Source organism: Comamonas sp. CAH-2 (assembly GCF_009668305.1).
GTDB lineage: Bacteria > Pseudomonadota > Gammaproteobacteria > Burkholderiales > Burkholderiaceae_C > Comamonas > Comamonas aquatica.
Map to the genome: position 1 here is coordinate 1 of NZ_VSWF01000008.1, position 54,476 is coordinate 54,476.

General features: G+C 66.9%; 52 protein-coding genes and 3 tRNA genes (1 of these 55 running past the window's edge). 22 read left to right on the forward strand and 33 right to left on the reverse strand.

Going from position 1 to position 54,476, the window contains the following annotated elements:
- On the reverse strand, positions 1–1,742 hold a 1,742-nt coding region (locus FYM52_RS07055; RefSeq protein ID WP_154163587.1), incomplete at its 3' end, for a DEAD/DEAH box helicase.
- Positions 1,743–2,016: 274 nt separating this feature from the next.
- Between FYM52_RS07055 and ettA the strand changes: the two genes are divergently transcribed.
- Positions 2,017–3,678, forward strand: coding sequence for an energy-dependent translational throttle protein EttA (ettA, locus tag FYM52_RS07060; RefSeq protein ID WP_042413302.1), 1,662 nt, complete (start codon positions 2,017–2,019; stop codon positions 3,676–3,678).
- 343 nt (positions 3,679–4,021) lie between these two features.
- Positions 4,022–5,011 (forward strand): tripartite tricarboxylate transporter substrate binding protein, encoded by a 990-nt coding sequence (locus tag FYM52_RS07065; protein WP_042413300.1) that lies wholly within the window; start codon positions 4,022–4,024, stop codon positions 5,009–5,011.
- Positions 5,012–5,173: 162 nt separating this feature from the next.
- On the opposite strand, the gene FYM52_RS07070 is transcribed toward FYM52_RS07065, so the two are convergent.
- Positions 5,174–6,190, reverse strand: a complete 1,017-nt coding sequence (locus FYM52_RS07070; protein ID WP_154163588.1) for a P1 family peptidase — start codon at positions 6,188–6,190, stop codon at positions 5,174–5,176.
- Between the two features lie 180 nt (positions 6,191–6,370).
- On the opposite strand from FYM52_RS07070, the gene FYM52_RS07075 reads away from it, so the two are divergent.
- Both FYM52_RS07075 and FYM52_RS07080 read left to right on the forward strand, forming a co-directional pair.
- Positions 6,371–7,216: a MetQ/NlpA family ABC transporter substrate-binding protein gene (locus tag FYM52_RS07075; RefSeq protein ID WP_154163589.1), complete on the forward strand. Its 846-nt coding sequence runs from the start codon at positions 6,371–6,373 to the stop codon at positions 7,214–7,216.
- Between the two features lie 256 nt (positions 7,217–7,472).
- Positions 7,473–7,781, forward strand: a complete 309-nt coding sequence (locus FYM52_RS07080) for a hypothetical protein (protein WP_042413313.1) — start codon at positions 7,473–7,475, stop codon at positions 7,779–7,781.
- A 75-nt stretch (positions 7,782–7,856) separates the two neighbouring features.
- On the opposite strand, the gene pntB is transcribed toward FYM52_RS07080, so the two are convergent.
- Complete coding sequence (gene pntB, locus FYM52_RS07085; protein WP_154163590.1) at positions 7,857–9,266, reverse strand: Re/Si-specific NAD(P)(+) transhydrogenase subunit beta; 1,410 nt, start codon at positions 9,264–9,266, stop codon at positions 7,857–7,859.
- A gap of 27 nt (positions 9,267–9,293) precedes the next feature.
- The gene (locus tag FYM52_RS07090) at positions 9,294–10,868 is read right to left on the reverse strand and encodes a Re/Si-specific NAD(P)(+) transhydrogenase subunit alpha (RefSeq protein WP_370513810.1); all 1,575 of its coding nucleotides are present in this window, start codon (positions 10,866–10,868) and stop codon (positions 9,294–9,296) included.
- Between the two features lie 398 nt (positions 10,869–11,266).
- Here FYM52_RS07090 and FYM52_RS07095 point away from each other — a divergent pair, with 398 nt between their 5' ends.
- A complete protein-coding gene (locus tag FYM52_RS07095) occupies positions 11,267–12,091 on the forward strand; it encodes a MetQ/NlpA family ABC transporter substrate-binding protein (protein ID WP_042413291.1) in 825 nt (274 codons plus the stop codon).
- Between the two features lie 60 nt (positions 12,092–12,151).
- On the opposite strand, the gene FYM52_RS07100 is transcribed toward FYM52_RS07095, so the two are convergent.
- Positions 12,152–13,357 (reverse strand): leucine-rich repeat-containing protein kinase family protein, encoded by a 1,206-nt coding sequence (locus tag FYM52_RS07100; protein WP_154163592.1) that lies wholly within the window; start codon positions 13,355–13,357, stop codon positions 12,152–12,154.
- A 59-nt stretch (positions 13,358–13,416) separates the two neighbouring features.
- On the opposite strand from FYM52_RS07100, the gene FYM52_RS07105 reads away from it, so the two are divergent.
- Positions 13,417–14,343: an SMI1/KNR4 family protein gene (locus FYM52_RS07105; protein ID WP_370513811.1), complete on the forward strand. Its 927-nt coding sequence runs from the start codon at positions 13,417–13,419 to the stop codon at positions 14,341–14,343.
- A gap of 90 nt (positions 14,344–14,433) precedes the next feature.
- Here FYM52_RS07105 and FYM52_RS07110 read toward each other — a convergent pair whose 3' ends face one another.
- From FYM52_RS07110 to FYM52_RS07150, 9 genes are all read right to left on the reverse strand, one after another.
- Positions 14,434–14,832, reverse strand: a complete 399-nt coding sequence (locus tag FYM52_RS07110) for a copper-binding protein (RefSeq protein ID WP_154163594.1) — start codon at positions 14,830–14,832, stop codon at positions 14,434–14,436.
- Positions 14,833–14,846: 14 nt separating this feature from the next.
- Positions 14,847–15,338, reverse strand: coding sequence for a DUF411 domain-containing protein (locus FYM52_RS07115; protein WP_043382133.1), 492 nt, complete (start codon positions 15,336–15,338; stop codon positions 14,847–14,849).
- A 29-nt stretch (positions 15,339–15,367) separates the two neighbouring features.
- On the reverse strand, positions 15,368–15,862 hold the full coding sequence (locus tag FYM52_RS07120) for a plastocyanin/azurin family copper-binding protein (protein ID WP_154163595.1): 495 nt from the start codon (positions 15,860–15,862) through the stop codon (positions 15,368–15,370).
- A gap of 14 nt (positions 15,863–15,876) precedes the next feature.
- On the reverse strand, positions 15,877–17,262 hold the full coding sequence (locus FYM52_RS07125) for a multicopper oxidase family protein (RefSeq protein WP_154163596.1): 1,386 nt from the start codon (positions 17,260–17,262) through the stop codon (positions 15,877–15,879).
- A 2-nt stretch (positions 17,263–17,264) separates the two neighbouring features.
- Positions 17,265–18,701, reverse strand: coding sequence for a TolC family protein (locus tag FYM52_RS07130; RefSeq protein WP_154163597.1), 1,437 nt, complete (start codon positions 18,699–18,701; stop codon positions 17,265–17,267).
- Positions 18,698–19,024 carry a hypothetical protein gene (locus FYM52_RS07135; RefSeq protein WP_154163598.1) on the reverse strand — a complete coding sequence of 109 codons (327 nt, stop codon included), beginning with the start codon at positions 19,022–19,024 and terminating at the stop codon, positions 18,698–18,700. Before FYM52_RS07135 ends, FYM52_RS07130 begins: the two co-directional genes overlap by 4 nt.
- A 95-nt stretch (positions 19,025–19,119) precedes the next feature.
- Positions 19,120–19,542 (reverse strand): hypothetical protein, encoded by a 423-nt coding sequence (locus FYM52_RS07140; protein ID WP_238826154.1) that lies wholly within the window; start codon positions 19,540–19,542, stop codon positions 19,120–19,122.
- A 39-nt stretch (positions 19,543–19,581) separates the two neighbouring features.
- The gene (locus FYM52_RS07145; RefSeq protein WP_154163599.1) at positions 19,582–20,205 is read right to left on the reverse strand and encodes a YitT family protein; all 624 of its coding nucleotides are present in this window, start codon (positions 20,203–20,205) and stop codon (positions 19,582–19,584) included.
- Positions 20,206–20,226: 21 nt separating this feature from the next.
- Entirely contained in the window at positions 20,227–22,284 is a 2,058-nt protein-coding gene (locus tag FYM52_RS07150) for a cation-translocating P-type ATPase (protein WP_154163600.1), read from the reverse strand.
- 43 nt (positions 22,285–22,327) lie between these two features.
- On the opposite strand from FYM52_RS07150, the gene FYM52_RS07155 reads away from it, so the two are divergent.
- Both FYM52_RS07155 and FYM52_RS07160 read left to right on the forward strand, forming a co-directional pair.
- Positions 22,328–22,774 carry a MerR family transcriptional regulator gene (locus FYM52_RS07155; RefSeq protein ID WP_043382101.1) on the forward strand — a complete coding sequence of 149 codons (447 nt, stop codon included), beginning with the start codon at positions 22,328–22,330 and terminating at the stop codon, positions 22,772–22,774.
- A 210-nt stretch (positions 22,775–22,984) separates the two neighbouring features.
- Positions 22,985–23,659 carry an HAD family hydrolase gene (locus FYM52_RS07160; RefSeq protein WP_162524670.1) on the forward strand — a complete coding sequence of 225 codons (675 nt, stop codon included), beginning with the start codon at positions 22,985–22,987 and terminating at the stop codon, positions 23,657–23,659.
- Positions 23,660–23,732: 73 nt separating this feature from the next.
- On the opposite strand, the gene FYM52_RS07165 is transcribed toward FYM52_RS07160, so the two are convergent.
- The 3 genes from FYM52_RS07165 to aat all read right to left on the reverse strand — a co-directional run bounded on the left by FYM52_RS07165 (position 23,733) and on the right by aat (position 26,125).
- A complete protein-coding gene (locus FYM52_RS07165) occupies positions 23,733–24,530 on the reverse strand; it encodes an IclR family transcriptional regulator (RefSeq protein WP_042413266.1) in 798 nt (265 codons plus the stop codon).
- Positions 24,531–24,625: 95 nt separating this feature from the next.
- Positions 24,626–25,360 carry an arginyltransferase gene (locus tag FYM52_RS07170; protein ID WP_042413264.1) on the reverse strand — a complete coding sequence of 245 codons (735 nt, stop codon included), beginning with the start codon at positions 25,358–25,360 and terminating at the stop codon, positions 24,626–24,628.
- A gap of 12 nt (positions 25,361–25,372) precedes the next feature.
- On the reverse strand, positions 25,373–26,125 hold the full coding sequence (gene aat / locus FYM52_RS07175) for a leucyl/phenylalanyl-tRNA--protein transferase (protein ID WP_154163602.1): 753 nt from the start codon (positions 26,123–26,125) through the stop codon (positions 25,373–25,375).
- A gap of 197 nt (positions 26,126–26,322) precedes the next feature.
- Here aat and FYM52_RS07180 point away from each other — a divergent pair, with 197 nt between their 5' ends.
- On the forward strand, positions 26,323–26,640 hold the full coding sequence (locus tag FYM52_RS07180; protein WP_154163603.1) for a hypothetical protein: 318 nt from the start codon (positions 26,323–26,325) through the stop codon (positions 26,638–26,640).
- A 106-nt stretch (positions 26,641–26,746) separates the two neighbouring features.
- Here FYM52_RS07180 and FYM52_RS07185 read toward each other — a convergent pair.
- The 4 genes from FYM52_RS07185 to FYM52_RS07200 form a co-directional block, all read right to left on the reverse strand.
- A tRNA-Asn gene (locus tag FYM52_RS07185) sits at positions 26,747–26,822 on the reverse strand.
- Between the two features lie 42 nt (positions 26,823–26,864).
- Positions 26,865–26,940 (reverse strand) — tRNA-Asn (locus FYM52_RS07190).
- Positions 26,941–27,014: 74 nt separating this feature from the next.
- Positions 27,015–27,443 (reverse strand): YbaN family protein, encoded by a 429-nt coding sequence (locus tag FYM52_RS07195; RefSeq protein ID WP_043386171.1) that lies wholly within the window; start codon positions 27,441–27,443, stop codon positions 27,015–27,017.
- A gap of 280 nt (positions 27,444–27,723) precedes the next feature.
- Positions 27,724–27,903, reverse strand: coding sequence for a DUF3149 domain-containing protein (locus tag FYM52_RS07200; protein ID WP_154163604.1), 180 nt, complete (start codon positions 27,901–27,903; stop codon positions 27,724–27,726).
- 217 nt (positions 27,904–28,120) lie between these two features.
- On the opposite strand from FYM52_RS07200, the gene FYM52_RS07205 reads away from it, so the two are divergent.
- On the forward strand, positions 28,121–28,579 hold the full coding sequence (locus FYM52_RS07205) for a DUF2721 domain-containing protein (RefSeq protein WP_042413232.1): 459 nt from the start codon (positions 28,121–28,123) through the stop codon (positions 28,577–28,579).
- 15 nt (positions 28,580–28,594) lie between these two features.
- On the opposite strand, the gene FYM52_RS07210 is transcribed toward FYM52_RS07205, so the two are convergent.
- Entirely contained in the window at positions 28,595–29,512 is a 918-nt protein-coding gene (locus FYM52_RS07210; RefSeq protein WP_042413230.1) for an HTH-type transcriptional regulator ArgP, read from the reverse strand.
- A gap of 81 nt (positions 29,513–29,593) precedes the next feature.
- Between FYM52_RS07210 and FYM52_RS07215 the strand changes: the two genes are divergently transcribed.
- On the forward strand, positions 29,594–30,232 hold the full coding sequence (locus FYM52_RS07215; RefSeq protein WP_045266549.1) for a LysE/ArgO family amino acid transporter: 639 nt from the start codon (positions 29,594–29,596) through the stop codon (positions 30,230–30,232).
- Between the two features lie 84 nt (positions 30,233–30,316).
- Here FYM52_RS07215 and FYM52_RS07220 read toward each other — a convergent pair whose 3' ends face one another.
- Both FYM52_RS07220 and FYM52_RS07225 read right to left on the reverse strand, forming a co-directional pair.
- Positions 30,317–30,625 (reverse strand): hypothetical protein, encoded by a 309-nt coding sequence (locus tag FYM52_RS07220; protein ID WP_154163605.1) that lies wholly within the window; start codon positions 30,623–30,625, stop codon positions 30,317–30,319.
- 258 nt (positions 30,626–30,883) lie between these two features.
- A complete protein-coding gene (locus FYM52_RS07225; protein ID WP_154163606.1) occupies positions 30,884–31,669 on the reverse strand; it encodes a MetQ/NlpA family ABC transporter substrate-binding protein in 786 nt (261 codons plus the stop codon).
- Between the two features lie 181 nt (positions 31,670–31,850).
- Between FYM52_RS07225 and FYM52_RS07230 the strand changes: the two genes are divergently transcribed.
- A complete protein-coding gene (locus tag FYM52_RS07230; RefSeq protein WP_043386013.1) occupies positions 31,851–32,066 on the forward strand; it encodes a DUF3820 family protein in 216 nt (71 codons plus the stop codon).
- An 83-nt stretch (positions 32,067–32,149) separates the two neighbouring features.
- Here FYM52_RS07230 and FYM52_RS07235 read toward each other — a convergent pair whose 3' ends face one another.
- From FYM52_RS07235 to FYM52_RS07250, 4 genes are all read right to left on the reverse strand, one after another.
- Positions 32,150–32,644 (reverse strand): ABC transporter substrate-binding protein, encoded by a 495-nt coding sequence (locus FYM52_RS07235; RefSeq protein ID WP_162524671.1) that lies wholly within the window; start codon positions 32,642–32,644, stop codon positions 32,150–32,152.
- 472 nt (positions 32,645–33,116) lie between these two features.
- Positions 33,117–33,830: a phosphoserine phosphatase SerB gene (serB, locus tag FYM52_RS07240; protein WP_045267826.1), complete on the reverse strand. Its 714-nt coding sequence runs from the start codon at positions 33,828–33,830 to the stop codon at positions 33,117–33,119.
- A gap of 174 nt (positions 33,831–34,004) precedes the next feature.
- Positions 34,005–34,976: a tripartite tricarboxylate transporter substrate binding protein gene (locus tag FYM52_RS07245; protein ID WP_154163607.1), complete on the reverse strand. Its 972-nt coding sequence runs from the start codon at positions 34,974–34,976 to the stop codon at positions 34,005–34,007.
- Positions 34,977–35,139: 163 nt separating this feature from the next.
- The gene (locus FYM52_RS07250) at positions 35,140–35,799 is read right to left on the reverse strand and encodes a hypothetical protein (RefSeq protein WP_154163608.1); all 660 of its coding nucleotides are present in this window, start codon (positions 35,797–35,799) and stop codon (positions 35,140–35,142) included.
- 212 nt (positions 35,800–36,011) lie between these two features.
- On the opposite strand from FYM52_RS07250, the gene FYM52_RS07255 reads away from it, so the two are divergent.
- From FYM52_RS07255 to FYM52_RS07270, 4 genes are all read left to right on the forward strand, one after another.
- Entirely contained in the window at positions 36,012–37,037 is a 1,026-nt protein-coding gene (locus tag FYM52_RS07255; protein WP_042413219.1) for an ABC transporter ATP-binding protein, read from the forward strand.
- 78 nt (positions 37,038–37,115) lie between these two features.
- Complete coding sequence (locus FYM52_RS07260) at positions 37,116–38,408, forward strand: ABC transporter substrate-binding protein (RefSeq protein ID WP_154163609.1); 1,293 nt, start codon at positions 37,116–37,118, stop codon at positions 38,406–38,408.
- A gap of 297 nt (positions 38,409–38,705) precedes the next feature.
- On the forward strand, positions 38,706–39,608 hold the full coding sequence (locus tag FYM52_RS07265) for a carbohydrate ABC transporter permease (RefSeq protein ID WP_154163610.1): 903 nt from the start codon (positions 38,706–38,708) through the stop codon (positions 39,606–39,608).
- Positions 39,605–40,438 carry a carbohydrate ABC transporter permease gene (locus tag FYM52_RS07270; protein WP_045266557.1) on the forward strand — a complete coding sequence of 278 codons (834 nt, stop codon included), beginning with the start codon at positions 39,605–39,607 and terminating at the stop codon, positions 40,436–40,438. Before FYM52_RS07265 ends, FYM52_RS07270 begins: the two co-directional genes overlap by 4 nt.
- Before the next feature lie 173 nt (positions 40,439–40,611).
- Here the strand turns inward: FYM52_RS07270 and mfd are convergent, their stop codons facing one another.
- Positions 40,612–44,085, reverse strand: a complete 3,474-nt coding sequence (gene mfd, locus FYM52_RS07275; RefSeq protein WP_154163611.1) for a transcription-repair coupling factor — start codon at positions 44,083–44,085, stop codon at positions 40,612–40,614.
- A 102-nt stretch (positions 44,086–44,187) separates the two neighbouring features.
- Between mfd and ispD the strand changes: the two genes are divergently transcribed.
- Positions 44,188–45,006, forward strand: a complete 819-nt coding sequence (ispD, locus tag FYM52_RS07280) for a 2-C-methyl-D-erythritol 4-phosphate cytidylyltransferase (protein ID WP_154163612.1) — start codon at positions 44,188–44,190, stop codon at positions 45,004–45,006.
- A gap of 50 nt (positions 45,007–45,056) precedes the next feature.
- Positions 45,057–45,551, forward strand: a complete 495-nt coding sequence (gene ispF, locus FYM52_RS07285) for a 2-C-methyl-D-erythritol 2,4-cyclodiphosphate synthase (protein WP_154163613.1) — start codon at positions 45,057–45,059, stop codon at positions 45,549–45,551.
- Positions 45,552–45,718: 167 nt separating this feature from the next.
- Here the strand turns inward: ispF and FYM52_RS07290 are convergent, their stop codons facing one another.
- Together FYM52_RS07290 and ompR are read right to left on the reverse strand one after the other, a co-directional pair.
- A complete protein-coding gene (locus FYM52_RS07290) occupies positions 45,719–47,173 on the reverse strand; it encodes a sensor histidine kinase (protein WP_043386048.1) in 1,455 nt (484 codons plus the stop codon).
- Positions 47,174–47,236: 63 nt separating this feature from the next.
- Positions 47,237–47,971 carry a two-component system response regulator OmpR gene (gene ompR, locus FYM52_RS07295; RefSeq protein ID WP_042413206.1) on the reverse strand — a complete coding sequence of 245 codons (735 nt, stop codon included), beginning with the start codon at positions 47,969–47,971 and terminating at the stop codon, positions 47,237–47,239.
- Positions 47,972–48,177: 206 nt separating this feature from the next.
- On the opposite strand from ompR, the gene FYM52_RS07300 reads away from it, so the two are divergent.
- A complete protein-coding gene (locus FYM52_RS07300; RefSeq protein WP_225890500.1) occupies positions 48,178–48,918 on the forward strand; it encodes an SIMPL domain-containing protein in 741 nt (246 codons plus the stop codon).
- Between the two features lie 92 nt (positions 48,919–49,010).
- Here FYM52_RS07300 and FYM52_RS07305 read toward each other — a convergent pair whose 3' ends face one another.
- Positions 49,011–49,793 (reverse strand): 3-hydroxybutyrate dehydrogenase, encoded by a 783-nt coding sequence (locus tag FYM52_RS07305; RefSeq protein ID WP_042413204.1) that lies wholly within the window; start codon positions 49,791–49,793, stop codon positions 49,011–49,013.
- Between the two features lie 76 nt (positions 49,794–49,869).
- Between FYM52_RS07305 and FYM52_RS07310 the strand changes: the two genes are divergently transcribed.
- From FYM52_RS07310 to FYM52_RS07320, 3 genes are all read left to right on the forward strand, one after another.
- The gene (locus tag FYM52_RS07310) at positions 49,870–50,787 is read left to right on the forward strand and encodes an alpha/beta fold hydrolase (RefSeq protein WP_179954936.1); all 918 of its coding nucleotides are present in this window, start codon (positions 49,870–49,872) and stop codon (positions 50,785–50,787) included.
- A gap of 66 nt (positions 50,788–50,853) precedes the next feature.
- A complete protein-coding gene (locus FYM52_RS07315) occupies positions 50,854–53,109 on the forward strand; it encodes a bifunctional (p)ppGpp synthetase/guanosine-3',5'-bis(diphosphate) 3'-pyrophosphohydrolase (protein WP_154163615.1) in 2,256 nt (751 codons plus the stop codon).
- 64 nt (positions 53,110–53,173) lie between these two features.
- Positions 53,174–53,250, forward strand: a tRNA-Val gene (locus FYM52_RS07320).
- Between the two features lie 127 nt (positions 53,251–53,377).
- Here the strand turns inward: FYM52_RS07320 and FYM52_RS07325 are convergent.
- Positions 53,378–54,476: the 3' portion of a TRAP transporter large permease gene (locus FYM52_RS07325; protein WP_045266562.1), read on the reverse strand. It continues 197 nt past the right edge of the window; the window shows 1,099 of its 1,296 coding nt (coding positions 198–1,296); the start codon falls outside the window, past its right edge; its stop codon occupies positions 53,378–53,380.

A 54,476-nucleotide genomic window follows, 5' to 3' on the forward strand; every position in this document is an offset into this window, starting at 1 on the left:
CGGGGGCCGCGCGAGACAGGGGTGCCCAACTGCGTGCCCAGGTGGGCATTGGGGCGCGGGGGTTGGTCTTCGAAGCGGCTGTTGCCGTAGTTGTCGCCGCCAGGCTGGCGGGCCGGGCGGGGTTGGCCGCCGGCACTGGCGTGGCTGGCCGGGCCGCGTGGGGCCTCGGTGCCGCGTGGGTTGTCGCGCGAGGGACGCTGGCGCGAACGGTTGTAACCCTGGCCGCTGCGGCGTGGCTGGCCGTCCTGGTCCAAGGCTTCGGCACGGGGCGCGCGCTCGGCGTTGCCGTCGGCGCGGCCTTCGAAGTTGGTGCCGGCGTTGTCGCGGGGGGCAAAGCCCTGGCGTGCCGGGCGGCGCGCGCCGCCACGGCGTGCGCCTTGCGAGGCACCGGCCTCGCCATCGGCCGGCTGGCCTTCGGCACGGGGCGCACGCGGGTTGCGCTGACCGCCACGGTCGGACTGGGTGCTCTTGGTGGTGCGGATGCGCTCCATCATTTCCTGGCGGGCGGCCTTGGCGGCGGCCTGCATGACGTCGCGGCTCGGTGGCTTGCCGGCACCGCCCCAGATGGTCTGGCGGCCCATGGCGATGGGCTCGGCCTTCTCACCTTCGTCGGGACCAAAGCCTTCCAGGGGCACCACGGGGATTTCCTGCTTGGTGAAGCGTTCGATCTCCATCATGAAGCCTTCTTCGTCCATGCAGACCAGGCTCACGGCATGCCCTTCACGGCCCGCGCGGCCGGTGCGGCCGATGCGGTGCACGTAGTCTTCGGGCACGTTGGGGATCTCGTAGTTCACGACGTGCGGCAGCTCGTCGATGTCGATGCCGCGGGCCGCGATGTCGGTGGCCACCAGGGCGCGCAGTTCACCGGTCTTGAAGCCGGCCAGCGCCTGGGTGCGGGCGCTCTGGCTCTTGTTGCCGTGTAGCGCCATGGCGGTGACGCCATTCTTGGTCAGGAATTCGGCCACGTTGTTGGCGCCGAACTTGGTGCGCGTGAACACCAGCACCTGGTTCCACTGGTTGTCGTTGATGATGTGCAGCAGCACCTGCTTCTTCTTGGCGCGGCCCACGGGGTGGATCACCTGCTTGATGCGCTGCACCGTGGTGTTGCGTGGCGTGACCTGGATGCTCTCGGGGTTCTTGAGCAGGCCGTTGGCCAGGGCGCGGATGTCGTCGCTGAAGGTGGCCGAGAACAGCAGGCTTTGCTTGTTCGAGGGCACCAGGGCCAGGATCTTCTTCACGTCGTGGATGAAGCCCATGTCCAGCATGCGGTCGGCTTCGTCCAGCACCAGCACTTCGACCTGGGACAGGTCCATGAAGCCTTGCTGCTGCAGGTCCAGCAGGCGGCCGGGGGTGGCCACCAGGATGTCCACGCCCTTGCGGATGCGGTCGATCTGGGGCTTCATGCCCACGCCCCCGAAGATCACGGTGGAGCTGATGTCCAGGTACTTGGAGTAGCCGCGGATGTTTTCTTCAATCTGCGCGGCCAGTTCGCGGGTGGGCGTCAGGATCAGGGCGCGGATGCCACCGGCGGGGTGGCTGGTGCCGCCCTGGGTCAGGCGGTGCAGGATGGGCAGCGAGAAGGCGGCCGTCTTGCCGGTTCCGGTCTGTGCGCCGGCCAGCAGGTCCTTGCCAGTCAACACGGCGGGGATGGCCTGGGCCTGGATTGGGGTTGGGTTTTCGTAGCCCTGCTCGAGCACTGCCTTGACGATGGCAGGTGCCAGGTTCAATTCTTCAAATGTCATTGTTGTCGATACGCCCATCCGGGCGCGGGGTATCAGCCTGTCGCAGCAACCGCAGCGGTTGCCCAGCCAGTCGTAGGCAGATGAGATTCACAGGAAGTGGGAGCCGGAATCGCTTGGGTTGGCGAGCCTTCGTCCCCAGCTGAATGCTGATGCCAAGGGGAAACTGGAGCCCCTGACGGTGGGTATTGTCGCATGCGGAGATAATCAGTGGTTGGGGCGCCTGTGCAATGAGCGCCAAATTTGTATTTTTTTAAAAGAATCTGCTGACAAACACATGGCTCAATACGTCTTTTCGATGAACCACCTGACCAAGACGGTGCCCCCCAAGCGCCAGATCTTGAAGGACATTTCGCTCAGTTTCTTCCCCGGCGCCAAGATCGGCGTGCTGGGTCTGAATGGCTCGGGCAAGTCTTCGCTGCTGAAGATCATGGCCGGCGTGGACAAGGAGTTCGAAGGCGAAGCCATTCCCATGCAGGGCCTGTCCATCGGCTACCTGCCGCAGGAGCCCCAGCTCAACCCCGAGCACACCGTGCGCCAGGCCGTCGAAGAAGCCATGGCCGAGGTGAACAACGCCAAGGCCCGCCTGGAAGAGGTGTATGCGGCCTACGCCGAGGAAGATGCCGACTTTGACGCGCTGGCGGCCGAGCAGGGCGAGCTGGAGGCCATCATTGCCGCCGCTGGCACCGACTCCGAGCACCAACTGGAAATCGCCGCCGACGCGCTGCGCCTGCCCGCCTGGGATGCCAAGGTGGGTCTGCTGTCCGGTGGTGAAAAGCGCCGCGTGGCGCTGTGCAAGCTGCTGCTGTCCAAGCCCGACATGCTGCTGCTGGACGAACCCACCAACCACTTGGACGCCGAGTCCGTGGACTGGCTGGAGCAGTTCCTGCACCGCTTCTCCGGCACCGTGGTGGCCATCACCCACGACCGCTACTTCCTGGACAACGCCGCCGAGTGGATTCTGGAACTGGACCGTGGTCACGGCATTCCCTACAAGGGCAACTACTCCGACTGGCTGATCCAGAAGGGCAACCGCCTGGAAGCCGAGCAAAAGGGCGAGGAAGCGCGCGCCAAGGCCCTGAAGAAGGAGCTGGAGTGGGTGCGCCAGAACGCCAAGGGCCGCCAGGCCAAGTCCAAGGCGCGTATTGCACGCTTCGAGGAACTGAGCGATTACGAATACCAGCGCCGCAACGAAACCCAGGAAATTTTCATTCCTGTGGCCGAACGTCTGGGCTCCAAGGTCATCGAGTTCCACAACGTCTCCAAGGCCTTTGGCGACCGTCTGTTGATCGACAACCTGTCGATGAACATTCCGGCTGGCGCCATCGTCGGCATCATCGGCCCCAACGGCGCTGGTAAGTCGACCCTGTTCAAGCTGATCGCCGGCAAGGAACAACCCGATTCCGGCACCGTGGAAATCGGCCAGACCGTGAAGATGGCCTTCGTCGACCAGCACCGCGATGCGCTGGCCGACGAGAAGACCGTGTGGGAAGACATCTCCGGTGGTCTGGACATGATCAACGTGGGCAAGTTCACCATGGCCTCGCGTGCCTATGCGGGCCGCTTCAACTTCAACGGCCAGGACCAGCAAAAGAAGGTCGGCATGCTGTCGGGTGGTGAGCGTGGCCGCCTGCACTTGGCCAAGACCCTGATCCAGGGCGGCAACGTGCTGCTGCTGGACGAACCCTCGAACGACTTGGACGTGGAAACCCTGCGTGCGCTGGAAGACGCGCTGCTGGAGTACGCCGGTACCGTGCTGGTGATCTCGCACGATCGCTGGTTCCTGGACCGTATCGCCACGCACATCCTGGCGGCCGAAGGTGACTCGCAGTGGGTGTTCTTCGACGGCAACTACCAGGAGTACGAGGCCGACAAGAAGAAGCGCCTCGGCGAAGAGGGCGCTGCCCCCAAGCGCTTCCGCTACAAGGCCCTCAAGTAATTGTTGTGCCCTGCATCAAAGGCTCCTTCGGGAGCCTTTTTGCATGGTGGCTGGCCTTGGGGGTAGAGGCATCCGTGGGTGGGGTGCGCACTGCGTCTGCGTTGCGATCAAACACCCACGCGGCGAGGAAGCCATGGGGTCATGGGCGACGGTGCTGCAACCAGCAACCCATCCGCTGGCGATGGGGGGCTGCCGGTGGGATGGCGGCCAGGGTGTACCCAGGCGGGGTTAACCCCCTCGGGAAAGTCGCCACATCGTCGGTATAAAGACACTCCTTGATATCCATCAAGCGCCACGCTGGCGCCAAGTGTGGCCGCCATAACGATCACAGGAGACTTTCCCCATGCGCTTTGATTTTTCGCTTTCCCGCCGTGCGTGCGCCCAACTGGGCATTGGTGTGCTGGCTTCTGCCGCTGTGTGCAGCAGCTGGGCCTCGGACTACCCCAACAAGCCGGTGCGCGTGGTGGTCGGTTTTTCCGCCGGGGGTACCACCGACGTGGTGGCGCGCATCATGGCCAAGGAGCTGACAGAGTCCCTGGGCCAGTCCTTCATCGTGGAAAACCGGCCCGGCGGGGGCAGCAACATCGCCACCGAAGCCGTCAAGGCTGCGGCCCCCGATGGCTATACCCTGCTGTTCGTGGCGGTGACCAGTGCCATCAACCAGACGCTGTACCCGAACGTGAAGTTCGATCTGAACCGCGACTTCGAGGCCGTGGCCCTGGGCGCCAAGGTGCCCAACATCCTGGTGGTGCACCCCAGCGTGCCGGCCAACAACGTCAAGGAGTTCATCGCCTGGGCGCGGGCCAACAACGACAAGATTTCCTACGCCTCCTCGGGCAGTGGCACCTCCATCCACATGGCGGGCGAGATGTTCAAGGTGCGCACGGGCCTGAAAACCCAGCACATTCCGTACAAGGGCAGCGCACCGGCGGTGACGGATTTGATCGGCGGCCAGGTGCAGTTCATGTTCGACAACATGCCCGCCTCGTGGCCGCATGTGCAGTCGGGCAAGCTCAAGGCCCTGGCGGTGACCACCAAGACCCGCTCGCCCTCGGCGCCCGATGTGCCCACGCTGGAGGAAAGCGGTGTCGCGCCGTTTGATGTGACCTCGTGGTTCGGCCTGATCGCGCCCAAGGGCACACCCAAGGAGGTGGTGGACAAGCTGAACAAGGCCATGAATGCCGCGTTTGACAAGCCCGAGGTGCAGCAGGCCTATGCCAAGCTGGGGGCCGTGTCGCAGAAGAACACGCCGCAGGACTTTGGCAACTTCATCCGCCAGGAGGTGCAGACCTGGGCGCCGGTGGTCAAGGCCTCGGGCGCCACGGTGGACTGAACGGGTAAGGCGGCCCGCTGGGGCCGCCGGGAGGGCGCGTGGGGCCAGCGCGGCGCACGTCCTTCATTAATGAGAGCAGGCAGCGTGCGATGGCTAAGGGGTTTAGGCAGTTTTGATGCTGAATCCCTTGTGCATCCAGCGCTGCCTGCTATTTTTTATGGATCAAGCGTGGGCGCGCGCCTGCCAGTCGGCCCAGCTGGGCAGACGTTCTTGGCCGGCCACGTCCACCGACTGCGCCAACAGGATGGCGCGTGCCGTGGCCAGGGCCACGGCCTCGGCCGCCAGGGTGAACAGCGTCATCAGCCCCAGGCTGCGCCCCGACTGGCCCGTGCCCAGGGCAAACAGGGTGTCGCCGTCGCTCATGGTGTGCACCGGGTTGATGGTGCGCGCCAGCCCATCGTGGGCCACGGTGGCCAGGCGCTGGGCCTGGGGCTTGGTGATCTGGGCATCGGTGGCCACCACGCCGAGGGTGGTGTTGCTGCCGGCCAGGATGGCGCTGGGCGCCTCGCCGCGCAGCAGGGCATCGCGTGCGCCCAGCAACTGCTGGCCATCGGCGGTGCGGGCGCCGGCCAGCAGCTGGTCGGTGTGCGGGTGGTAGACATCGCCCAGCGCATTGCAGGCCACCAGCGCGCCCACGGTCACGCCGTCCACGGTGAAGCTGGCCGTGCCGATGCCACCCTTCATGGCCCGCGCGTGGCCGAAGATCTTGCCCACCACGGCCCCGGCGCCCGCGCCCACGCTGCCTTCGGCCGGGCGCTCATGGCTGGCGGCCTGGCAGGCCGCGTAGCCCGCGGCGGCATCGGGGCGGATGCGCATGTCGCCCAGCATCACGTCAAACAGCACGGCCGCCGGCACCAGCGGGATGCGGCCCACGCCGATGTCCAGCCCGGCGCCTTGCTCCTCCAGCCAGCGCATGGTGCCGCTGGCGGCATCCAGCCCCCAGGCGCTGCCGCCGGACAGGGTGATGCCGTGCACCTGCTGCACCAGGTGGCTGGGGTCCAGCAGATCGGTCTCGCGTGTGCCGGGGGCGGCGCCGCGCACATCCACGCCCCCTACGGCCCCCTGCGGGCACAGCACCACGCTGCAGCCCGTGGGGCGGCGCGGGTCGGTGAAGTGGCCCACCTGGATGCCCTGTACCCGGGCGATGTGCCCGGCATGTGCCAAAAGCGTTGCGGTCAATGTGCACCTCGTCGTGGTCAAGTGGCTGGTTTATAGCGAACGGGAATAAATAGATGGTTTTTTAATCTTTGGGGTTTACCCTGAATGTCGGCATACTGCATGCCGATAAACGGTCTGGTCCATTCGCGTGGACACGCATTCTCGCGCAGGCCGGTCATTGCATTCCCAGGGAGTCACCACATGTTTGATCGCAATTCCTTCCAGGTAGGCGCTGCAGGCCGCCGTGCCGTGCTGACCGCCGCCGCGCTGGCCGTGGCCGGCATCCTGGCCGGCCCGGCCATGGCCCAGGACGCTGCCAAGAAGCAGCTGCGCATTGGCGCCACCGCCGGCTCTAACTACGACCTGCTGCAAGAAGGCATCGTGCCCCAGCTCAAGGCCAAGGGTTACACCGTCAAGCTGATCGAGTTCAACGACTATGTGCAGCCCAACCTGGCGCTGGACGATGGTTCGCTGGATGCCAACTTCTTCCAGCACCGCGCCTATTTCGACCAGTTCACCACCGACCGCAAGCTCAAGCTGACGGCCATCGTGCAAGGCCCCGTGGCCCCGATGGGCGTGTACTCCAAGAAGTTCAAGAGCATCAACGAGCTGAAGGCCGGCGCCCGCGTGGCCCTGCCCAACGACCCCAGCAACCTGGCGCGTGCGCTGCTGGTGCTGCAGAACGCCGGCCTCATCAAGATCAAGGACGGTGTGAACCCCGCCCGCGTGTCTGAGCTGGACCTGGCCGAGAACAAGCACAAGCTCAAGTTCCTGCCCCTGGATGCGGCCCACCTGCCCCGCGCGCTGGAAGACGCGGACTTCGTGGTGGTCAACGGCAACTTCGCCATGTCCTCGGGCCTGAAGCTGACGGAAGCCGTGATCCTGGAAAAGACCCCTGACCAGTACCTGAACGTGGTGGCCGTCAAGACCGGGAACGAAACCGCCCAGTGGGCCAAGGACCTGGCCGAGGCCTACCGCTCGCCCGCCTTCAAGCAGGTGGTGGACACCAAGTTCGTGGGCTACATGAAGCCTGCATTCCTGCAGTGAGGTGGGCCCACGTGGCCGCCGGATCCTGACCAAGCAGCCTGCGGGCTGCTTTTTTTGTGGCCGGCCGCCGGTACTGCCGGCCCGTGGGGCACCCTGGCGAAGGTACGGCTGGCGCCACCAGGCAGGCAGGGCGCAGGGGCTGCCCCGGCAGACGGCGCTGGCCTGCGCTGTAAGCGGCGCACACGGCTTTTACAAAATGTGGCGCGGTTTCGGGCCTAGGCTTGCGGCGTCAGCCACCACTGTGAAGCGCCGCACCATGCCACGAATCCTTGCCACGATGGGTCTGCCCGTTCTCCTGTTGGCCCTGCCGTTCACCAGCTGGGCGGGGGATGACGATGACCACCGCCACTACCGCAAGCACGAACACCGCCACCACGCGCACAAGCAAGAGTTCTGGGATGGCCAGTGCAAGGTCAAGCGCGAGTGGAAGAAGAACGGCGAGTACAAGGAAAAGCGCAAATGCAAGGACCGCCCCGTGGTCTACCAGCAGCCCTACCCCGTGTACGTCGCGCCCTTGCCCCCTCAGGGGGTGGTGATCCAGTCGCAGATCCACCTGCGCCCCTGACGCGTGGGCCGCGGCCGGCCCGTCGGTGCCACTGGGGCCAACCGTAGTGCCTTGGGGGCGCAGCAGCGGCCGTGCTCAGGCGCGCAGCGCCGTCAGCACCTCGTCCAGCATCTTCTTGGCGTCGCCAAACAGCATGCGGTTGTTGTCCTTGTAGAACAGCGGGTTGTCCACACCGGCATAGCCGGAGGCCATGGACCGCTTCATGACGACGGACTGCCGGGCGCGCCAGACTTCCAGCACCGGCATGCCGGCAATCGGACTGGCCGGGTCATCCTGGGCGGCCGGGTTCACGATGTCGTTGGCGCCGATCACCATGGCCACATCGGCCTCGGGGAAGTCGTCGTTGATCTCGTCCATCTCCATCACGATGTCGTAGGGCACCTTGGCCTCGGCCAGCAGCACATTCATGTGGCCGGGCATGCGCCCGGCCACGGGGTGGATGGCGAACTGCACCTGCACGCCCTTGGCGCGCAGGGCCTTGGTGATCTCGTTGACCGTGTGCTGGGCCTGGGCCACGGCCATGCCGTAGCCGGGCACGATGATGACGCGTTTGGCTTCGCGCAGCAGGTCGGCCGTCTCCATGGCGCTGATGGCGGTGACCTCGCCCTGGGGCTGGGCGGTGGCATTGCCCGTCTTGGCCGGTGCGCCCGAGCCGAAGCCGCCGGCAATCACGCTCAGGAAGTTGCGGTTCATGGCCTGGCACATGATGTAGCTCAGGATGGCGCCCGAGGAGCCCACCAGCGCGCCGGTGACGATCAGCAGGTCGTTGCCCAGCATGAAGCCGGTGGCCGCTGCGGCCCAGCCCGAGTAGCTGTTGAGCATGGACACCACCACGGGCATGTCGGCACCGCCGATGGCCATGACCATGTGGATGCCGAACAGCAGGGCGATGGCGGTCATCACGACCAGCGGCAGCATGCCCTGGGCGATGCCCTCGGCACGCAGGAATTCGCGGCCGAACCCGATCACCAGCAGCAGTGCCGCCAGGTTGAGCCAGTGGCGCGCCGGCAGCAGCAGCGGCTTGCCGCCGATGCGGCCGTTGAGCTTGCCGAAGGCGATCAGCGAACCCGAGAAGGTCACGGCACCGATCAGGATGCCGACATAGATCTCCACCTCGTGGATCAGCTGCTCGGCGCCTTGCAGCGGGGTGGAGGTGTCGACATAGCTGGCAAAGCCGACCAGGCAGGCGGCCAAGCCGACCAGGCTGTGCATCAGCGCCACCAGCTCGGGCATCTGCGTCATCTTCACGACCTTGGCCGCGTACAGGCCGATGCCGCCGCCGACGACCAGGGCGCCGACGATCCAGGCCATGCCCTCGACACTGACGCGCGGGCCGAACACGGTGGCCAGCACGGCCAGGGCCATGCCGACCATGCCGAACAGATTGCCGCGGCGCGAGGTTTCGGGGTTGGACAGGCCGCCCAGGCTCAGGATGAACAAAATGGCGGCGCCCAGGTAGGCCACTGTTGCGAGACTTTGGGACATGGTGTTGCTCTCTGCTGCTCGTGCTTGTTATTTGCGGAACATGGCCAGCATGCGGCGCGTGACGGCAAAGCCGCCGAACATATTGATAGCTGTCAGCACAAGCGCAGCAAGGGCCAGCCAGCGAATTAGTTCATCCGGCCGTCCCGTGCCGGCCGTGCCCGGCGGCGCAATCTGCACCAGGGCGCCGAGGGCGATGATGCTGGAGATGGCATTGGTCACGCTCATCAGCGGCGTGTGCAGGGCTGGCGTCACGTTCCAGACCACCATGTAGCCGATGAAACAGGCCAGCACGAACACCGTGAAGTGCCCCAGGAAGGCCGCCGGCGCATAGGCGCCGATGCCCCAGAACGCCAGGGCCACCACGGCAAACAGGAGGGCCAGCGTCTTGGCCGGCAGCGGGCCGCTGCTGCCGTGGCCGCCTTTCTTCTTGGTCTCGGCCGCCGGCGTGGCTGCGGTGGTGGCGGCCGGCGCAGGTTTGGGGGCCACCACCAGCGGGGGCGCCGGCCAGGTGATGGCGCCGTCCTTGATCACCGTGAGGCCGCGGATCGCGTCGTCCTCCATGTTGACCACGGCCACGCCGTTCTTGGCCTTGCACAGCTCCTCGGTCAGGCGCAGCAGGTTGGTGGCGTACAGCGTGGACGACTGCTTGGCCAGGCGCGAGGCCAGGTCGGTGTAGCCAATGATGGTGACGCCATAGCGCACCAGGGCTTCGTCGGCCACGGTCAGCTCGCAGTTGCCGCCTTGTTCGGCAGCCATGTCCACGATCACGCTGCCGGGCTTCATGCTGCGCACCATCTCGGCCGTGATCAGCTTGGGGGCCGGCTTGCCGGGGATCAGCGCCGTGGTGATGATGATGTCGGCATCCTGGGCCTGCTGTGCATACATCTGGCGTTGCGCGGCTTGAAAGCCCTCGCTCATCACCTTGGCGTAGCCGCCGCCGCCCGCGCCGTCTTCCTCGTAGTCGACCTTGACGAACTCGCCACCCAGCGAGGTGACCTGGTCGGCCACCTCGGCGCGCGTGTCATTGGCCCGCACGATGGCGCCCATGTTGGCGGCCGTGCCAATCGCCGACAGGCCGGCCACGCCGGCCCCGGCAATGAACACCTTGGCCGGGGGCACCTTGCCCGCCGCAGTGATCTGGCCGTTGAAGAAGCGGCCAAAGGCGTTGGCCGCCTCGATCACGGCGCGGTAGCCGGAGACGCCGGCCATGGAGGTCAGCGCATCCATCTTCTGGGCGCGCGACAGCGTGCGCGGCAGTGCATCGATGGCCAGCACCGTCACCTGCCGGGCGGCCAGTTGCTGCATCAGTTCGGGGTTCTGTGCCGGCCAGATGAAGTCGATCAGGATCTGGCCGGGGTGCATTAGCGCGACCTCGTCGGCCGTGGGCGGGCGCACCTTGAAGACGATGTCGGCGGCCTGCCAGACTGCGGCAGCACTGGGCAGCACCTCGGCCCCGACGGCGCGGTAGGCATCGTCGCTGAAGTTGGCGGCATCGCCGGCGCCGGTCTCGATGGCGACCGCAAAGCCCAGCTGGCGCAGTTTTTCCACCACATCGGGCACGGTGGCCACGCGCTTTTCACGCGGGAAGGTTTCGCGGAGCACCCCGATGCGTTGCGGGGCGGGGTGGGCGGTGTCTTGCGTCAAGGCCGTCTCCTGGTGTTGTGTCATCGGTACGTGCGCCCGTCAGGGCGCAGGGCAGCAACCGGGCTGCTCTTGCGATGCACTCTACGGGTGTCGCTGCAGAAAAGATAGGCGGGCTTGCGGGGTGTCGTTGATTTGCCGCGGCGCGCGGCCCCTCCCCGGTTGGGTGTCCCGCATGCGCCATGGTGCCGCTGGGGAGTGCCTGCTGGGTGATCCAGGGAGCGACTGTTAATGTGTTCTGGGTATATGCAGCGTATTTTTTATTCGTTGGGATTTGAAGGACGCCTGCGGATACTGCAGGACATCAGCGCGCACCCCCAGGTCGCGTGATGCACAAACCCTCAGGAGGCAAGACCCATATGTTCCGTTTCAATCCCCAGCGCCGCGCTGCCGTGGCTTTCACCCTGGCACTGGCCAGCCTGGCCGCCAGCCCCGCCATGGCGCAGGACGCCAGCAAGCCCCAGCTCGTCATCGGCGGCACGGCCGGCTCCAACATCGACCAGCTGCAGTCGGGCATCGTGCCCCTGCTCAAGGCCAAGGGCTACAAGGTCAAGCTGGTGGAGTTCAACGACTACGTGCAGCCCAACCTGGCGTTGGCCGATGGTTCGCTCGATGCCAACTTCTTCCAGCATGAGGTGTATTTCAACCAGTTCAAGGGTGACCGCAAGCTGGACCTGAAGGCCCTGGTGCAGGGCCCGATCGCGCCCATGGGCGTGTATTCCAAGCAGCGCAAGAGCCTGGCGGAGCTTAAGGAAGGCGACCGCGTGGCCCTGCCCAACGACCCCAGCAACCTGGCGCGCGGCATCCTGCTGCTGCAGCAGGCCGGGCTGGTCAAGCTCAAGGAGGGGGTGAACCCGCTGCGCGTGTCCGAGCTGGACCTGGCCGCCAACCCCAAGAAGATCAAGCTGGTGCCGCTGGACGCCGCCCACCTGCCGCGGGCGCTGGAGGATACGCAGTTCGCCATCATCAACGGCAACTTCGCCATCTCCTCGGGCCTGAAGCTCAGCGATGCCGTGCTGCTGGAAAAGACCCCCGACCACTACCTGAACGTGGTGGCCGTCAAGACCAAGGACCAGGGCGCGCAATGGGCCAAGGACCTGGAACAGGCCTTCCGTTCGCAGGAGTTCAAGCAGGTGGTGGACAAGCAGTTTGCCGGCTATGCCAAGCCGGCCTTCCTACAGTAACGATTTTCTTGGCGTGTGTGAAAGTACTTGGGCTGCCTTCGGGCAGCCCTTTTTTATGGCTCAGGCGCAGCGGGCCAGGACCTCGGCCTCCAGGTGCGCGAAGGCGCGCCACTCCAGGGCCTGCAGCTGCGCCACCTGGTCGCGGGGCAGATCGCGGGTCAGCGCGGCCGCGCCCAGGTCGCTGAGCATGGCCTCGCCCGTGGCCGGGTCCCACAGGATGTTGTGGGCGTACAGGTCGCCATGCAGCACACCGTGGTCGTGCAGGTGCTGCACCGCGCTGCGCACGCCGGCCAGCAGGCGCTGGGCGGTGGCGGGCGTGAAGGCCGTGTCCGGTGCATAGACATCGCGCGTGCAGCTGTCCAGGCTGGGTGGGCCGGCCAGGTTGCGCAGGCTGGCCGGCAGCAGGGGCAAGGCCATGGCCAGCCGACCGTCCGGGTGGCCGTCCACCCGGGCCAGGGGCGTGAGCAGCTGCGGGTGCTGGCCCGCGGCCAGGCCGGCCGCCAGTTCGGACTGCGGGCTGCCGTCGCTGGTGGCGGCGGCCTTGAACACCTTGAGCGCGATGGCCGTCCCGCTGTCGTTGCAGGTGGCCTGGTGGATGTGGCCGCTGGCGCCTTCGCCCAGTTGTGCACCCAGGCTGAGTTGGGGATAAGAAATGGCCGTTTGCGCTGATACAGCCAGCGCGGACAGCTCACTTTCTTGCGTCAACGGGTTGCCAGCGATCGCCACCCAGGCCAGCGCCGGCAGCTGCCACAGCGTGGCGGGCAGCGTGGTGAAGCGGTTGCCGGCGATGCGCAGCAGCTCCAGCCTTTGGCAGGCGCGCAGGTCCGGCAGGTCCGTGAGCTGGTTGCACGACAGCATCAGCTTTTGCAGGCGTAGGCGCTGGCCCAGGCTGGCGGGCAGCGCACGGAGCTGGTTGTCGGTCAGGATCAGCCAGCGCAGGCGCGGTGGCAGGCTGGCCTCGGGCACATGGGCAATCCGGCAGGCCTTGAAGCCCACCATCTCCAGCGCGGGCATCTGGCCCAGCACCGCCGGCAGTTCGGTGAAGGGGTTGTGGGAAGCAAACAGGATGCGCAGTTGGTGCAGGCGTGGCAGGTCCGCGGGCAGCTGCTGCAGCTGGTTGTGGGAGAGGTCCAGCACCTCCAGCGAGTCGGCCAGCGCATACAGCGCCGGTGGAAACTCCGTCAGCGCATCGCTGAGCTGGATGTGGCGGGCGCCGGCCAACCGGCCCTCGGCCAGCTGCGCGTGAAATTGCTTGAGCGTCATCATGAGGGCCGCAGTCTAAGCGCGGCACAGCGAATGAAAATCTGAACAACCTGCCGGCCTTGGTGCAGGCCTTGCCACAGCGGGCGGCGACGGACTGGATGGACCTGCCTGCGCTCCACCGCCAACGGTCATCGGCCGCACAGACCGACCCCGGCGCGATCCTGCTGCAGCCTGGCGCCCGTTGCCTGGTGCGTCCGGGGACCGATGCGCCGCGCATGGGGGATGTCCCTTGGCTGCCCGTGGCCGTGCTGCACCAGAGGGACTGGCGCCAACCTCTGCTGCAACTGCTGCAGGCGGAGCTGGGCCACAGCCCGCGCTTTGCCCCGCAGGATGCGGTGATCTGGGCGGATGCACAGGTGCCCGCACCGCACTGGCCGGATCGCCCCGGGGATGCGCCGCAGCGGCTGCAGTTCTGGAACCTGGGCCTGCAGGCCCATGCCTGGATGGCGATGCAGGTGTGCCAGCCCACCCCATCAGCCGCGCCGCGCGTGTGCGAATGGCGGCTGGGCTGCCCGCTGTCCCCGGCATTGCGCGATGACTGGTTGCACCTTGGCGTGCAGGATTGGGCCGAGGGCCTGTTGGCGGCGGCATGGCAGGGCCAGGCGCCAGGGAGGGACTGGGCCGCCATCGGCCCGGTGCAGGGGGTGTTTCCCGGCGTGATGGACATCGTGGCCATGGCCGATCCGCAGGACGCCGCCACGCTGTGCGCCGGCATCGCGGACCTGGTGGACTTTGGGGACGACCTGGGCGATGGCAACCTGTGGTGCTTCAGCCGGACCGACGGCGCGGTCTGGTACCTGGACCACGACAGTGCGCCGTTGCTGACGCGGGTGTTGGACGACGTGGGCGACGATCTGGATGCGCTGGCCCTGATGGCCTTGTGCACCGCGCAGGCCACGGCACAGGGACGGGACGATGGGGACGCGCAGGCCGAGGCCTGGCTGTCGGCACGCTGGGGACCGGCCATGGTCCGCAAGTGGATGTACTGACGGCTGGGGTCTTGTGCTTTGGTGCGGCCCACCATGCACTCTGGCGCCTGCAGGCGCCGGAGTGCAAAGCAGGCCATGGCCATGCGACCCTCAGGACGCCGGCTGGATGCGGGTGATGACCAGCGTGCCGGCCTGGTCTTCGACACGGAACCGCACCTGGTCGCCGGGCTTGAACTGGGCGGCCTGCTGCGCGTCCTGCAGGCCAAACACCATGGTCATGGGCGGCATGTCCAGGTGGGTGATGGCGCCGTGGCGGATGGTCAGCTTGCCGCTGCGGGCGTCGACGCGGGTGATGACGCCCTCGGTCAACGCCGGGTCGGCTGCCGCCGCTGGCGCAGGGCTGCTGGCCGCCGCTGCTGGCGCATGGTGGCTGGCGTGGTCCTGTGCCTGTGCCTGTGCCTGTGCCTGTGCCTGTGCCTGTGCCGTCGTCAGGCCCAGCAGCAGGCCGGCAGCGCAGCCCAGGCGGCGCAGGGTGGAGAAGGTGGACATGGTGGGACTCCTCTTCAACGGTAGCTGGTGTAGACGCGGGTGCTGACGGTGCTGCCCATCAGCGACTTGGTGACCAGCAGCACGTCGTACGGGTCCTTGCGGCCACCGTATTCGGGGCCGTCCATGCCGGGGCTGCCGATGGGCATGCCGGGCACGGTGATGCCCAGCGCCTTGGGCTTGTCCTTGAGCAGCTTGTGCACGTCGGCGGCGGGCACATGGCCTTCGACCAGGTAGCCGCCGACCAGTGCGGTGTGGCAGGAGCCGTACTGCACGGGCAGGCCCAGCTTGGCGCGCACGGCGCTGTTGCCGCTGTCGTGCACGGTGACGGCAAAGCCGGCCTGCTCCATCAGCACGATCCAGTCCTTGCAGCAGCCGCAGTTGGGATCCTTCCAGACTTCCATGGGGATCTTGGCGGGCGAGGCAGCCAGGGCCGGCAGGGCGGCCAGACCGGCGGCGGCGGCCAGCAGGTGCAGGGCGTGGCGGCGGGTGGTGGTTGGGGTGTGCATGGTGGGTTTCCTTTCTGGGACCACAGTGTTCAGGGGGTGACGGTGAAGCGGCCTTGCATGCCAGCCTGGTAGTGGCCGGGAATCAGGCAGGCAAAGTCAAAAGTGCCGGGGCGGTTGAAGTGCCAGACCAAGTCCTCGCGCTCGCCCGGGGCCACATGGGCCATGTACGGTTCGGCATGTTCCATGCCGGGGAACTTGAGCATCAGCGCCGCGTGTTCTTGCAGCGATGCGGCGGTGCCCAGCACCACCTCGTGCAGGATCTGGCCGCGGTTTTCCACGCGCAGGCGCAGGGTCTCGCCCTGGCGCACGCTGAAGTGGTCGGGCTCGAAGCGCATGTCGTCCGTCATCCGGAGGGTGAGGGTGCGCAGCCCGGGCCGGGCATCGCCGGCGATGCCCCAGGCTTTTTGTTCTGGCGGCACCGCGGTGGCAGGATCGGCCGGGGTGTGGGCCGCATTGCCATGGGCAAAAGTGGCTGTAGCGCATGCCAGTAAAGCGCTGGCAGCTATGTATTTCAGAGTTTGCATGATTGGCTCCGGCATCAATGGTGGGCAGGGCCGTGGCCGGCTGCCGGTTTGCGTACGCTGGGGGCACCCGGTGCCTGGCCGGGCGGGGTGGGGCGTGGTGCCTGCGCCTCCAGCGGGGCGCCCTGCCAGGCATAGGCTTGCGTGCCCCGGGGCTGCGCGAACCAGCCGGGGTCGCCGTAGTCGTTGGCGCCCAGGCCCTTGCGCACCTTGAAGCTGGTGAACATGCCGCCCATCTCGATGTTCCCGTACGGCCCTTGGCCCGTCATCATCGGGAAGGTGTTGTCGGGCAGGGGCATTTCCATGGCCCCCATGTCGCCCATGCCGCGCTCGCCCATCAGCATGTAGTCGGGCACGATCTTCTGGATCTTGCCCACCAGGCCGCGGTGGTCCACGCCAATCATGGTGGGCACGTTGTGGCCCATGGCGCCCATGGTGTGGTGGCTCTTGTGGCAGTGCAGGGCCCAGTCGCCGGGCTCGTCGGCGATCAGCTCGATCTGCCGCATCTGGCCCACGGCCACGTCGGTGGTCACCTCGGGCCAGCGGGCGGACTTGGGCACGGGGCCGCCGTCGGTGCCGGTGACCTCGAACTCGTGGCCGTGCAGGTGGATGGGGTGGTTGGTCATGGTCAGGTTGCCCACACGGATGCGCACCCTGTCGCCTTGCTTGGCCACCAGCGGCGTGATGGACGGAAAGGCCCGGCTGTTGAAGGTCCAGATGTTGAAGTCCGTCATCTCGTTGATGCGCGGCGTCATGGCCCCGGGCTCCACGGCATAGGCGGCCAGCAGGAAGGCGTAGTCGCGCTGCACGTCGGCAATCAGCGGGTGGCGGCCCTTGGGGTGGGTGATCCACAGGCCCATCATGCCCATGGCCATCTGCACCATCTCGTCCGAATGCGGGTGGTACATGAAGGTGCCGGGGCGGCGCGCCGTGAACTCGTAGACAAAGGTCTTGCCCGGCGGGATGTGTGGCTGGTTCAGGCCGCCCACACCGTCCATGCCGTTGGGCAGGCGCTGGCCGTGCCAGTGGATGGTGGTGGCCTCGGGCAGACGGTTGGTGACGAAGATGCGCACCTGGTCGCCCTCGACCACCTCGATGGTCGGTCCGGGCGACTGGCCGTTGTAGCCCCACATGTTGACGAGAAAGCCCGGCGCGACCTCGCGCACCACGGGCTCGGCCACCAGGTGGAACTCCTTGACGCCGGCGTTCATGCGCCAGGGCGTGGTCCAGCCGTTCAAGGTGACCACCGGGTGGTAGGGCCGGCCATTGGGTGGCGTCAGCGGCGCGGCCGTGTCGGCGTTGCTTTGCAGCACGGGTTCGGGCAGGGCCGCCATGGCGACCCGGCTGACGGAGGCAGCGGCCACTGCGGTGGCGGCGCCGGTGAAGAAATTGCGGCGGTTCATGCTCAGTGGCCTTGTGCAGGGGATTCGGACGGTGTGGCCGGGGTCGAGAGGCTGGCAGCCCCTGTGCCGGGCGAGGTGCTGTACAGCGCCAGTTGCAGGTCCACATCGGCCAGCCAGAAGTCGCGCTGGGCCTCGGTGGCGGTGGCCACGGCCTGGGCGGTGGCGCGGGCCTGGGCCAGCAGCTGCCAGGTGCTGATGAACATGCCGTTGTAGCGGTAGACGGCCTCCTCCTGCATCTGCTGGGCCAGGGGCAGCACCTCGGTGCGCTGCTGCTGCGCCAGGTCCCAGGCCGTGCGGTAGCGCAGCCAGCTGGTGCGCGCCTCGCTGCGCGCCTGCAGGGCCGCGTTGCGCAGCTGGGCACTGCGGTGCTGCAGCTGCGCGCGTGCCCCGGCTGCGGCCACGCCGCCCCAGTCGAACAGGGGCAGGGGCAGCTCCAGCTCCCAGCCGCGCGTGACCTCGTCGTGGCGTGTGGCGCGGTCGGTGGTGGTGTTGCGGCTGTAGCTGGCGCCGATGTCGCCAAACAGCGCGCCCACGCGGGCGAAACCGTGGCGATCGGCCGTGGTGTCCAGCTCACGGCGCAGGGCGCGCACGTCCAAGCGCTCGCGCAGGGCGGTGGCCTCGGCATTGGCCCCGGTGTGCAGGGCCTCGCCCTTGGGCAGGGGTGGCAGGCTGTCCGGCAGGGCAAAGTCGGCCTGCGGGCCCCACAGGCCCATCAGGCGGGCCAGTTGCTCGCGCTCCAGGGCCGCGTTCAGGCGGGCGCGGGCCAGTTGGGCGGCGGCGTCGTGCTGCACGCGCAGCTCCTGGGCCTGCTCCCGCTTGCTGAAGTTGCCGACCAGGGCCATGCGCCGGGCCAGCTCGCCGCCAGCTGCCGCGGCCTCGTGCATGCGTTCGGCGGCCTGCAGGCTTTGCTGCGCCGCCACGGCCCGCAGCCAGGCGCGGCGGGTGTCGGCCGCGTGCAGCAGCACCTGCTGGGCGGCAGTGAGCGTGGCCTGCTCCAGCTGCCAGCCTTGCCAGCGGCTGCGCCACGGCATGGTGATGAGCTGGACCAGGTTGAGGCTGAGCTGGCGCTCGATCTCGCGCTCATGGCCGTTGACGAAGCGCCCCAGCGTCAGCGTGGGGTTGAACAGGGTCAGGGCCTGGGCGCGCTGCGCATCCTGGCGGGCCAGCTGTGCCAGCTGGGCTTGCAGGCTGGGGCTGCGCAGCAGGGCGATGCGCACGGCCGTGTCGGCATCCACGGGCTGGCTCAGCCACTGGGCGATCTGTGCCTCGGTGGTCGGTTGGGCGCGGGAATCCGTGGACGGCAACTGGCTGTCGGCAGGCAGCCGGGAGGCCGTGTGGCGGTCCACGGCGCTGCGCAGGCCATCGGGGGCCACGCTGGCGCAGCCCGCCAGCACCACGGCGGCGAGCACGGGGCTGAGTCGCAGGGCACGGCGGTTCATGGCTGGCCTCCGTGCTGGTGCGTGCCGGGTGCTGTGGGCGCTGGCGTGGGCGTTTGCGCGGCTTCCCAACGCAGCACATCGGCGTGGCCGCGCGCAAAGCTGGCCACGGCCGCATTCGCGGCGCGCCAGTCCTGCGGGCTGGTGACCAGGGCGCCGCTGGCGGGCAGTGCGGTGTGCACCAAGGGGCGCTGGGCCGCGGTGCTGGACGCCCGCTCGGTGGTGTGGGCCGCGGGCGGCGGCGATGGGGGGGTCTGGGCCAGAGCCCAGGGCGTGGCCAGGCTCAGTCCGAGCAACCACGGGGTGACAAAGTGCGCGTTGCGCATGCAGCAATCTCCTGCGACAAGAAACCTTTCAGCGTTGGCGGCACGTTCTGCCCAGGGCAGGGGGCGTGCTGCGGACGCACCTCGGGTGTCAGGTCTCAGGCGATGGGTGGTTTGGTGGCTTGCACCAGCGTGGCGCTGGCAAAGTCGGCACGGCCGCTGGCCGGTGCGGCCTGCGTGGACAGGTCCTGGCAGGGCGCCAGCAGCAGTGGGGGGGAAAAGGCCGAATGACAGATGCCACAGGCGGCACAGGCTGTGGTGTGGTGGCTGCCGCCGCACGCGGGGGCGGTGGGTGTTGCTTCACAGTGCAGTGCCTGGGTCTCGGCAGCATGCGCATGGGCATCGTCCGTCATGGCCGTTGCGTGGTGGTGGGCCTGTGGCGCCGTCTGCGCTGCGGCCACGGCCGTGGGCATGTGGTCCCCGGCGTTGGGCAGGCTGCCCATGGCCATGGCATCGCCCAGCAGACCGCGCAGGGTCAGCAGCAAGATCATGAACAGGGGCAGCAGGCGGCGCATAGGCATGAATGATGCCAGAGTCGGCACAAAGTTCCGCGCTGCGCGTCAGCCGCCGTATCGGCCCGGGCGGTGGTTCATGGACAGCACCTGGTTCAGGGTCAGGGCCGCCAGGATGGACCACAGGGCGCGCTCCACATCGACGATGAAGAAGGCGCTCAGCAGGATCAGGCAGTCCAGCCCCATCTGCACATAGCCGGCGCGCCAGCCGTAGCGCTCCTGCAGGAACAATGCGGCAATGCCCACGCCACCCAGGCTGCAGCGGTGGCGGAACAGCACCAGCATGCCCACACCCATCAGGATGCCGCCGACGACAGCGGCGTAGGGCGCCCGCACACGCTCCAGGCTCAGGAACAGCGGCTGCAACTCCGACACCACGGCCAGCAGGCCAACGGCGCAGAAGGTCTTGACCGTGAAGGCCCAGCCCATCTTGCGCACGGCCAGCCAGTAGAACGGCAGGTTCAGCACAAAGAACCAGACGCCGAAGCCGATGTGCGTGGCGTAGTGCAGCGAGAACGCCAGGCCCGCCATGCCCCCCGTGACCAGCCCGGCCTGCTTGAACAGCGCCACGCCCACCGAGATCATGAGCACGCCGGTGAAGATGGCGGCTGCGTCCTCGAGCAGGGTGTGGGGCAGCGGTGCAGGTGCGGCAGGCTGGTGGCGGGTGTTCATGGTGGTGGAAATTTGTGCGTGTTATTTTTCAGGCGCACAGATTATGCGGCGTCTGTCCTCACTGTTCAGATTTTTGTGAAGGTCGATCCGCAGGCGCAGGCCGTTGGCCACCACCAGCAGGCTCACCCCCATGTCGGCCAGCACGGCCAGCCACATGCTGGCATGGCCCATCAGCGCCAGGGCGAAGAAGGCCGCCTTGATGCCCAGGGCCAGCGCAATGTTCTGCCAAAGCACGCGGTGGGCACGCTGGGACAGGGCGATGGTGTCCGGGATGCGGCGCAGGTCGTCGTGCATCAGCACCACGTCGGCAGTCTCCATGGCCATGTCCGTGCTGTGGGCGCCGCCCATGGCAAAGCCCATGTCGGCCTGGGCCAGGGCGGGGGCATCGTTGATGCCGTCACCCACCATGCCGACGGCCCCCGCGGCCTGCAGCTGGTGCATGCGGCGCAGCTTGTCCTCGGGCAGCAGGCCGCCTTCGGCCTGCAGGATGCCTGCCTGCTGGGCAATCGCCTGCACGGCGTCGGGGTGGTCACCGCTGAGCACCACCGGGGTGATGCCCAGCGCCTGCAGCTGTTGCACGGCTTCCTGGGCATGGGGGCGCAGGCTGTCGGCCACGGCGAACACGGCCAGCACCTGCTGCGCGGTGGCCAGCAGGCTGACGCTGCGGCCCAGGCGCGTGTGGGCCTGTACGGCGGCCTGCAGGGCCGGGCTGTCCAGTTGCTGCTCCTGCGCCCAGCGCAGGTTGACCAGGTAGTAGGTCTGCCCCTCGATGCGCGTCTGCACACCGCGCCCGGGCAGGGCCTGCAGGTCCTGGGCCGGCGAGGTGGGCACGCCCTCGGTCTGCAGGCCCTGGGCCACCGCGTGCGAGACCGGATGGTCCGAGCGCGAGGCGATTTGCCAGGCCCGCAAGGCGGCCTCAGCACGCGGGGTCTGCGCGGCGTCCAGCACGTCCCAGTCCACCAGGGTGGGCTTGCCCGTGGTCAGGGTGCCGGTCTTGTCCAGCGCGATGCTGCGCAGCTGGCGCGCGGCTTCCAGCACGCTGCCGCCCTTGAGCAGCACGCCCTGGCGGGCTGCGGCCGTCAGCGCGCTGACCACGGTGACCGGGGTGGACAGCACCAGCGCGCAGGGGCAGGCGATGACCAGCAGGGCCAGGGCCTGGTAGATGGCATCCAGCCAGGTCCAGCCCAGCAGCAGCGGGGCCAGCACGGCCAGGGCCAGGGCCAGGACCATGACAATGGGGGTGTAGATGGCGGCAAAGCGGTCGACGAAGCGCTGCGTGGGCGCCTTGCTGGCCTGGGCCTGTTCCACGGCCTGGACGATGCGCGCCAGCATGGAGTTGGCGGTGGCGGCGCTGACGCGCAGCTGCAGCTCGGCCTGCTGGTTGATGCTGCCGGCCCAGACGCTGTCGCCCGGGGCCTTGTCCACGGGCACGCTTTCGCCGGTGATGGGCGCCTGGTTCACGCTGCTGTGGCCAGCGATGACCTCACCGTCCAGCGGAATGCGGGCCCCGGGGGCCACGCGCACCAGGGCGCCGGTGGGCACGTCGGCCGTGGGCACGGTCAGGCTGTGGCCGTTGGGCTGCAGCACCTCGGTGGTGTCGGGCGCCAGGCGCAGCAGGTTGCGGATGGCCAGGCGCGCGCGGTCCATGGCGCGCTCCTCAATGCGTTCGGCGGCGGCGTACAAGGCCATGACCATGGCGGCCTCGGGCCACTGGCCGATCAGGAAGGCGCCGGTGACGGCCACGGCCATCAGCGCATGGATGCCCAGCTGCAGGCGCGCCAGGCTTTGCAGGCCGGCCTTGTACACGCCCAGGCCGGACAGGGCGATGGCCACCACGGCCAGGGCCATGCCCGCGTATTCCAGTGCCGGGTACTGCGGCGTGAACCAGTGCGAGATTTCGGCCAGCAGCGCCAGGCCCAGCGCGGCCCCGATGCGGGGCCAGCCGGGCAGCACGCCATGGTCATGGCCGTGGTCGTGCTCGCCGCCTGCATGGTCGTGACCGTGGTCGTGCCCATGGGCATCGGGTTTCCGGGGGGCCGGGCTGCAGCAGCCGCTTTGGTGTGTGTGTTGGGAGTCCATGCCATGATTGGAAAGCTGAAAGTAACTTCAAGGTCAAGCACCCATGACAGGATTGCGCATCGGAGAGGCTGCCCAACGCACCGGCGTGTCGGCCGCCAACATCCGCTACTACGAAAAACAGGGCCTGCTGGCGCCGGCCCTGCGGCAGGACAACGACTACCGCCTGTATGGCGATGCGGACCTGCACCGCCTGCGCTTCATCCGCATGTGCCGCGCCATGGACATGTCGCTGGACGAGGTGCGCACCTTGCTGGCGCTGGACGGCCAGCGCCCGGAAGACTGCCGCGCCGCCAGCCAGACGGTGGAGGCCCACCTGCAGCACGTGCGCCAGCGGCTGGGCGAGCTGCGGGTGCTGGAGCGGGAGCTGCGCCAGCTCAAGACCCTGTGCGATGGCCGCCCCGGGGCGTGCAACCTGATCGCCACCCTGCATGCCCAGGCCGATGCCGAGTTGCCGCCCGAACCCGGCAGCCATGTCAAACGCCATGTCTGAGGGCGTTTGCCCGCTTGAAAACAGGAGCGCATGGCGCGCGTGGAATCAACCTTTCAGAGGTACATTGACCTGAATGGCGCTTTTGGCATGCGCGATGCGCTCATCTTTTTGAACCAACCTGGGGGTGGGCCAAAACCGGTCGTGCTGCAGGCCGGGCCGTCTCGGCCGACAATCGACCGCATGATAGGGACGGACCACACACTACAGACCATGGACTGGACCGGCGTGCGCGCCATGGTCTTCGACATGGACGGCACGCTGCTGAACACCGAACACGCCATCGTCACGGCCGCCAGCCAGACCCTGGTGCAACTGGGCCATGCCCCGCTGCCCGCGGCCTACCGCATGCCCAACATGTTCGGCACGGCGGCCGACCTGATGGCGGATGTGCTCAAGGAGCGGCAACTGCCGATGCCGCAGGCCGGCAAGGCACAGCTGGGGCAGTGGTTCGAGCAGCACTATGCCCAGCAGCCCCCGCATGGCGCGCCCTTGTACGCCGGCGTGCGCGCCTGGCTGCAGGCTGCGCGCGACCAGGGGCTGGCCCTGGCTGTGTGCACCAACAAGCAGCATGCGCTGGCCCTCCAGGGGCTGGAGGCGGCGGGCATCCTGGATCTGTTCCAGGTGGTCACCGGGCGCGACAGCTGCGGCGTGGCCAAGCCCGCGCCCGATCCGTTGCTGTTCACCCTGGGCCATCTGCATGTGCCACCGGAGGCGGCGGTGTTCTTTGGCGACACGCACGCCGACGCGGCCTGCGCGCAGGCGGCCGGGGTGCGGTTTGCGTGGTTCACGGCAGGCTTCGGGACGGACTTGGTGCGCCAGTACCCGCGCGTGCTGGATTTCGCCGATTACCGCGGTCTGCCGCTGCCTACGGTGGCCTTGGCCTGAGCGCCATGCCCACGGGCTGCCGCGCAGTGCCGGGGCGCGCGATCCGCGTGCTGGGGCCGTGGGGACCGCTGACTCAGCGCAGGCTGCTGGGGGCCGGGCCGCGAAAGCCCAGGGCCTGCGAGATCTCGTAGGCCGTGCCTTGCAGCTTGGGCAGCCAGCCTTCGTCCAGGCGGTCGGCTGGGGCGGAGATGGACAGTGCCGCGACCAGCTTGGCCTGGTCGTCGTAGATGCCCGCGGCCATGCAGCGCACCCCCAGCTCCAGTTCCTCGTTGTCATAGGCCACGCCGGTTTCGCGGGCCTTGGACAACTCGCGCTCCAGCAGGGGCAGCTGGGTCAGGCTGTTGTGGGTGTTGCCGGCCAGGCCGGTGCGCATGGCGTAGGCGCGCACGCGCTGGGGTTCGTCGGCCGCCAGGAACAGTTTGCCGTTCGATGTCAGGTGCAGCGGCGCATGGCCGCCGATGGCGCGCACCACCTGCATGCCCGAGCGTTCGCTGTACGCGCGTTCCACATAGACGATCTCATCGCCCTGACGCACGCTGAGGTTCACGGGTTGCTGGATCTGCTTGTGCAGCAGGCGCATGGCGGGCAGGGCCGCCTCGCGCACGCTCAGGCGGGCCTTGACCAGGTTGCCCAGCTCCAGCAGGCGCATGCCCAGGCGGTAGCTGCCCGATTCGGGGCGATCCACGAAGCGGCCGGCGGCCAGGTCATTCAGGATGCGGTGGGCGGTCGAGGGGTGCAGGCCGGTGCGTTCGCTGATTTCCTTGAGGGAGACGGCCTCTTCGCGCGATGCCAGGACGTCGATCAAGACAAACATGCGCTCCAGCACTTGCACACTGGGTTTGGCGGGAGCGTCTTGATCGTTTTTCTTCATGGGGCATCCAAAGGCAAAGATGGCCGGATTCTAGCCCTCGTGGGTGTGGCCTGCTCACATTCTTTGGAGCGGCAGGCCGCATTCGCTGGTGCGACTCAGATTTTGTCGATGCGCTGCCACAGGTTGTTGCGCAAAACCTCGTGCGGGTGGAACTGCGCCTTGTAGCGCATCTTGGCCGAGGCCTCGATCCAGTAGCCCAGGTAGACGTGGGGCAGTCGCAGGCTGCGCGCGAAGGCAATCTGCCACAGCACGTTGTAGGTGCCGTAGCTGGCGTCGGCGTCCGGTTCGTAGAAGGTGTAGACCGCCGACAGGCCGTCTTCCAGAAAATCGATGATGGAGACCATGCGCAAGGCGTTGTCGGCGGCGGGGTCGCGGAACTCCACCAGCCGGGTCTCCACCCGGCTTTGCAGCAGGAACTGCGTGTACTGCTCGATGCTGTCCTGGTCCATGCCGCCGCCGCTGTGGCGGGCGTGCTGGTAGCGCTGGTACAGGTCGTAATGCTCCTGCGAGAAGTGCAGGCGCTGCACGCTGGCTTCCAGCTGCCCGTGCTGGCGTGCCGCGCGGCGCTGGCTGCGGTTGGGGCGGTATGCATCGGTCAGCACGCGCAGCGGCTCGCAGGCCTTGCACTGGCTGCAGTACGGCCGGTAGGTGAACATGCCGCTGCGGCGGAAACCCTGGGTGACCAGGGCCGAGTAGACCTCGGACTGGATCAGATGGCTGGGGGCGGCGACCTGCGAGCGCGCCTCCTGGTGCGGCAGGTAGCTGCACGGGTAGGGCGCGGTGGCATAGAACTGCAGGCTGTAGTGCGGCAGGTCATTGAGCTGTGTCATGCGTCGAAAGCCTCAGGAAATCAACCCAGGGGAAAGCGCATCCCAGTATACGGGGCGCCATTGCCAGTCCATGGCCGGGCGCTGCTGCTGGCGTGTGGCCTCGGCCAGGAAGCTGGCGCGGCTTTGCTCGCGGGCACCCAGGGAGGCAAGGTGGGGCGTGGCCTGCTGGCAGTCGATCTGCGGCGCGCCGTGGTGGCGGCACAGCGCCACCAGCGCCGCCAGCGCCAGCTTGGAGGCGTCGGTGGCATGCGCGAACATGGATTCGCCATACACGGCATGGCCCAGGGCCACGCAGTACAGGCCGCCGACCAAGCGCCCGTCCACCCAGGTCTCCACGCTGTGGGCCAGTCCCCGCGCATGCAGGCCGCAGTAGGCATCGATGATGCTGGGCACGATCCAGGTGCCGTCCTGCCCGGCGCGGGGGGTCTGGGCGCAGTGCTGCATCACCTGGCGAAAGTCGTGGTCCACGCGCACCTCGCAACCCGGGGTGCGCAGGAATTTGCGCAAGGTCTTGCGCAGCGACGGATGCAGCCGGAAGTCACCGGTCTGCAGCACCATGCGGGGGTCGGGCGACCACCACAGGTTGGGCTGGCCGGGGCTGAACCAGGGAAAGATGCCCTGGCGGTAGGCCGCTTGCAGGTGTTCGGCATCCAGGGTGCCCCCGGCTGCCAGTAGGCCGGGCATGGGGGTGTCGGCGCCCCAGGCATGGGTCACGGCGGGGAACTCGTCCTCGGAATCGAGCCAGATCAGCGATGGCGCTTGCATGTTTTGCTATGAACTTGGGAAGTGGGTCGGTCGGGTGTTGCGCCAGCATGGGGGCCAGTGGGGTGGTGGGCTGCTCCTACAGTGAATGCTGTCCTATGGGGACAGACCCCGCCATGGGGCTTGCCTATGGTGGCGTCATGTCCTTGGGGCATTATGAAATGCGGTGTCGCCGCATGCGGATGGAAGGAGTGGCAATCATGTTCTTTTCCGGCATTTTCAGTGGTGAACCCCGTTACATCCGCCGTGCCCGGGCGTGTCTGCAGGAAGCGCGCATGGCCATGCTCGAGCATTCGATGGCGGCCGAGCACTACCATGCCTCGGCGGCCATGTATGCCGAGCGCGCGCGCCGACTGGAGGAGGAGATTGCCCATTGGGAGGCGCGCAAGAAGGGGGCGGTGCTCATGGACCCCTTGCAGGAGGCGGGTAAGTACATTGCGCCCAATCGCATTGAATCCGTGCCGGCGGCTGCCGCTGCTGGGGCGGCGCCGACCGTGGGGATTGTCCGGGCTGCTTGAGGTCCGTTGAGCGGGGTGCTGCTGTGCATCCAGTCCACAGGGGGCGGGCGGTATGGACGCGGCCAAGAAAAAAGCCAAGCATCTTGCAATGCTTGGCTTTTCAGAGTGGCTCCCCGACCTGGGCTCGAACCAGGGACCTGCGGATTAACAGTCCGTCGCTCTACCGACTGAGCTATCAGGGAACATTTCGGTGTGCCTTGTGCAATTGCAAGGCGTCAATTGGGTGGCTCCCCGACCTGGGCTCGAACCAGGGACCTGCGGATTAACAGTCCGTCGCTCTACCGACTGAGCTATCAGGGAACAAGACCTAGATTATATACATGGATTTTTGGCCGTTTTGGCAGTTGGTCCAAAAAAGTGAGAGCAGCCTGGGCCTATGCCGGTTCGGGGCGCCGCCACAGCCACAGCAGCACGCAGGCCATGCAGCCGCAGGCCAGCCAGCGCACCCACACCGGCGTGGGGGTCAGCCACAGGATGGCTGCGCACACGGCCATCATCACGGTGGCACTGCGTTTGGCACGGCGGCTGACCAGGCCGCCCGCCTGCCAGTTTTGCAGCATGGGTCCAAACAGCGGGTGCCGCCACAGCCAGGCGTGCATGCGTGGGGAGCTGCGCATGGCGGCCCAGCCGGCCATCAGGATGAAGACCGTGGTGGGCAGGCCCGGAATGAACACCCCGGCGATGCCCAGCGCCAGGGCCAGTACCGCCAGGGCACGCAGCAGCCAGCGCGTGTACCAGTGGCGCGCCACGATCGGGGCGGGCACGGGGGCGGTGTCGGCAGCGTCTTCGGGCGGGGCAGGCAAGGGCATGTGGTCGATTGTGCCTGGGTCTGTGGCGGCATGGCCGGCCACGGTGGTGCGTGCCCGCATTAAAAGGAGCAGGTAGCGCTTTGTGGATCAGGGTTTGCGTATCCAATCCATCGGAACGGCTGATGTTGCGAACGCTGTCAGCTATGGTTTTGTGAAGTGAAGTGAAGTGAAGTGAAGTGAGGAACTGGAGCTGGGGCGTTCCCCGGTGGCAGCCATAAAAAAGGCCTGCGGATGCAGGCCTCAAAGAGATGAAGTTGGAAGGCCTCTGCGGGCTTCAGGTCTTGGCGGAGGGCGTGGCGGCCTGGCTGTCGGCCGCAGCGGCGGCGGAAGCGCTCTTGTTGATCTTGCCCAGGAAGAGCACGGTGAAGTAAATCCACATGGCAATGGTGATCAGGATGACGATCAGGCTCATCAGGCCGTAGTCGGTCGAGATCAGGTCGTTGAACATCTTCATGGCAAACATCCTCCGCAATCAGTCATGGGTTAATAGGTGTGTCGTCACTATCGCGTGCGGGTGGGGGGGGGCGTTTGCGGCACATCAAACGGCCGGACTGGGCGATTTGCGTTAAAGCAAGGGTCTGGATGGCCGGTCGGGCTGGTTTTTTGCATACCATGCGGGCATGGCCGTTCGTCGGCAGCGCCAACTAGTTTGAATGGGTGAGAAACAACACATGATCGACGCTTCCAACGTCACACACAGCGTGCAACTGGCCGTGGCGCCAGTGTTCTTTTTAACGGCCGTGGCCGGCATGATCGGCGCCGTGGCCGGGCGGCTGGCACGCATCATCGACCGGGCCCGGGTGATGGAGGAGCGCGTGCGCGCCAGCAACGATGAGGAGTTCATCGACCGCGGCCTGCGTGAGCTGAACTACCTGCGCACGCGGGGCCGCATTGCCAACTGGTCGATCGGCTTGCTGACGCTGTGCGGCTTTCTGATCGGGCTGACGATTGTCTTCCTGTTCATCGGCCAGGCCTGGGCGGAGCAGGGGCAGATGGTGGCGGTGTTCCTGTTCCTGGGTGGGGTGTTCTCGTTCATCGCCGCGCTGGCCTGCTTCATGTGGGAGACGGTGCTGGCCACCGATCTGCTGAACTTCAACGTGCTGGAGACCGGGCGGCAGATGCGGCACTGACCGCCCTGTGGCCGCTCAGGGCTTGGGGTCGATGGGCTCTAACCAAGCCTGGGCGGCATTGATCACGCACTGCGTCAGGCGCTCCAGTCCGGTCTGCGCATTGCGCGCATGCGCCCAGTACAGGGGCACCGGAATGCCGCTGCCCGGCAGCAGCTCCACCAGACTGCCGTTGGCCAGGTGCTCGCGGATCAGCACCGTGGGGTGCATGCCCCAGGCCACGCCGGCTTCGCAGGCGCGCACGAATGCGTGGGCCGATGGCACCCAGTGGCGCGGCGGCGCATGGCGGGCCGAGACGCCTTGCTGGTGCAGCCATTTGTCCTGCATCGCGTCCTTGCGGTCATAGGTCAGCACCGGTGCCTGCGACAGGGTCTGGGCATTGATGCCCTGGGCGCCGAAATAGCGGGCGATGAAGGCCGGGCTGGCCGCGGCCACGTACTGCATGTTCGCCAGGGGCCAGATGTTGCAGCCCGTGATGTGGCTGGACGAGGCCGTGACCGCCGCCATCACCTCCCCTTCCTTGATGCGCTTGGCCGTGTGGTCCTGGTCGTCGATGCTGATGTCCAGCAGCTCGTTGCCTTCCTGGGTGAAGGCGGCCATGGCATCCACGAACCAGCTGTTGAGCGAATCCGCATTCACCGCCAGCTTCAGTGTGGGGCGGGCCACCTGGCCTTCGGGCACCAGCTCGGGGTTGTTGCGGCGCAGCTCGTTTTCGAGCAACGCCACCTGCTCCACGTGCAGGCACAGGCGACGCCCGGCCTCGGTGCCGGTGCAGGGCGCGCCGCGCATCACCAGCACCTGGCCCAGGCGCTCTTCCAGCAACTTGATGCGTTGCGAGATGGCCGAGGGCGTGACGTGCAGCTTGCGGGCCGCACGGTCAAAACTGCCTTCGCGCAGCACAGCGGCCAAGGCTTCCAGTCCAGCGTAGTCGAGCATGTAGAAAAACTTAATTCGAATGAAGTAATTTAATTTATCTTATCTGCATAAGTCCGGCAATGCGGCGGGAGAATTGGCCGAATGTGGAATGCTGAAATCACCTCTTCCTGGCTGGCAGGTTTTACCGTGTGCCTGTCGCTGATCGTCTCCATCGGGGCGCAGAACGTCTATGTGCTGCGCCAGGCCGTGCGTGGGGAGCACACGCGGGCCTGCGTGGCCTGGTGCGTGGGCTCGGACGCGCTGCTGATTGGCGCCGGCGTGGCCGGCATGGCGCAACTGCTGTCCAGCCGCCCCGACGTGGCCTACTGGTGCGGCTGGGGCGGCGTGCTGTTCCTGCTTGGTTATGGGCTGTTCGCTCTGCATCGCATGGCGTTTGCCCAGAATGCCCTGGTGCTGGCCGAAGGCGATGCCGTGGCGCCGCGCAGCGTGCTGGCGGTGCTGGGCGCGCTGGCGGTCATCACCTTGCTCAATCCCCATGTCTACCTGGACACGGTGGTGCTGATCGGTTCCATCGGGGCACGCCAGGCGGGTGAGCTGAAATGGTTCTTCGTGGTCGGTGCCGCCTGTGCCAGCCTGGTGTGGTTTTGCCTGCTCAGCGCGGCGGCACAGCGGTTGCGCCCGCTGTTTGCCAAGCCCGTGGCGTGGCGGGTGCTCGACGGCATCACCGGGGTGATGATGCTGGCGCTGGCCTGGTGGGTGTGGCAGGGGCTGGTGGCCTGAGCACACGCACGCCCTGCCACCAAAAGCAAAAGCCCATGGTGCAAGCGCCACGGGCTTTTTTTGTGAGGTTGTGATGGAGGGGGCTCAGCCCAGGCGGGCCAGCACTTCCAGCAACTTCCACTGGTTGGCCAGGATCTGGTAGTAGCCGGTTTCGCCGGTCTTGTGGCTGGTGGCCTCGATGAAGACCACGTTCCCCTGCGCACGGGCCGGGGTCATGGTGGGCTTGATCTTGTCGTAGTTGTAGCGTTCCGCCAGGTCGCCGCGGAAGTTCAGCAGGCGGTCACTGTCCGATGCCAGGTGGGCGGCAAACAGCTCCAGGGTGCGTGACAGTGTCACTTCACTCAATCCGGCGGTGATGGCTTTGTCCAGGGAGATGGGGGCGGTGTCGCTCATGGAGGGGTCCGGTGAAAAGGCCTGGGAAATAAAGTTCGGCATCATGCCGCAGTTGCCGGGCCATGGATACTGGTGGTAACGATTTGCTCGGGCTTGTGTCGCGCAAGCGCAAGACCACGGCAGGTACCAACTGTGGCCACTCGGGCCATTGACCGGTGCGATGACCGGACCCCGATGGGACGGAGGGTCACTTGGTATTGGCCCGCCCATGAAAAAAGCGCTGCCAGGGCAGCGCTTGGGAGTGGGGTGTGGTGCCGATCAGAAGGCGGGAACCACGGCGCCCTTGTACTTCTCTTCGATGAACTTCTTGGTGTCGGCCGAGTGCAGGGCCTTCATCAGCTTGGCGATGTCGGCGCCATCGGCGCGGTCCTTGCGGGCGGCGACGATGTTGGTGTAGGGCGAGTCGGCGTTCTCGATGAACAACGCATCCTTGGTGGGGTTGAGCTTGGCTTCGATCGCGTAGTTGGTGTTGATCAGGGCCAGATCCACGTCAGCCAGTGCGCGGGGCAGCAAAGGGGCTTCCAGTTCGCGGAACTTCAGCTTCTTGGGGTTCTTCACCACGTCCAGCGCGGTGCTGGTGAGGTTCTTGGGGTCCTTGAGTTCGATCAGGCCTTGCTTGGCCAGCAGCAGCAGGGCGCGGCCACCGTTGGAGGGATCGTTGGGGATGGCCACGGTGGCGCCGTCCTTCAGGTCCTTCAGGTGCTTGATCTTTTTGGAGTAGGCGCCGAAGGGCTCGACGTGCACCTTGCCGTTGGGCACTTGCACCAGGCTGGTCTTGCGGTCCTTGTTGTAGCTGTCCAGGTAGGGCTGGTGCTGGAAGAAGTTGGCGTCCAGCTGCTTGTCTTCCACGGCGGCGTTGGGCTGCACGTAGTCGCTGAATTCCTTGACCTGCAGCTCGATGCCGTCGGCTTTGAGCTGGGGCTTGATGAAGTTCAGGATTTCCGCGTGGGGCACGGCGGTGGCGGCCACCTTGAGGACATCGGCAGCCTGGGCGGAGAGGGCCAGGGTGGCAATCGCCACGGCAGTCAGGGTCTTCTTCAACATATGGAGGATTCCGTTCAAATGACAGTGGAGTGCGGTGTTGTCTCAGCCCTGTGTGCACCGATTGCAGCCTCAGGGTGTGGGGGCAAGTGTAATCTTGGCGTTGCAGCCTGCTAAGTAATTTTTCCTAATTTGGTTATAAAGAAAGTGGTTTTTATGCGAAATTTTGCCATTCAGAGGTGCCGTGCACGCTGACGACCTCGAAAAGCTGGTGTCCACCCGCATGCCCTTCGGCAAGTACAAGGACCGTCTGCTGTGCGATCTGCCCGGCAATTACCTGGCGTGGTTTGCGCGCGAGGGCTTTCCGCCCGGCGGGCTGGGGCGTTTGCTGGCCCTGATGCACGAGCTGGATCACAACGGACTCACGCGCCTGCTCGATCCCCTGCGGCCCCCGCGCTGAAGCGCTGCCAATGAAAAAACGCCCCGCGGCGCAAGCCGGCGGGGCGTTTTCAGTGCGCGTGCACGGCAGCTGCCGTGTGGCGATTACAGGGCAGCAGCGCGGGCCGCTTCGGCCTTGGCCTTGGCTTCGTCCAGCTTCTTTTGCAGCGCGGCGGCTTCGGCTTCGGCGGCCTTGGCTTCGGCCTGGGCCTTGGCCTTGGCGTCCGCTTCGGCAGCGGCCTTGTCGTCACCGCTGAAGGCGCCGGCAATGGCGTTGCCCGCCAGGGTGCCGACCACGGCGCCGGTGGCGGTGGCGGCGATGGTGCCCATCATGCCGGAGCCTGCAGGGGCGGCGGTGGCCGCGGGCGCCGCGGCGGGTGCTGCAGCGGCTGCGGGTGTGGCTGGGGTGGCCGGTGTCGCGGGCTTGGCGGCGGCGGTCGGGGCTGCAGGGGTGGCCGGCTTGGCGGGGGCCTGGCCAATCGCTGCAGGGCGCACCGACTTGCCGCCCCCCATGCGCTTGGCGTGCGCCAGGGTGGGCGCGGCCAATGCGGCGATGGTGACGGCGATCACGGAAGCGGTGGTGCGGAAAGAAGTTTTCACAAAAAGTCCTGGGAAAAGACGGTCAACAAAACGAGGGCCATGTGACGACCCCAGCGCGCCCGAGTGGGTGCGCTGCAAGGACATACATGGGGGGAGGGGTGCAAATTGCAAGCCCGCAGGTCCCGTGGGTTCGGGAAGGGGCTGGCCTTTGCGGGCCGCACACGTTGAAATGTTGGCGTTATGGGTGTGAGAGCGGCGATTTTACGCACAGTCCGCGCGCTGCAAGAATAAATAGCGGCAAGCGCTTGAATACAAAGGGTTTCTGATGGTTTTTCACCGGAAACCCATGCCAGGCCAGCGCAAGCCGCTTCTTTTTTGCAATGTGCTCGGGGGCGGTGGCCGCGGGGCGGGGCCGTGCCGCAGGCTTGGTCGGGGCTGGAGCTAGGGCTGGGGGCCGCGCAGGCCCCCGGCGGCACACACCCGGCGCGGCCCTGGCATTCGGGCGGCGGTGTTCCGGGTGTGGCGGTCCGCCTTACTGCAGCACTTCCAGCAGGCGGTCCAGGCCGCCTTCGTTGATGCAGACCTTGGCCTCGGCGCGCACGCGGGGCTTGGCGTGGTAGGCCACGGACAGGCCGGCGGCCTGCATCATGGGGATGTCGTTGCTGCCATCGCCCACGGCGATGCACTGCGCGGGCGTGATGCCCAGCAGGCAGGCCACTTCCAGCAGGGTGCGGCGCTTTTCGGCGCCGTCGCAGATGTCGCCCCATGGCTGTTCGACCAGGCCGCCGGTCAGCACGCCGTCGCGGGTCTCCAGCACGTTGGCGCGCACAAAGTCGATGCCCAGCAGGCCGCGCACATGTTCGGCAAAGTAGGTGAAGCCGCCGGAGACCAGTAGCACCTTCAGGCCGGCGGCCTGGGCGGCGCGCACCAGGGTGTCGGCACCGGGGGTCAGGCGCAGGCGCTCGGTCAGCACACGGGCCATGTCAGCCTCGGTCACGCCCACCAGCTTGCCCACGCGCTGGCGCAGGCTGTCCTTGAAATCGGTGATCTCGCCGCGCATGGTGGCCTCGGTGATGGCCGCGACTTCGGCCTTCTTGCCCGTGGCGTCGGCGATTTCGTCCACGCATTCGATGGTGATCAGCGTCGAGTCCATGTCGAACGCTATCAGCTTGTAGTCGCTGAGCTTTTGCGGGGCGGTGATGTGCTGGATGGTCAGGCCGGGGGCGAATTCGGTAGCGGCGGGCATGGGCGCGGGCAGAGGTTGCAGGATCAGGCCCAGCACGGCAGGTGCTGGGGGCTGGTGCGGATTATCGCGGCTGCGCGGCGCGGCAGGGGCGAACGGGGCTTGTGCGTGACCCGTGCCACCGGGCAGGTCACCTGCCCGGTGGCGGTGTCCGCTCCCGCCGGGCGTTGGGGGCGCTTATTGCGGCTGCAGGCCGGCGGCCTTGACCAGTTCGGCGTGCAGCTTCAGGTCGCCGGCGATAGTGGCCTGCAGTTCCTCGGGGCTGGACGGTGCGGGTTCCATGCCGCTGGCCAGCAGCTTGTCCCGGGCCGGGCCCTGCAGCACGCTGCGCACGGCCTGGTTCAACTGGGCCACCACGGCTGGTGGGGTCTTGGCCGGGGCCAGCAGGCCCACCCAGGCGGACAGTTGCAGGTCGGCAAAGCCGCTTTCGGCCATGGTCGCCACCTGGGGCAGCAGGGGCGAGCGCTGTGGGCTCATCACACCCAAGGCCTGCAGCTTGCCGGACTGGATGTGGGGCAGGGCCTCGGGCAGCACGGCGAACAGCATGTCGACATTGCCGGCCAGCGTGTCGTTGATGGCGTTGGCGCCGCCCTTGTAGGGCACGTGCAGCATCTCGGACTGCGTGCGGGTGCTGAACATCAGCGCCCCCAGGTGCTGCGGGCTGCCGTCGCCGGACGATGCATAGGTCAGCCGGCCCGGCGCAGCCCGCGCCTGGGTGACGACGGCGGCGACGTTGGGAAAGCGGGCCTTGTCCTTGACCACCAGCACCATGGGCTGGTTGATCAGCCGGGCGATGGGCTGGAAGTCAGCCTGCGGGTCATAGGCCAGCTGCTTGAAGATGCTCTTGTTGGTGGTCAGGAACGAGGCGGGCGAGACCGTCAGCGTGTAGCCATCGGGTGTGGCGCGTGCCACCTGGGGCATGCCGATCTGGCCGGACCCGCCGGCCTTGTTTTCCACCACAAACGATTGCCCCAGTGTGGTGCCCAGCTCCTGGCTGATCACCCGGGCTAGCATGTCGGCGCTGCCCCCGGCGGGCAGCGCCACCATCACCTTGACGGGTTTGCTGGGGTAGGTGTCGGCCGCCGTGGCGCTGGTGCCGACGCACAGGGCGGCCAGGGTGCAGGCCAGAAGGTGGGGGCGCAAAAGCATGGTGCGTGTCCTGGGTGGGCTGCGCCAGCCGAAGGGCTGAGGTGTCGCAGTCCCCCGGACCACGCAAATTCAGTGCCCGGTCGCTGCGCGGTGGCCACGCGCCCCGTCTGCAAGGGCGTGTTTTTCAAAAATTAGAGCTGTCAGCGCAAGCGCAGTCAGCATTTCAAGGCTTTTTGTCGTGTAAATACAAATCGTCCGACCAGGTGGCCAGCCATTCGGGCTTGTAGGCCACGAACACGGCGCACAGCATGCCGGTGACCACGGCATCGCCCCAGGCCATCAGCCAGTGTGCAATCTGCGACAGGTCCTCCTGCACGCCCGGCAACTGGTGGCCCAGGGCCGTGGACAGCAGGCCGGCGGCAAACAGGCTCAGCACCGTGCCGACAAAGCCGCGGCCGAAGATGTAGACAAACACCTTGGTGCCCAGCCAGCGGCGCAGCAGCACCCCCCACAGCATGGCCAGCGTGGCCGGGACGATGCCGTGCCACACCGTCAGGCGCAGGGCCTCGATGGCCTCCAGGCTGGGCGAGAGCAGGTAGGCGATGGCCCCCACCAGGCACAGCGCCGGTACGGCCAGCGGCCAGCCCAGGGTCAGCATCACCAGGCAGGCGCCCGACCACTGCAGCTGCAGCGGCATGTGGTGCAGCGTGGGCAGGGCCCACAGCCACGGCAGCACCACCAGGGTGGCCAGCAGCGGCGTCCACAGCGGGGCGCTGTCGCCATGGTGCTGCGTGACCAGGGCCTTGCGGTTGCGCAGCAACTGCCAGGGGCGCAGGGCCAGGGCCGCGACCAGGGCGGTGAGAAGGAGGGCGATGTCCAGCATCCGGCGATTGTGCGGTGGCGCTGGCGCCGCGTCCCCACCGCCGGGGCAGGCGGGGCTTGTGCTAGATCAAGCCCCGGCATCGCAGCGGGGGCGATGGGGGGCCTGCGTGCCAGCCACGCGGTCCCGTCCCGGTCCCGGCCTGGCGGCAGGGCGCGGGTGGCCTAGGGAAAGTCCGTCATGACGCTGTCACGCCGCCTGCCTACATTGGCGCGATGTCCACCATTCAACTGGAAGGTGTTGCCAAGTCGTGGGGCAGCACCACGGCTTTGCAAGCCATTGATCTGTCGATTCCCTCGGGCGCGTTCTGTGTGTTGCTGGGCCCTTCGGGCTGCGGCAAATCGACCACCTTGCGCATCATTGCCGGTCTGGAGCAGGCCAGCGCTGGGCGCGTGCGCATCGGCGGCCAGGATGTGACCGACCTGCCCCCGGCCGAGCGCGGCATCGCCATGGTGTTCCAGAACTACGCGCTGTTTCCCCACCTGTCGGTGGCCGAGAACATCGGCTTTGGCCTGTCGGTGCGCAAGGTGCCCAAGGCCGAGGCTGCCCGGCGCCTGCACGATGCGGCCGGCTTGCTGGGCCTGTCGCACCTGCTGGACCGCAAGCCGGGCCAGCTCTCGGGCGGCCAGCAGCAGCGCGTGGCCCTGGGCCGTGCCCTGGTGGCACAGGCCCATGTCTGCCTGATGGATGAACCCCTGTCCAACCTCGATGCCCAGCTGCGCCAGGAAATGCGTGCCGAGCTGCGTGAGCTGCAGCAGCGCCTGGGCCTGACGGTGGTGTATGTGACGCACGACCAGGCCGAGGCCATGAGCATGGCCGACCAGGTGGTGCTGCTGCACCAGGGCCGTGTGGAGCAATGCGCCACGCCGCGCGCCCTGTACGCCCAGCCGGCCACCACCTTTGCCGCGCGCTTCATCGGCACGCCCGCGATGAACCTGGTGCAGCTGCAGGACGGCGCAATCGCCGGCAGCAGCGTGCGCTTGCCCGCGCCCACCGGTGCCGCCTGGCTGGGGCTGCGCCCCGAGGCTGTGGCGCTGTCGGGCGAAGCGCGCGTGCCCGCCCAGGTGGTAGGGCTGGAATACCTGGGCGCCGATGTGGTGCTGCGCTGCCAGGTGGGCAGCGAGCAGATCACGGTGCGGGCCCCGGGCCAGCAGGCGGTGCAGGCCGGGCAGGCCCTGCCGCTGGCCTGGCCGCCGCAGGCCATGCATTTTTTCGACGCCGCCGGCCAGCGTCTGGCCTGACGGCCCTGCAGTTTTTTTGTCCACGTCCTCGTCGGGCAGTTCCCAGTCCGCGATCGGCGGCCTACCAGGAGTGCATGCATGCAACGCAAGACCTTTTTGAAAACCATCGTCGCCACCAGCGCCGCCATGTGGGGGCTGTCGACGGCCCTGGCCCAGGCCAATCCGCTGGAGGTGCCGTTCTACTACCCCGTGGCCGTGGGCGGTCCCATCACCAAGGTCATCGACGGTTACGCGGCCGACTTCAACAAGGCCCACCCACAGTACAAGGTCATGCCCATCTACGCGGGCACCTACCAGGAAACCATCGTCAAGGCGCTGACGGCCAACAAGTCGGGCAAGGCGCCGGCCACCTCGGTGCTGCTGTCCACCGACATGTTCACGCTGATCGATGAAGACGCCATCGCCCCCATCGACGACTTTGTGAAGACCGATGCCGACAAGGCCTGGCTCAAGGGCTTCTACCCCGCGTTCATGGCCAACAGCCAGACCGGCGGCAAGACCTGGGGCATTCCGTTCCAGCGCTCCACCGTGGTCATGTACTACAACAAGGAAGCCTTCAAGGAAGCCGGTCTGGACCCGAACAAGGCCCCGCAGAACTGGAAGGAACTGCGCGACGCCGCGCAGAAGCTGACCAAGAAGGACGCCAACGGCAACGTCACCCAGTACGGCATCCAGATCCCCTCGACCGGTTTTGCCTACTGGATGCTGCAGACGCTGACCACGCCGAATGGCGTGCTGCTGGCCAACGAGGCTGGCACCAAGGTCACGTTCGACCACCCCAAGGTGATCGAGGCGCTGGACTTCTGGGTCAATCTGACCAAGGACGGCGTGCACCCCAAGGGCGTGGTGGAGTGGGGCACCACCCCCAAGGACTTCATGGAAAAGAAGGCCGCCATCATCGTCACCACCACCGGCAACCTGACCAACCTCAAGGCCAACGCCAAGTTCGACTTCGGCGTGGCGCAGATTGCCGGGAATGTGCGCAAGGGCTCGCCCACCGGGGGCGGCAACTTCTACATCTTCAAGAAGGCGCCCAAGGCGCAGCAACAGGCGGCGTTCGAGTTTGCCAAGTGGGTGACCCAGCCCGAGCGCGCCGCGCAGTGGAGCATGGACAGCGGCTACGTCGCCGTGTCGCCCGCCGCCTACGACACGCCCGCGCTCAAGCAGTACGGCCAGGACTTCCCGCCCGCCCTGGTGGCACGCGACCAACTGCCGGTGTCGGTGGCGGAGTTCTCCACGCACGAGAACCAGCGCGTGACCAAGCTGCTGAACGACGCGGTCCAGGCGGCGTTGAATGGCACCAAGACCTCGGCCCAGGCGCTGAAGGACGCGCAGCGCGAGGCCGATCGCATCCTGCGCAGCTACCAGTAAGCCCCGGAGCGTTGCGGCGCGCAGGCACAACCAGCCTGCTGGCCGCAGCTCCGGCGTGGTGGTCCGGGTGACCCTCACGCCGGTATCTGGGTCTTATCTCTAAGTCTTATCGCCTTCCAGGCCATACCCCATGAGCGCAGTCAGCTATGTTTTTGTGACCGATAGGGATGCCCGTGCAGCGACCGCGCAGCGCTGCCGTGGCGGGTGGCCCTTGGCTGCTGTGGTCGCCGTTCCTGCCGCACGCCCCGCGCTGGCGTGCGGGCAATGCGGCCGGTTTTGAGAGAGAAATTCCGTTCGATGGCCATGTCTTTTGCTTCATTGCCCCGCCGGGTCGGCAGCCCGGCCATCCACGCCTGGCTGCTGCTGTTGCCGGCAATGGTGCTGCTGTTGACCTTCACCCACTGGCCTGCCGTGGCCACCCTGATCGACAGCTTCTTCTCCACCCCGCGCGGCACCCGCCCTGCGGTCTGGGTGGGCGCCGAGAACTACGCCGTCATGGTGGACGACCCCGTGTTCTGGCAGGCGGTGCGCAACAACCTGTGGTTTGCGGCGGCCACCATCCCCACCTCCATCGGCCTGGCCCTGCTGATGGCGCTGTGGGTCAACGAACGCATGGCCGGCCGCACCTGGCTGCGCATGGCCTATTTCACCCCCACGGTGCTGCCCATGATTGCCGTGGCCAACATCTGGCTGTTCTTCTACACACCGCAGTACGGCCTGCTAGAGCAGGTGACGGGTGCGCTGGGCCTACCCTCGCACAACTGGCTGGGCAGCCCGTCGACGGCGCTGGGTGCCGTGACCCTGGTGGCGGTGTGGAAGGAGGCCGGCTTCTTCATGATCTTCTACCTGGCCGCGCTGCAGACGCTGAACCCCAGCCTGAAGGAGGCGGCCGCCATCGAAGGCGCCTCGCGCTGGTACTTCTTTCGCCGCGTGCAGTGGCCGCTGCTGATGCCGACCACGCTGTTCGTGCTGGTGAATGCGGTGATCAATGCCTTCCGCCTGGTGGACCACATCTTCATCCTGACGCGCGGCGGGCCGGACAACGCCACCAGCCTGCTGCTGTACCACCTGTACGAGGTGGGCTTCAAGTTCTGGGACACGGCCTATGCCGCGGCCATCACCGTGGTGCTGGTGATGGTGCTGGCCGGCGTGGCGCTGTTCCAGTTTTTCGTGCTCGACAAGAAGGTGCACTACCAATGAGCCGCCCTCCCGCCCCGGCGGTGATCTACCGCCACACCTGGTTCGACACCCTGGCCGCCTGGCTGCTGGCGCTGTGCTGGATCCTGCCGCTGGCCTATGCCGTGTGGACGGCCTTCCACCCCAGCGCCTACGCCACCCGGCTCGATCTGGCGGCACCGTGGACGCTGCAAAACTTCCGCAACGCCTGGGAGGCCGCGCCGTTTGCGCGCTATTTTTTGAACACCACGCTGCTGGTGCTGATGATTCTGGCGGCACAGCTGGTACTGTCCACCCTGGCGGCATTTGCCTTTGCGCGCTATGAGTTCCGGGGCAAGAAGATTGCCTTCGCGCTGGTGCTGGTGCAGCTGATGATCATGCCGGACATCCTGCTGGTCGAGAACTACCAGACCATGGCCCGCCTGGGCCTGGTGGACACGCTGCTGGCCATTGGCCTGCCGTACTTTGCCTCGGCCTTTGCCATCTTCCTGTTGCGCCAGACCTTCCTGGGCATTCCCAAGGAGCTGGACGAGGCCGCGCGCGTGGAGGGCGCCAGCACCCTGCAGATCCTGTGGCGCGTCTATGTGCCGCTGGCCAAGCCGGTGTACACCGCGTTCGCCCTGGTGTCGGTGAGCTTCCACTGGAACAACTTCCTGTGGCCGCTGATCATCACCAACAGCGTGGAGTCGCGCCCGCTGACCGTCGGGCTGCAGGTGTTCTCCAGCGTGGAGCAGGGCGTGGACTGGTCCACCATCACCGCCGCCACCCTGATGACCTCGGCCCCGCTGCTGGTGGCCTTCATCCTGTTCCAGCGCCAGTTTGTGCAAAGCTTCATGCGCGCGGGCATCAAGTAGGTGGGGCGGTGGGGGTGGCATGAGCCATGCGCCCTCGGCCCTTCGCCATCGCGATCCCCTGGTTCCTTGATCCCCCAACAGACTGCTTCTGACCGGAGTGAGCGACGCCCGGCGATAAAAAAGGCCAGATACCGGCAGCAGTATCTGACCTAGTAGGTGGAGGGCACCTGGCCTCAGGCCTTGGTCGGCGTGCCCAGGCTGCGCAGCACATCGCGCACCATCTGGGCGCGGGCCTTGGGGTCGGGCAGGTCGCGCTCGATGCGCAGCTTGTCGTTGCCGGCCAGCTTGATGTGCTTGTTCTTCTGGATCAGGTGGATGATCTGCAGCGGCTCCACCGGCGGGTTGGGCTTGAAGGTGATGTTGATCACCCCGGGGGCCGCGTCCACCTTGATCACGCCATAGGGCTCGGACAGCACGCGCAGGCGGTGGGTGTCGATCAGCGTCTGCGCCTGTGGCGGCAGCTTGCCGAAGCGGTCGACGATCTCTTCCAGCAGGTTGTCGATCTGGTCCGTGCTCTTGGCCGTCGCCAGCTTCTTGTAGAACGACAGGCGCAGGTGCACGTCGCCGCAGTAGTCGTTGGGCAGCAGGGCCGGGGCGTGCAGGTTGATTTCGGTCGTGGCCGCCATGGGCGACAGCAGGTCGGGCTCCTTGCCGGCCTTGAGGCTGCGCACGGCCTCGGCCAGCATCTCGTTGTAGAGCTGGAAGCCGATCTCCATCATGTTGCCGCTTTGGTTCTCGCCCAGCACCTCGCCGGCGCCGCGGATTTCCAGGTCGTGCATGGCCAGGTAGAAGCCGCTGCCCAGTTCCTCCATCTGCTGGATGGCGTCCAGGCGCTGCTGGGCCTGCTTGGTCAGGCCTTCGATGTCCGGCACCATCAGATAGGCATAGGCTTGGTGGTGGCTGCGTCCCACGCGGCCGCGCAGCTGGTGCAGCTGGGCCAGGCCGAACTTGTCGGCACGGCTGATGACGATGGTGTTGGCGCTGGGCACGTCGATGCCGGTCTCGATGATGGTCGAGCACAGCAGGATGTTGAAGCGCTGCGCCACGAAGTCGCGCATCACCTTTTCCAGCTCGCGCTCGGGCATCTGGCCGTGGGCCACGGCGATGCGCGCCTCGGGAAGGATTTCCTCCAGCGCCTGGCGGCGGTTTTCGATGGTCTCCACCTCGTTGTGCAGGAAGTAGCACTGGCCACCGCGTTTGAGCTCACGCAGCACCGCCTCGCGGATCACGCCCTGGCTTTCGCTGCGCACAAAGGTTTTGATAGCAAGGCGCCGTTGCGGGGCGGTCGCAATCACCGATAAATCTCTCAAACCTTCCAGCGCCATGCCCATGGTGCGCGGGATGGGGGTGGCGGTCAGCGTCAGCACGTCCACCTCGGCGCGCATCGCCTTCATGGCCTCCTTGTGGCGCACGCCAAAGCGGTGTTCCTCGTCGATGATGAGCAGGCCCAAATCCTTGAACTTGACCGAGCTGGACAGCAGCTTGTGCGTGCCGACCACGATGTCCACCGAACCCTCGCCCAGGCCCTGCAGCGCCGCGTTGACCTCCTTGGTGGTGCGAAAGCGCGAGACCTCGGCCACACGCACCGGCCATTTGGAGAAACGGTCCACCAGCGTCTGGTAGTGCTGCTCGGCCAGCAGCGTGGTGGGCGCCAGGAAGGCCACCTGCTTGCCACCCATGGCCGCCACGAAGGCCGCGCGCAGGGCGACCTCGGTCTTGCCAAAGCCCACGTCGCCGCAGACCAGGCGGTCCATGGGCTGGGGGCTGACCATGTCGTGGATCACGGCGTGGATGGCGGCCTTCTGGTCGGCGGTTTCCTCAAAGCCAAAGTCCTGGGCGAACTGCTCGTAGTCTTGCGTGCTCAGGCGGAAGGCGTGGCCCTGGCGCGCGGCGCGCCGGGCATAGATGTTCAGCAGCTCGGCGGCCGCATCGCGCACCTGCTCGGCCGCCTTGCGCTTGGCCTTTTCCCACTGGCCGCTGCCCAGGCTGTGCAGCGGTGCCGATTCGGGTGTGACGCCGGTGTAGCGGCTGATGTGGTGCAGCTGGCTGACGGGCACGTACAGCACCGCGTCCTTGGCATATTCCAGGTGCAGGAACTCCTGCAGCGCCGGCGTGCCATCGGCGTTCTTCTGGCCCACGTCCATGTTGACCAAGCCGTGGTAGCGGCCTATGCCGTGCTGGCTGTGCACCACGGGGTCGCCGACCTTCAGCTCGGACAAGTCCTTGATCAGCGCGTCCACGTCGCTGACCTGCTCCTGCTTCTTGCGCCGGCGCGTGGTGCCGGTGGTGGCGAACAGCTCGGTCTCGGTGACAAAGTCGATGCCGGCCTCGATCCAGGCAAAGCCGCGCATCAGGTTGGAGGTGGCAATCCCCAGGCGTTCGTGGGCCGTGCTCTGGAATTCGTAGAGCGAATCAAAGGCCGGTGGGTTCAGCTGCGAGGAGCGCAGGAAGTCCAGCAGGCTTTCGCGCCGGCCGTCGCTTTCGGCCAGCACCAGCACGCGGCGCTGGGCGCTGCGCAGGTGGGCTTGCAGGCGCTGCAGCGGGTCTTCGGCGCCGCGCACCACGGACAGGTCGGGCAGCTTCTGGAAGAAGGCGCTGTCCGCCACATCGTCCACGCCGGGGCGCAAGGCCAGCTGCGGGTAGGGCTTGGCGCTCTGGTAGAACTGCTCGGCGTTCAGGAACAGGGTGTCCGGGGGCAGGGCGGGGCGCTCCGGGTCGCCCTGCACCAGGCGGAAGCGTTCCTTGGTGTCCTGCCAGAAACGCTGGAAGGCGGGCTCCAGCTCGCCATGCAGCACCAGGGTGGCGTCGTCGCCCAGGTAGTCGAACACCGTGGCCGTGGCGTCGAAGAACAGCGGCAGGTAGTACTCGATGCCGGCCGTGGCCACGCCGGCGCCCATGTCCTTGTAGATGCGGCTGCGCGTGGGGTCGCCCTCCAGCAGCTCACGCCAGCGGTTGCGGAACTTGGCGCGCGCGTCCTCGTCCATGGGGAACTCGCGCCCGGGCAGCAGGCGCACGGCGGGCACGGTGTCCAGGCTGCGCTGGCTGTCCGGGTCGAAGGTGCGGATGGAGTCGATCTCGTCGTCGAACAGGTCCACGCGGTAGGGCACGTCCGAGCCCATGGGGAACAGGTCGATCAGGCCGCCGCGCACGGCGTATTCGCCATGACTGACCACCTGCGAGACATGCTGGTAGCCCGCCAGCGTCAGTTGGGCCTTGAGCTTGGCCTCGTCCAGCTTCTGGCCCTGCTGGAACTCGAAGGTGTAGCCGGCCAGGAAGGACGGCGGCGCCAGGCGGTACAGCGCCGTGGTGGCGGGCACCAGCACCACGTCCGCGCCGTGGGCGTGGTCGCGCTGGCGGATGCGCCACAGCGTGGCCAGGCGCTCGCTGATCAGGTCCTGGTGCGGCGAGAAGGTGTCGTAGGGCAGGGTCTCCCAGTCCGGGAACAGCGCCGTGCGCAGCTGGGGTGCAAAGAACGCCATTTCATCGATCAGGCGCTGGGCATCGCTGGCGTCGGCGGTGACGATGGCGGTGATGCGGCCCTGGCCTTTCTCACGCTGTGCCAGCCTGGCCAGCAGCAAGGCATCGGCGCTGCCCACGGGCGTGGGCAGGGAAAAACGGTGACCGGGCGTGAGTTTGGGCAGATCCATGGAACCAGACAATTCGGAGACGGCAGGCGCAGGGCCTGCACAAAGCGCGGAAATGCGGCGTGCTGCCGCGAAGGTGTAGCGGGCAATTCTAGAATGCAGTGCATGACAGACTTGCTTGCTGCAGCGAATGCGCCCGGGTCACCGCAGGGTCGTTTCTGGGGACTGATTCCCTGCGCCGGTGTGGGTGCGCGCGCCATCCCGCCGGGCGCCCCGACGCCCGACCTGCCCAAACAGTACCACCCGGTGGCCGGCCAGCCCCTGGTGCTGCACACGCTGGCCGCCTTTGCCGGCGTGCAGCGCCTGGCCGGCACGCTGGTGGCCGTGGCGCCGAACGACCATTTCCTCGACAGCTACCGCAGCGCGGCCTGGTGGCACCTGCCCTGCGGTGGCGCCACCCGGGCCGAGACCGTCATCGGCGGCCTCAAGGCCCTGCTGGCGCGCGGTGCGGCGCAGCACGACTGGGTGCTGGTGCACGATGCAGCGCGCTGCCTGGTGACCACGGCGCAGATCGACCACCTGATCGATGAATGCGAGCGCGACAGCGTGGGCGGCCTGCTGGCGCACAAGCTGCCCGACACGCTGAAGACCGCCGTCACCGGCGCCAACGGCGTGCGCGTGGCCGCCACCGTGGACCGCAGCGACAAATGGCTGGCGCAGACGCCGCAGATGTTCCGCCTGGGCGTGCTGCTGGATGCGCTGGTGCGCATGGGCGCGGTCGCCACCGACGAGGCCAGCGCCATGGAGGCCCTGGGCCACCGGCCCAAGCTGGTGCCCGGCGGGGCGCAGAACTTCAAGGTGACCTACCCCGACGACTTTGCCCTGGCCGAGGCCGTGCTGACGCAGCGCGGTGGCAGTGCCACGCTGGAGCGCTTCAAGGGCAAGCGCAACGCGGTGCACCCCACGGGCAATCCTTTTTTTTGAATTCCTAACCAAATTGGCCGCTGGACCGCAAGGGATCAGCGTGAATAGCTATGAATTTTCGTATTGGTGAAGGCTGGGACACACACGCCCTGGTGGCCGGGCGCAAGCTGATCCTCGGCGGCGTGGAGATCCCGCACGACAAGGGCCTGCTGGGCCATTCGGATGCCGACGTGCTGCTGCACGCCATCACCGACGCGGTGCTGGGGGCGGCGGGCCTGGGCGACATTGGCCGCCATTTCCCGGACACGGCCGAGGCCTTCAAGGGCGCCGACTCCTGGGTGCTGTTGCAGGAGGCCACGCGCCGCGTGCGGGCCCAGGGCTGGGAGATCGGCAACATCGACAGCACGGTGATCGCACAAAAGCCCAAGCTGGCGCCGTACATCCCGCTGATGCAGGAACGCATTGCCGGGGCGCTGGGCGTGGCCGTGGAGCAGGTCAACGTCAAGGCCAAGACCGCCGAGAAAATGGGCCCGGTGGGTGAGCTGCTGGCGATGGAGGCGAATGCCGTGGCACTGCTCTACAAGGCGGGTACACAGGCTGCATAAAACATAGCTGCTGGCGCTTGATGGATAAGCGCTGCAGCCGTTTTTGATGCTCAATTGCGCGGCATGCCTGCCGTGCATGCAAAAAGCCTTGCAGGCGGACCTGCAAGGCTTTTTTTGTGGGCGACACGGTTGCCGCAGAGCGTACGGCCGGCTGTGCGGCCAGGCCCTCAGATGGCGTCGGGAGGCAGCTGGCGCTTGACCTGGGGGCGCTGCAGGCGGTGCTGCGGGTCCTGCCCGTCGGGCACATCGGTCACGCGCTGCAGCTGGATGTGCGAGGCCAGCCCGCCCTCGTTGGCGTTGGTGATGGAGAACACACCCCCCATGCGCTGCACTGTCTTGTCGACGATGGACAGGCCCAGGCCGGCGCCGGCGGCTGCGGTGCGGGCCGAGTCGCCGCGGAAGAAGGGCTGGGTCAGCTGCGCCAGCTGGTCCGGCGGCACGCCCGGGCCGTGGTCGCGCAGGCGCATCAGCACCCAGTTCTCGCGGGTCTTGATGGTGATGTCGACAAAGGCCGTGTCGGTGTCCACGGTCTTGCCGTAGCGGCGGGCGTTTTCCAGCAGGTTGGAGATGACGCGCGCCAGCTCCACCTCGTCGGCCATCACGTAGATGTCGTCCGGGATGGACATGGTGATCTGCAGCTCGCGGTGGTTCTGCACCGCATACACGCAGGAGGCCACCACGGCATGCAGGTTCACCACGGTCAGCGTGACGTGGTCGGGCCGCGCGTAGTCCAGGAATTTGTCGATGGTGGCGTCCAGCTGCACGATGTCGGCCACCATGTGTTCGCGGGCAATGTCGTCCTGCACGCTCATCTCGGTTTCCAGGCGCAGGCGCGCCAGCGGGGTGCGCAGGTCGTGCGAGATGCCGGCCAGCATCACGGCGCGCTCCTGCTCCAGCTTGGCCAGTTTCTGCGCCATGCGGTTGAAGCCGATGTTGACCTCGCGGATCTCGCTGGTCACGGCCTCTTCGTCGAGCTGGCTGGCGGCAAAGTCGCCATCGCGCACGCGGTTGGCGGCGTAGCTCAGCTGCTTGAGGGGGCGGTTGATCAGGCGCGCGATCACGGCCGCGCCGGCCAGCGACAGCAGGCCCGCCGTGCCCAGCCAGATCAGCCAGGTGCGGCCACCGGCCGTGGTGTAGCGCGACTTGTCCAGCAGGATCCAGTTCGGGTCCTCGTCGATGGTGAAGCTGACCCACAGGCCTTCCTCGCCGTTGACGCTGCGCGCCAGGATGGTGTCGGGGCCCAGGCGCGTGGTCAGCAGCTCGTTGAGGCGCTGGTTCAGCTGCGTGGGCGGCACCTCTTCAAAGCGGTCGCTGGGCTCGCGCGGCTGGATGCGCACGCCTTCCTGGTCGGCCATGGTCTTGATCAGCGACACCCGGGCGATGGCGTCCGAGTGCTGCAGCGCCGCCCGGCTGAGGTTGACCAGCGAGGCGATCTGCTGGGCCGTGTGCAGCGTGCGCGGCTCGAATTCGAGCGCCCGCAGCGTCTGCAGCCAGGCCAGGATACTGCCCAGCAGCAGCAGGGCCAGCAGGAAGAAGGTGCGCCAGAAGAGGTTCAGACCCACCCGGGAGCGGGCATTCTGGGCGGAGGACGAGCTGGCATCCGGGGCGTTGCCAGCAAGCATGGAAGGGCGTGACATGGGAAAAGGGCGCGGTGGCGCCACAGCCTCCCGCAGGGAGGCCGGGGTTTAGTTGATGCCGTCGGGTACGAACACGTAGCCCACGCCCCAGACGGTCTGGATGTAGCGGGGGGCGGCGGCGTCTTCTTCGATCAGCTTGCGCAGGCGCGAGACCTGCACGTCCAGGCTGCGGTCGAAGGGTTCGAACTCGCGCCCACGGGCCAGCAGGGCCAGCTTTTCGCGCGACAGCGGTTGGCGCGGGTGGCGCACCAGGGCCTTGAGCATGGCGAATTCACCGGTGGTCAGCGGCAGCTCTTCGCCGCTCTTTTGCAGCACGCGCGTGCCCAGGTCGAAGGTGAAGGGGCCGAAGTTCACGACCTCGTTGTCGCCCGAAGGGGCGCCGGGGGCTTCCACGGGCGGGCGGCGGCGCAGCACGGCATGGATGCGGGCCAGCAGTTCGCGCGGGTTGAAGGGCTTGCCGAGGTAGTCGTCGGCACCCACTTCCAGGCCGACGATGCGGTCCACGTCCTCGCCCTTGGCGGTCAGCATGATGATGGGCGTGCGGTCGTTGGCCGAGCGCAGGCGGCGGCAGATGGACAGGCCGTCTTCGCCGGGCATCATCAGGTCCAGCACGATGAGGTCCACGGTTTCACGCAGCAGGATGCGGTTCAGCGCCTTGCCGTCCTCGGCAATCATGACCTCGAAACCTTCCTGCGTCAGGTAGCGGCGCAGCAGGTCGCGGATGCGGGCGTCGTCGTCGACAACGAGGATTTTGTCAGTGCGGTTGTTGTTGGTGGTGGCCATGGATCTACCCCTTGTCCAATTTGTAACAGAGCCAATTCTGACCAGCTTGGCGCGAAAAATTCCCGATTTCGCCCGGGTTTGACACAGTGTTACATGTCTTGCCAAATGCAGGGAGGTGGCGGGCGCAGCTTCGGCGTCTTGTCTGGCAAGCTTGGGCCTTGTTTGCATGCAATTTGGCGTGCTTTGGCATGAAAGGGAATTGAAAGATGCAGCTTCGCAAAACCAGCGCACGTTTTTTGCGCAATTCGGTCGGTGTGGTCATGTTCGTGGGCGGCGCTCTGGGTTCCGGGCTGGCGCTGGCCCAGTCGCAGGAGGTGCTGCGCAACGTGGTGCAGCTGTCGGCCACGGGCAGTGTCGAGGTCGACCAGGACTGGCTGCAGATGCGCCTGGCGGCCACGCGCGATGGCAACGACGCCGCCAGCGTGCAAAAGCAGCTGCAGCAGGCGGTGGACGCCGCCATGCGCAGCCTGCGCCCGCAGGTGCAGGGGCAGAACCTGCAGGTCAGCAGCGGCAGCTTCGGCGTCTATCCGCGCCATGGCAATGACGGCAAGATCAAGGGCTGGCAGGGCCGTGCCGAGGTGCTGCTGGAAGGCAAGGACTTTGCGCGCATCACCCAGGCGGCCGCTCAGATCGAGGGCATGACGGTGGCGGGCATGGATTTCGGCCTGTCCAAGGAAGGCCGTGCGCGCGTGCAGGAGCAGGCCCAGGCCCAGGCCATCGACAGCTTCAAGGCCCGCGCCACGCAGCTGGCGCGGCAGTTCGGCTTCAGCGGCTACAGCCTGCGCGAGGTCAGCGTGAACAGCCAGGACGCCTACCCCGCGCCGCGCATGGTGCGCATGAATGCCATGCCCATGGCCGCCAAGGCCGAGGCGGCCGACGGCATGGCGGTGGAGGCGGGTAAGGCCCAGGTGGTGGTCAATGTGGCGGGATCGGTGCAGCTGCAATAAACAGAGCTGCCTGCGCTTGTCCAGAAAGCGCTAGAAGCCAAAAAGCCTCTGAATCTTTCAGAGGCTTTTTGCGTTGATGGGGCGCGGGGGGCTTATTGCGCGGCCCAGCCGCCATCCATGTTCCAGGCCACACCGCGCACATTGTTGGCGGCTGCCGAGCAGAAGAACACGGCCAGGGCGCCCAGTTCCTCCGGGGTGGTGAACTGCTGCGAGGGCTCTTTCTCGCCCAGCAGCTGGCGGGTGGCGTCGTCGATGCTGATGCCCTGGGCCTGGGCCTTGGCATCCACCTGCTTTTGCACCAGCGGCGTCAGCACCCAGCCGGGGCAGATAGCGTTGCAGGTCACGCCGGTGGTGGCGTTTTCCAGCGCCGTCACCTTGGTCAGGCCGACGATGCCGTGCTTGGCGGCGACGTAGGCCGATTTTTGCGCCGAGGCCACCAGGCCGTGCACCGAGGCCACGTTGATGATGCGGCCCCAGTTGGCGGCCTGCATGGCGGGCAGCGCCAGGCGGGTGGTGTGGAAGGCGCTGGACAGGTTGATGGCCAGGATGGCATCCCATTTGTCGACCGGAAAGTCCTCGACCTTGGCGACGTGCTGGATGCCGGCGTTGTTGACCAGGATGTCGATGCGGCCGAAGCGCTGGGCGCCAAAGGCCATCATGGCCTCGATCTCGTCGGGGCGGCTCATGTCGGCGCCGTGGTAGTCCACCGCAATTCCGTGGGCCTGGCCGGCGGCGGCCACCTGGGCCTGGGCGCCCTGCGCATCGCCAAAACCGTTCAGAAGGACGTTGGCCCCCTGGGCTGCCAGCGCCTGTGCAATCCCGAGGCCGATGCCGCTGGTGGAACCTGTGACCAAAGCTGTTTTGCCCTTGAGCATCTCAAAAGTCTCCGCTGAAATATGAATTAGGATGGGTGAACCCATTATTTAGTGGCAAGTCTTCGATTGCGTACCCATGGTTGAACCTACGCTGAACTACGTAGCCTGTCCCGGTGCCGCCGTGCACGGCACGCCCACGCACCGCATGGCCTATTGGGAGTGGAACCAGACCGGCGATCCGGCCCATCCGCATGTGATCGTCTGCGTGCATGGCCTGACGCGGCAGGGGCGCGACTTCGATGTGCTGGCGCGTGATTTGAGTCGGTCGGCGCGTGTGATTTGCCCCGATGTGGCGGGGCGGGGGCGCAGCGACTGGCTGGCCCAGCCCAAGACCTATGGCGTGCCGCAGTACACCGTGGACATGCTGGCCTTGCTGCAGCAGGTGCATGCCACGGCCCCCATCGGGGCGCTGGACTGGCTGGGCACCAGCATGGGCGGCCTGATCGGCATGGCGGTGGCCGGCAATCCCGAACTGCCGCTGCCCGTGCCGGTGCGCAAGCTGCTGCTCAATGATGTAGGGCCGGTGCTGGAATGGTCGGCCCTGCAGCGCATCGCCCAGTATGTCGGCCAGCCTGCGCACTTCGACAGCGTGCAGCAGGGCGCGGAGGCCTTGCGCCTGCTGTCGGCAGGCTTTGGACCGCACACCCAGGCCCAGTGGCTGGCGCTGAGCCAGCCCATGCTGCGGCCCGCCGCGCAGGGCGGCTGGGAGTTGCACTACGACCCGGCGATCGCGCTGCCCATGCAGGGCATGACCCAGGCGCAGTCCGAGCAGTCGCAACCCCTGCTGTGGCAGCTGTATGACGGCATCAAGGCACAGACATTGCTTGTCCGGGGTGCGCAGTCCGACCTGATTACCCGGGACACGGCCACTGCCATGCAGTTGCGCGGCCCGTGCGCTCCGGTGGTGGAGCTTGAAAATGTGGGGCATGCCCCCACCTTCGTGGCGGATGACCAGGTGGTCATCGCACGGAACTTCTTTTTGGGTGATGAATGAATACAGTATGTAAGGCCCTGTCGCGCGCAGATGCTGCGCGGGCTTGGACATTCCACGGGGGCTTGCATGCGTAGCGTGACCTCTTTGCCCCCGACCACCGGGGAAGCTGCTGCCGCACCGGCCGCCAGCGCGGTGTCTGCCGATGTTCCACACCTTCTGGCCGCCACCTCGGGCAATGTGCCCGACCAGGTCGATGCCCTGCGCCGCGCGCGCGCGTTTGCAGAGCCCCTGCTGGTGGGCGAAGCGCTGAGTTCCGGCGAGAACACCCTGGCCCATGCGGACGCCACGGCCGCCATCCTGCAAGGCATTGGCGGCTCGGAAGCCATGCAGGCCGCGTGCTATCTGGTGTATGCCAGCATGCACCTGAACAAGCCGCTGGAGGTGCTGACCAAGGCTTTCGGCCCCAATTTTGCCGAGCTGGCGGTGGAGACCACCAAGCTCATGCACTTCCAGCAGCAGGCCCGCGGGGGTGAGGGTGGGGCTGCGCGGGTGGACGACCCGGCCACGCAGACCGAGACCGTGCGCAAGATGCTGCTGGGCTTCTCGCGCGATGTGCGTGTGGTGCTGCTGCGCCTGGCGTCCCGCCTGCAAACCTTGCGCTGGTATGCCGCCAGCAAGCGTCCGGTTTCGCCCAGCCTGGCCTATGAGGCGCTGCACGTGTTTGCGCCGCTGGCCAACCGCCTGGGCATCTGGCAGATCAAGTGGGAGCTGGAAGATCTGTCGTTCCGTTTTCTGGAGCCCGATACCTACCGCGACATCGCCCGCCTGTTGGATGAAAAGCGCGCCGAGCGGGAGGTCTACATGGAGCAGTTGCGCGCGCGCCTGGAATCCGGCTTGCGCGCCTACAGCATCAGCGCCACGGTCTCGGGCCGCCCCAAGCACATCTACAGCATCGTCAAGAAGATGCGCGGCAAGTCGCTCAACTTCGACCAGCTGTTCGACATCCGGGCGCTGCGCGTGGTGGTGCCGAATGTCAAGGACTGCTACACCGCGCTGTCGTGGGTGCACGAGCACTTCAAGCCGATCGAGTCGGAGTTCGATGACTACATCGCCAAGCCCAAGCCGAATGGCTACCAGTCGCTGCACACCGTGGTGCGCGACGAGCAGGGGCGTGCGATTGAAATCCAGATCCGCACCCAGGCCATGCACGATCACGCCGAGAACGGCGTGGCTGCGCACTGGGCCTACAAGGAGGCGGGGACCAAGGGCTACGCCGGGGTCAGTGCCACGGGGGAGTACGACGCCAAGATCGCGGTGCTGCGCCAACTGCTGGCCTGGGGCCAGGATCTGTCCGAGAACCCCTCGCACCGTGGCCTGTTCGACGACCGCATCTATGTGTTGACGCCGGATGCGGCCGTCATCGAGCTGCCGCAGGGTGCCACCCCGGTGGATTTTGCCTATTCGGTGCACACCAACTTGGGACACCGCTGCCGTGGCGCACGCGTGGACGGCACCATGGTGCCGCTGAACACGCAGCTGCAAAGTGGTCAGACCGTGGAGATTTCCACCGTCAAGGAAGGCCGGCCTTCGCGCGACTGGCTCAACCCCGAGCTGGGCTATCTGGTCAGCAACCGCGCCAAGGCCAAGGTGCGCGCCTGGTTCAACGCCCAGGCCACGCACGAGACCATGACGCGCGGGCGCGAGGCCGTGGAAAAACTGCTGCAGCGCGAGGGCAAGACGGCCATCAAGCTGGACGACCTGGCGGTGCAGCTGGGCTTCAAATCGGCCGATGCGCTGTTCGAGGTGGTGGGCAAGGACGAGTACTCCTTGCGCAACATCGAGGTGGTGCTGCGTCCGCCCGAACCTGCGGAGCCTGTGGAAGACATCCAGTCCATGGTGCGCAAGCCCCGTGCCAATAACGCGGCCCACAAAGGGGGAGTGCTGGTCGTGGGCATCGATTCGCTGATGACGCAGCTGGCCAAGTGCTGCAAGCCGGCGCCCCCGGACGACATCCGCGGCTTTGTCACACGCGGCAAGGGTGTCAGCGTGCACCGCTCCGATTGCAGCAACTTCCGTGAAATGGCGGCACGCAACGAGGAGCGCGTGATCGACGTGGCCTGGGGCATGCCCAAGGCCGAAAAGCAGGCGGCGGTCTATCCCGTCGACGTGGCCGTGGAAGCCACCGACCGCCAGGGCCTGCTGCGCGACATCTCGGACGTGTTTGCGCGCGAGAAGACCAATGTGATCGGTGTGCAGACCCAGTCGGTCAAGGGCACGGCCTGGATGACGTTCACGGTCGAGGTCTCGGACTCCGGGCGCCTGAACAAGGTGCTGGGCATCGTGGCCAGCGTGTCGGGGGTGCGTTCCGCGCGCCGCCGTTGAAGATGGTGGTGCGAATTTTCAAACGCACAAAATTTGGTGCTACAATCGCAGCTTCTGATTTTTCAGGCGCGTAGCTCAGTTGGTTAGAGCACCACCTTGACATGGTGGGGGTCGTTGGTTCGAATCCAATCGCGCCTACCAAGGCATATTCAAAAAGGCCCTGCAAGTTTTGCAGGGCCTTTTTGTTTGTATCCCTGTCCTGGCGTTGTCGCAGTCGCGGGACAAAAGCGCAGCACCCTTTGGCAGGATGCTGCGTGCGCTCTGGCGCTTACATCTGGGCCGGCAAGGCCGTCACGATGCTGGGGAAGAACCACAGGATCACCAGTGCCAGCACCATCAGCAGGAAGTAGGGGGCGCAGACTTTGGCGATGTAGGTGATCTGCTTGCCGGTCATGCTTTGCAGCACGAACAGGTTGAAGCCGACCGGGGGCGTGATCTGTGCGGTTTCCACCGTGATCACCAGGAAGATGCCGAACCACAGCGGATCAATGCCTGCGGCCTGGATGATGGGCAACACCACACTCATGGTCAGCACGATGGTGGAGATGCCATCCAGGAAGCAGCCGATCAGGATGTAGAAGATGCCCAGGGCGATGATCAGCATGGCGGGGGACAACTGCAGGCTGCCCACAAACTCGGCCAGCTGGCGTGGCAGGCCGATGTAGCCCATGGACAGCGTCATGAACGCGGCCCCCGCCAGGATCAGGGCGATCATGCAGTACAGGCGCGTGGCACCGAACAGCGAGGCCTTGAAGCTGTCCCAGGTCAGGGCTTTCTGCGAGGCCGACAGCACCAGGGCACCGGCCACGCCGATGGCGGCAGCTTCCGTCGCGGTGGCAATCCCGCTGTAGATGCTGGCCACCACACTGGCAATCAGCAGCACGACAGGGATCAGGTGGCGGGCTTCGTACAGCTTTTGCTGGAAAGTCAGGCTGCCTTCGGCCTTGGGCACCTTGTCGGGGTTGAGCAGCGCCCAGACCACGATCCAACCGCTGAACAGCAGCGCCAGCAGCAATCCGGGCAGCACGCCGGCCATGAACAGCTTGGAAATCGACAGCTCGGCCGAGACACCGTAGACGATCAGGATGATCGAGGGCGGGATCAGCAGACCCAGTGTGGCGGGGCCACCCAGCGAGCCGATGATCTGTGCTTCGGTGTAGCCGCGTTTGCGCAGCTCCGGAATGTTCATCTTGCCGACGGTGGCACAGGTGGCGGCCGAGGAGCCGGAGACCGAGGCAAAGATGGTGCAGCCGATCACGTTGGTGTGCAGCAGGCGACCGGGCAGGGCGTTGACCCAGGGGGCCAGGCCGCGGAACATGCTCTCGGACAGGTTGGTGCGGTACAGGATCTCGCCCATCCACACGAAC

What these genes read in the sequence shown, in the direction of transcription:
- ettA (WP_042413302.1), top strand. Translation starts at nt 2,017, where the DNA reads ATGGCTCAATACGTCTTTTCGATGAACCACCTGACCAAGACGGTGCCC.
- FYM52_RS07065 (WP_042413300.1), top strand. Translation starts at nt 4,022, where the DNA reads ATGCGCTTTGATTTTTCGCTTTCCCGCCGTGCGTGCGCCCAACTGGGC.
- FYM52_RS07075 (WP_154163589.1), top strand. Translation starts at nt 6,371, where the DNA reads ATGTTTGATCGCAATTCCTTCCAGGTAGGCGCTGCAGGCCGCCGTGCC.
- FYM52_RS07080 (WP_042413313.1), top strand. Translation starts at nt 7,473, where the DNA reads ATGCCACGAATCCTTGCCACGATGGGTCTGCCCGTTCTCCTGTTGGCC.
- pntB (WP_154163590.1), bottom strand. Translation starts at nt 9,266, where the DNA reads ATGTCCCAAAGTCTCGCAACAGTGGCCTACCTGGGCGCCGCCATTTTG.
- FYM52_RS07095 (WP_042413291.1), top strand. Translation starts at nt 11,267, where the DNA reads ATGTTCCGTTTCAATCCCCAGCGCCGCGCTGCCGTGGCTTTCACCCTG.
- FYM52_RS07100 (WP_154163592.1), bottom strand. Translation starts at nt 13,357, where the DNA reads ATGATGACGCTCAAGCAATTTCACGCGCAGCTGGCCGAGGGCCGGTTG.
- FYM52_RS07110 (WP_154163594.1), bottom strand. Translation starts at nt 14,832, where the DNA reads ATGTCCACCTTCTCCACCCTGCGCCGCCTGGGCTGCGCTGCCGGCCTG.
- FYM52_RS07115 (WP_043382133.1), bottom strand. Translation starts at nt 15,338, where the DNA reads ATGCACACCCCAACCACCACCCGCCGCCACGCCCTGCACCTGCTGGCC.
- FYM52_RS07120 (WP_154163595.1), bottom strand. Translation starts at nt 15,862, where the DNA reads ATGCAAACTCTGAAATACATAGCTGCCAGCGCTTTACTGGCATGCGCT.
- FYM52_RS07125 (WP_154163596.1), bottom strand. Translation starts at nt 17,262, where the DNA reads ATGAACCGCCGCAATTTCTTCACCGGCGCCGCCACCGCAGTGGCCGCT.
- FYM52_RS07130 (WP_154163597.1), bottom strand. Translation starts at nt 18,701, where the DNA reads ATGAACCGCCGTGCCCTGCGACTCAGCCCCGTGCTCGCCGCCGTGGTG.
- FYM52_RS07135 (WP_154163598.1), bottom strand. Translation starts at nt 19,024, where the DNA reads ATGCGCAACGCGCACTTTGTCACCCCGTGGTTGCTCGGACTGAGCCTG.
- FYM52_RS07140 (WP_238826154.1), bottom strand. Translation starts at nt 19,542, where the DNA reads ATGCCTATGCGCCGCCTGCTGCCCCTGTTCATGATCTTGCTGCTGACC.
- FYM52_RS07145 (WP_154163599.1), bottom strand. Translation starts at nt 20,205, where the DNA reads ATGAACACCCGCCACCAGCCTGCCGCACCTGCACCGCTGCCCCACACC.
- FYM52_RS07150 (WP_154163600.1), bottom strand. Translation starts at nt 22,284, where the DNA reads ATGGACTCCCAACACACACACCAAAGCGGCTGCTGCAGCCCGGCCCCC.
- FYM52_RS07155 (WP_043382101.1), top strand. Translation starts at nt 22,328, where the DNA reads ATGACAGGATTGCGCATCGGAGAGGCTGCCCAACGCACCGGCGTGTCG.
- FYM52_RS07160 (WP_162524670.1), top strand. Translation starts at nt 22,985, where the DNA reads ATGGACTGGACCGGCGTGCGCGCCATGGTCTTCGACATGGACGGCACG.
- FYM52_RS07165 (WP_042413266.1), bottom strand. Translation starts at nt 24,530, where the DNA reads ATGAAGAAAAACGATCAAGACGCTCCCGCCAAACCCAGTGTGCAAGTG.
- FYM52_RS07170 (WP_042413264.1), bottom strand. Translation starts at nt 25,360, where the DNA reads ATGACACAGCTCAATGACCTGCCGCACTACAGCCTGCAGTTCTATGCC.
- aat (WP_154163602.1), bottom strand. Translation starts at nt 26,125, where the DNA reads ATGCAAGCGCCATCGCTGATCTGGCTCGATTCCGAGGACGAGTTCCCC.
- FYM52_RS07180 (WP_154163603.1), top strand. Translation starts at nt 26,323, where the DNA reads ATGTTCTTTTCCGGCATTTTCAGTGGTGAACCCCGTTACATCCGCCGT.
- FYM52_RS07200 (WP_154163604.1), bottom strand. Translation starts at nt 27,903, where the DNA reads ATGAAGATGTTCAACGACCTGATCTCGACCGACTACGGCCTGATGAGC.
- FYM52_RS07205 (WP_042413232.1), top strand. Translation starts at nt 28,121, where the DNA reads ATGATCGACGCTTCCAACGTCACACACAGCGTGCAACTGGCCGTGGCG.
- FYM52_RS07210 (WP_042413230.1), bottom strand. Translation starts at nt 29,512, where the DNA reads ATGCTCGACTACGCTGGACTGGAAGCCTTGGCCGCTGTGCTGCGCGAA.
- FYM52_RS07215 (WP_045266549.1), top strand. Translation starts at nt 29,594, where the DNA reads ATGTGGAATGCTGAAATCACCTCTTCCTGGCTGGCAGGTTTTACCGTG.
- FYM52_RS07220 (WP_154163605.1), bottom strand. Translation starts at nt 30,625, where the DNA reads ATGAGCGACACCGCCCCCATCTCCCTGGACAAAGCCATCACCGCCGGA.
- FYM52_RS07225 (WP_154163606.1), bottom strand. Translation starts at nt 31,669, where the DNA reads ATGTTGAAGAAGACCCTGACTGCCGTGGCGATTGCCACCCTGGCCCTC.
- serB (WP_045267826.1), bottom strand. Translation starts at nt 33,830, where the DNA reads ATGCCCGCCGCTACCGAATTCGCCCCCGGCCTGACCATCCAGCACATC.
- FYM52_RS07245 (WP_154163607.1), bottom strand. Translation starts at nt 34,976, where the DNA reads ATGCTTTTGCGCCCCCACCTTCTGGCCTGCACCCTGGCCGCCCTGTGC.
- FYM52_RS07250 (WP_154163608.1), bottom strand. Translation starts at nt 35,799, where the DNA reads ATGCTGGACATCGCCCTCCTTCTCACCGCCCTGGTCGCGGCCCTGGCC.
- FYM52_RS07255 (WP_042413219.1), top strand. Translation starts at nt 36,012, where the DNA reads ATGTCCACCATTCAACTGGAAGGTGTTGCCAAGTCGTGGGGCAGCACC.
- FYM52_RS07260 (WP_154163609.1), top strand. Translation starts at nt 37,116, where the DNA reads ATGCAACGCAAGACCTTTTTGAAAACCATCGTCGCCACCAGCGCCGCC.
- FYM52_RS07265 (WP_154163610.1), top strand. Translation starts at nt 38,706, where the DNA reads ATGGCCATGTCTTTTGCTTCATTGCCCCGCCGGGTCGGCAGCCCGGCC.
- FYM52_RS07270 (WP_045266557.1), top strand. Translation starts at nt 39,605, where the DNA reads ATGAGCCGCCCTCCCGCCCCGGCGGTGATCTACCGCCACACCTGGTTC.
- mfd (WP_154163611.1), bottom strand. Translation starts at nt 44,085, where the DNA reads ATGGATCTGCCCAAACTCACGCCCGGTCACCGTTTTTCCCTGCCCACG.
- ispD (WP_154163612.1), top strand. Translation starts at nt 44,188, where the DNA reads ATGACAGACTTGCTTGCTGCAGCGAATGCGCCCGGGTCACCGCAGGGT.
- ispF (WP_154163613.1), top strand. Translation starts at nt 45,057, where the DNA reads ATGAATTTTCGTATTGGTGAAGGCTGGGACACACACGCCCTGGTGGCC.
- FYM52_RS07290 (WP_043386048.1), bottom strand. Translation starts at nt 47,173, where the DNA reads ATGCTTGCTGGCAACGCCCCGGATGCCAGCTCGTCCTCCGCCCAGAAT.
- ompR (WP_042413206.1), bottom strand. Translation starts at nt 47,971, where the DNA reads ATGGCCACCACCAACAACAACCGCACTGACAAAATCCTCGTTGTCGAC.
- FYM52_RS07300 (WP_225890500.1), top strand. Translation starts at nt 48,178, where the DNA reads ATGCAGCTTCGCAAAACCAGCGCACGTTTTTTGCGCAATTCGGTCGGT.
- FYM52_RS07305 (WP_042413204.1), bottom strand. Translation starts at nt 49,793, where the DNA reads ATGCTCAAGGGCAAAACAGCTTTGGTCACAGGTTCCACCAGCGGCATC.
- FYM52_RS07310 (WP_179954936.1), top strand. Translation starts at nt 49,870, where the DNA reads ATGGTTGAACCTACGCTGAACTACGTAGCCTGTCCCGGTGCCGCCGTG.
- FYM52_RS07315 (WP_154163615.1), top strand. Translation starts at nt 50,854, where the DNA reads ATGCGTAGCGTGACCTCTTTGCCCCCGACCACCGGGGAAGCTGCTGCC.